The sequence below is a fragment of the Methylobacterium sp. P5_C11 genome (genome assembly GCF_054049775.1).
This window is the reverse complement of sequence record NZ_JBFULS010000017.1, coordinates 1-53,984: the sequence shown is the minus strand read 5'-3', so window position 1 is coordinate 53,984 and position 53,984 is coordinate 1. Positions and strand designations below refer to the sequence as shown.

The window sequence follows — 53,984 nt, the reverse complement described above, 5'->3', positions numbered from 1 at the left end:
AACACCGGCATAAGCCTTCGATCGAAAGCATGCCCGGCAACACCGAATGAACATCGTCAACCAAGCTCGCGACCGGGTTCTGGCGCTCGTCCGGCGGTCGTTGCGGGAGTTCATCGGCCTTCCCCTTCTCGTCGTCGCGATGTTCCTGGTCCTGTTCGCGTTGAGCTTTCTGCTCGATGCCACGCTCTGGGATCGTCGCGGCCCGACGCCGATCCCATGGCTCGCTCACCTGCTCGGCGACACGACCGCGATCGCGAGCCTTCTCAGCACCGTTGCCTCCGGCATGATCACGGTGACCTCAATCACCTTCTCACTCCTGCTGATCGCCGTGCAGCAGACCGCCTCGACGCTCTCGACGCACGTCTACGACCAGTTCATCCAGCGACGTTCGAACAAACTCAGCTTCGGTTTCTTCGTCGGGCTCAGCGTATTCGTGCTGTTGACCCTCGGCAGCGCCAACCCCGACCACAAGCCGATCATCGGGGCTCTGCTCTCGCTCCTGATGACTGGAGCGGCGCTGTGCATGGTGGTGATCCTGATCTACAGCACCATCGATCAGATGCGACCGCACTCGGTCATCACCGCGATCCACGACCATACGATCAAGGCCCGCACAGTAGACCGGGGCGTGATCGAGGGTACCCGCCGGACACCGCGTGCGGGCCTGTCGTGGTCGCGGATCGTCCGAACGGACGCTTACGGCGTGGTGTGCGGGATCAACCTCCCGACGATCGAGCGGTCGGCGGCTAAGCATGACGCCGATATCGAGATCATGGCCCGCGTCGGCACCAATCTCGCCTTCCGCGACCCCCTATTCCGCATTCACGCGGCCCGATCCCTGTCGGGCGAGGCGCTGCTGGCGCTCGATCGGTCGATCACCGCGTCCATCAAGATCGAACCACGCCGAACGATCGAGAGCGATGCCGGCTTCGGGATCGAGCAGCTCTACTCAATCGCCTGGACGACCGCCTCGACATCGAAGCAGAACCCACAACCGGCGATCCTGGTGTGCCACTGCCTGCGGGACATCATCGCCCGCTGGAGCAGCGCTGATACGATCCCGGAGAACAGCGCGTCCCGGATCGTCTATGCCGATCGGGGCGTGGACGATGCGATCCTGGCGATTGCCGCAATCGGCGTCGTCGCGTCCGAGAGCATGCAGAACACGCTAGCCGCCGAAGTCTGGCGGACCCTGGCGACGTTGATCGATGATGTACCGGACGAACGCCTGCCGGCGCTCACCGACACGGTGCGGCGGCTCCTGTCGAGCCTCGGGGACCACGTGCTGACCCGCGACCTCGAGGACGAACTGACCCGTTGCCGGCGAAGCTTGGAGAGCAGGGGTGAGCCGGATGCCGCCGAAGAGATCCGGACGGCGGCTGGCATGCTGGCCGAGAGCATCGGTACGCTCAACTCACGCGGGACGCGCGTGCCGTCATCCACCTGAACGATCGTTGCGCGTCACTTCTTCCCTGACGAAGGACGCGACGGCTCCGGAGACAAGCCTTTCGCCTCGTGAGCGCCGGTGCCGTGTACGGCATCGCTGCCGATGATACCCCCGCCTACGGAGGAGGCCGGTGTGCTTCCGCCGGAGGCTCCGGCCCCGGTATCAGGTGTTTGACGGGTCGTCATGGTTGCCGTCCCTGCTGCGTTCGGTGCAGCTGTCTCTGCGAGGGCAAGGCCTGACCCGGCGGCGACAATAACGGCAGCAATAAAGACCTTGGAAAACATGATGCTCTCCAGCGGGGCCGGCCTCAACGCTTAAAGATCATGCCGGTTTCGCTGGCCTGGCTGCGGTCGCGTCTGTCTGATCAGCAACGTCTGCTTCCGCGCGTGGTCGCCCACAAGCGGACCTTCGTAAAACCACCCTTAGCAGCCGTTCGCTCGGTCAACCCATTCGCGTTTGAGCCCACCTATGGCCGACGACATCCAGGTCCGCTTCGGCGGCGACGCGGCCGGCATCCGCAATGCGGCCGATCAGGCCAAGGGCACGATCCAGGGCTTCGCCGCGACGGCCCGCGGCCAGAACGCGACGGCGCGCCAGAGCTACGACGACCTGAAGGCGGCCATCGACGCGGCCAACGCGTCGCTGCGGCAGATCCAGGCCAGCGCCGAGAATACGTCCACCCTGGCCACCCAGGCCCGCGCCGTGGCGGCGCTGGTCGCCGCCTACGAGGGCCTGCGCGCCGCCGACGAGGCCGTGTCCGGCGCGACCGGACGGACCTACGCGGCGGTCGGAACCGCTATCTCGGCCACCGCGACGGCGGCCCGGTCCGGCGCCACCGCGCTGGTGGAGTACGCCTTCAACGCGCTCTCGGCCTCGCGCGCCCTCGACGTCACGGCCCTGTCGACGCAGGGGCTCACGGGCGCGATCGAGCGGCAGCGCAGTGCCTTCCAGGAGTGGCGGCGCGGGTCGCAGATCTACGGCTCCGGCCTGCTCGAGGTCGAGGGCCGCGCCATCGCGGCCGCCGGCACCATGGACCGCCTCCAGGCCGCCGCGCAGGCGCGCGGCTTCGAGAACGCGACCCGGATGCTCCAGGCCTTCACGCTGGAGCTGACCAAGGTTCCGGGTATGACCGACCAGGGCGCGGCCTCGATCGAGGCCATGCTCGCCTCGGTCCCGAGCTACACCGGCTCGGCCAACGCCTCGATCGTCTCGCTGGTCGCCATGATGGCGTCCTCCGAGGACGAGGCGAAGCAGATGGCGTCGGCGCTGACCGGGGCGCTGCGCGATCCCGCCGCCGCCGGCGAGCCGTATCTCGCGGCGCTCGGCGGCGTCTCGCGCGAGCTGCGCGCGCAGTTCGATCTCGCCCGTCAGAACGGCAACGCCAACCAGATGCAAGCTGCCATCCTGTCGGCCCTGGTCGAGCGCGCCCGCGCCTACGGCAACGAGATGACCCGGTCGCTGCAGGAGCAGCTGAAGAGCTATTCGGCGCTGGGTCCGCTGGCCGGCCTGTTCGCCTCGCGCCTGCGCGGGCAGGTGGATGAGGCCAACCGGGTCACCGAGGCGCTGGAGAAGCAGCTGGAGGTGATCGAGCGCCGCAACGCCACCCTCGCGCGGACGCCGCTCGACGCGGGTCAGCTCACGGACGCCACCGCGAACCTCCTCGGCAACACCGCGCAGGCCGGGATCGATCAGGCGACCGGCCGGATTGACCTGCTGCGCCAGCGCCTCCAGGGCGCGACCGGGGACGCCGCGGCGCTGATCCGCAAGTTCGAGGGGTTCAGCGGCGCAGCCTACCGCGACAACGACGGCCGCTTCCGCGTCGGCTTCGGGTCGGACACGACCACCGGCGCCGACGGCCGCGCCAGCCCGGTGACCGCCGGCACGGTCACGACGCGGGAGGATGCCGAGCGCGATCTCGCCCGCCGGCTCGTGGCGTTCCAGACCGAGGCGGCCGCGCAGGTGGGCGCGGCCTGGCAGGGCCTGTCCGACCGCGCGAAGGCCTCCCTCACCTCCGTGGCCTATAATTACGGCTCGCTGCCGCGCGATGTCGCCGCTGCGGCGCGCGGCGGCGACGAGGGCGCGCTGGCCGCCACGATCCGCGGGCGCTCGGGCGACAACGGCGGGATCAACGCCGGGCGGCGCAATCAGGAGGCCGACAACATCTCGGGTGGCGCCACCGCCGAGGCGCTGCGCGCGCAGCTCGACCTGCGCCAGCAGCTCGCGGACCGGCAGGCCGGCGGCAACGCGCTCGACCGCGAGGCGCTGGCCACCGCCCAGGCCAACGCGGCGGGACGGCGTGACGAGGTCGCCGCGCAGGAGCGGGCGAACGATGCCCTGCGCCGGCAGCTCGACGCGACCACCGACCTCTCGGCGCGCACGGCGCTCCAGACCCGGCTCGCGCAGGGCGAGGCCGCGCTCGCCGAGAAGCGCGTCGCGCTCACCCGATCCGAGGCCAGCCTGCAGACCGCCGAGATGGAGACCGGCTCACGGGAGCGGCTGCGCATCCTCAACGACGCGCTGACCGTCGAGCAGGGACTGCACGCCCGCGGCACGGCGGCCTGGAACCAGCTCGAGGCCCAGAAGATCGCCAACACCCGGGCGGTGGAGCAGGCCGAGGCGCAGGAGCGGGCCACCGCCGAGGACACGGCCTACCAGAACGCCAAGCGCGTGTTGGAGGACCGCATGCGCGACCTGCGCCAGGAGGCGCAGGAGCGCGGTCTCGGCTTCGCACAGCGCCAGGCCGAGACCGGCGCGGTGCTGGGGCAGATCGAGGACCTGGAGCGCGACCACCAGCGCAAGCTCGCCGAGATCTGGGGCCAGGGCACCAGTCAGTACCGTCAGGCGATGGCGCAGCTCGACCGGCTCGCGTCCGAATCCGCTTCCCGCCGCGCGCAGGCCGAGCGCGAGATGCAGAAGGCCGAGTACCAGGACACCAAGCGCACCTACGAGCAGATCGGCTCGACGCTCACCGGCAACGTCTTCAGCGTGATCCAGGGGCAGACCACGATCGCCCAGGCCGCCCGCAGCACGGCGCTGTCGATCGTCCAGAGCTACGTCCAGGCGCGGGTGAAGCTGATCGCCGACTGGCTTGCCGGCGTCTCGGCGCACCAGGCCGGCGGGGTCGCCAAGACCGCCGCCACCACCGCGGGGTCGCCGCCCGGACCGGCGCCGAGGAGACGGGGGCGGCGTCCGCATTCGCCACGCAGGCGGGCGCGATGGTGAAGTCGATCATGGCCTCGGCCTCCGAGACCTTCGCGGGCATCTTCGGCTTCCTGTCGCCGGTGCTCGGCCCCGCCGCGGTCGGCCCTGCGGCCGCCGGCGAGGCGACCGTGGCGGCCGCCGCCGCGGCGATCCCGTCCTTCGCGGTCGGCGCGTGGTCGCTGCCCGACGACATGGTCGCCCAGTTACACAAGGGCGAGATGATCGTCCCGGCCGGTCCCGCCGGTGCGCTGCGCGCGGCCGTGGGCGGCAGCCCGGCCCCGAGCCTCGCGCTCAACCACACCACCCAGATCAACGTCTCGGCCCTCGACGGCGCCTCGGTGGCGGACTTCTTCCAGACTCATTCCCGCCCGCTGATGCGGGCGATCAACCAGGCGGTCCGGCAGGGTGCGCATCTCGGCCTGTCGCGGCTGGGACCGGGCTGAGCCGTGATCGACTACATCACCGGCTTCAACCTGCTGCCCGCGACCGGGGAGTTCGGCTACGACCCCCTGCCCTACCGGGCCTCGCGGTGGCGGCCCGCGGCAGCCGAGCGCCCGTTCAAGCCGATCAACACCTACGCGGCGCCGGGCTCGGGGCGCACCGACTGCAGCCTTGCCCTCCACGCGCTGGCCGAGCAGGTGCCCGGCTGCACCACCGTCAACCTGCTCGTGGCGTGGTTCGGCTCCTCGATCGACGCGCGGACCTGCAAGATCTACCCGTCCACGATCTACATCGACGGGTCGTTCCAGCGCATGGACGGGCCTGCGCCGGTCGAGGAGAACTGGCAGGTCTCGGGCCTGACGCAGCTGTCGCGGGGCCTGGGCGGCCCCCCGATCCTGATCCCGATCACCACCGTCGACGGCCACGCGGTCTATGGCGGCACGCCGTCCGATCAGAGCGTGGTGCGCTGCCTGCGCGACCTGCGGGCACGCGGCTACCGCGTCGTGTTCTATCCGTTCCTGCTGATGGACTGCCCCGGCTTCCCGTGGCGCGGGCGCATCGGGCTCGACGCAGATAGCACGGTGGCCGCCGCCGCGACGGTGGCCCGGATCCTCGGGCCGGCGACGCCGTCGCTGTTCACCCGCCACCCCGACCGGCTGACGGTCGACTATGCCGGCCCGGCCGACGACTACACGTTGCGCCGGATGATCCTGCAATGCGCCAACCTGTGCGTACTGGCCGGCGGCGTCGACTTGTTCCTGCTCGGCTCCGAGCTGCGCGGACTGGAAGCGATCCGCGGACCCGGCTGGACCCGGGCCGGCACGACCGGCGACGACGGCACCGTCACCTGGGACTATCCCTTCGTCGACGGGCTCGGGCGGCTCGCCGATGACGTGCGCGGGATCTTCGACGCGGCCGGCCTGACCCGGGACGCGGCGGGCTTGCGCAACCTGATCACCTATTCGCCCGACTGGTCGGTGTGGATGGGCGTGCAGCACCGAGGCGAGGCCGGACAGTGGCCGCATCTCGACCAGCTCTACGGCCGGGACAGCATCGACCTCGTGGCCTTCGACAACTACCTGCCGCTGTCCGACTGGACCACGGCCGGCGGCGGCCTCGACGCGGCGAACTGGACGGCGTCCGCGCCCGACCGGAGCACGTGGCCGCCCGGGCCGGACACGATGAACGGCCTCGGGCTCTCGGGCGAGCCGACGCTCTATTCGATGGCCTACCTGAAGCGGAACATCGAGGGCGGCGAGAAGTACGACTGGTTCTACCTCGACTCGGACAACCTCGGGATCGGTCTCGACCCGCTTGGCTCGGACCAGCAGGTGTCCCGGCCGACCGGCGACCGCGTGACCCAGACTCGCAGCCGGTACTATCCGGGCCAGGAGATCCTGGCCAACAAGCAGCTGCGCTGGTGGTGGACGAACCCGCACCGCGCCGTCTACGACACCGGCGACGGTCGGGGCTGGGTGCCACGCGGGCCTGTCACCCGCTGGGTGCCGCAATCGAAGTCGATCACCACCGTCGAGTACGGCTTCGGCTCGATCGACCGCGCGACCAACCAGCCCAACGTGTTCTACGACCCCAAGAGCACGGAGAGCTTCACCGCGTTCTGGTCGGTGTGGGACAGCGCCGACGGGGCGACCTACACGCCCAGGCGGGACGACACGCTCTGCGCGATGGCGCTGCGGGCGGTCTACGAATACTGGTACCGCGACGGCCACAACGCGGTCTCGGCCGCCGGGCTGCCGATGCTGCAGACCGCCTTCTTCGCGGCCTGGAACTGGGACGCGCGGCCGTTCCCGACCTTCCCGCTGCGGTCCGATGTCTGGGGCGACACCCTCAACTGGCCGGCCGGGCTATGGATCGGCGGCAAGGGGCCGGCGCTGCCGCCGCCGCCGCCTGATCCGCCACCGGTGCCGGGGGCATACCCGACCTTGCCGGTGCTGTCCGGACGCGCATGGTCGGTGCGCTACGCGCCCGTGTTCCGCACCGGCGCGGCCGCGCACGTCTCGGGCCGGGAGTCGCGGGCAGCGCGTACGGGCGCCGTCCTGGGAAATCGAGCTGGCCTACGATGTCTTGGCCGCCGACGGGTTCGCCGCGAGCGGCCTCGCCGGAGACTTCGAGCACCTCGCCAGCTTCTACGGCCGGGTCGCCGGGCGTGCGCTGCCGTTCCACGTCGCCGTCCCGGCCGAACTCGGGGCCGGATCCAGCCTGCTCTGCCACTTCGCCGACGATGACCTGGATCTCGAGGCATTCATGGCGCTGCTGTTCGCCACGCAAGCCTTCCGGCTCGTGAGCGTGCGCGGGTGAGCGAGACTCCGCCCGCCTTCCCCGCGCTGCCGGGCCAGGGCTGGTCGGTGCACAAGCGCCCGACCTTCGCCACGCGGCTCGCCCCGCACGTCTCCGGCCGGGAGGTGCGCGAGCCTCTACGCGGCGCCGCTGTGGGAGTTCGAGGTGACCTTCGACGGTCTGGACGCGGGCGCGGCCTTCCCGGGCCTCGGGGTGAACTCCCTGCAGGCGCTGCTCGGCCTGTTCCTGCGCTGCCAGGGCCGCTTCGGCACCTTCCTCTACACCGACCCGACCGATGGCACGGTCGCGGCCGGCGCGGTGGGGATCGGCGACGGCGCAACGCGCGTCTTCCCGGCCCTGCGCACCCTCGGCGGCTTCTCCGAGCCGATCGGCTGGGTGACCGCGCTGCGCGCCGTCACCGTCGACGGCGTGCCTGCCGACGGCTGGAGCCTCGCCGCGCCGAACCGGATCGTGCTGCCGGCGGCGCCGGCCGCGGGCGCGGTGATCGGCGCCGATTTCGACTTCGCCTACCTGTGCCGCTTCCTCGACGACATCCAGGACTTCGAGAACGTCATGGCCGGGCTGTGGAAGGCGGAGGGCGTCAAGTTCCGGAGCGTGCGACCACATGAGGCCCGCCGATCCCGGCCTCGTCGCCTACCTGGCCGAGATGCGCGCGCGGGCCGACAAGCGGCTGCTGATGGCGGACTGCTTCACCTTCACGCTGCTCTCGGGCCTGATCCTCGCCTACACCGACGCTGACGTGCCGATCGCGCTGAACGGCACCACCTACCGCGCCGATTCCGTGCTGGTCGACGGGCTGCGCTACCGCTGCACCACCGGCCTCGACGTTGACCAGCAGCGGATCACGGTCTCGGCCCGCCCGGCCGATACGGTCGGCGGCGTGCCGTTCCTCGTGGCCCTGCGCGAGGGCGTGTTCGACGGCTGCACGATCCGTCGCGACCGGGCGTTCCTCACCGCCTGGGACGCCCCGCCGATCGGCGGGGTCACGCTGTTCACCGGGCGCCTGGCCAGCGTCGATCAGGTCGGGCGCACCGGCGCGATCCTGACGGTAGCGAGCGAGCTGACGCTCCTCGACATCGACCTGCCGCGCAACGTCTGGCAGCCGACCTGCAACCACACGCTCTACGACACCGGCTGCCGGCTGGTGCGGCAGGCCTACGCCTCGGCCGGGGCGGTCGGCGACGGGGCGAGCACGACGGTCATCCCCTGGGCCGGTGCGAGCGAGGCGCTGACGCAGGGCACGGTGACGTTCACCTCGGGCGGCAACACCGGGGTGTCGGCCACGATCAAGTTGGCGGACGCGACCGGGCTGACGCTCACCTACCCGCTGCCGGCGCCCCCGGCGCCGGGCGACGGCTTCACGGCCTATCAGGGCTGCGACCACACCCTGGCGACCTGCCGGTCCAGGTTCGCCAACGATGCCAACTTCCGCGGCTTCCCGTTCGTGCCCACGCCCGAGGCGGCGTTCTGATGAGCGGATTCTGAGCCTTGGAGTCGTATGATCCCGACACATCGCAGACCCTCAGAAGGTCCGCGTCCTGCTGGCCCGGCTGACAACGACTTACGGCTGAGACGGATGGTCTTCAGCTCGTCTTCTGACGGAGGAAAGTTTAAAAAAGTGGATCCCACAACCGTGGCAAACGTGGCTCGAACAACCCGCCCCCGAATAGGCGTTCCGGTGTAGGAACGGGGGAGGCAAGCGATCGAGACGCTGATGCGCGTGTTGCTGATCGAGGACGATGGCATGATCGGCGCGGGGCTGTCCGCCGCCCTGCGGGCAGAAGGAATGTCGGTCGATTGGGTGCGCAACGGCTCCAACGCAGACGCAGCCCTGCGGACGGGCGACCACACGCTCGTCCTGCTCGACCTCGGCCTGCCGCAGGCCGACGGTCTGGATCTTCTGCGAATGACCCGCGCCGCCGGCAACGACACGCCCGTCCTGATTATTACCGCGCGCGACGCGCTCGATACCCGGGTGGGCGGTCTCGACCTCGGCGCGGACGACTACCTCGTCAAACCCTTCGAAACGCGCGAGCTTCTGGCGCGAATGCGAGCCGTGCTACGCCGGAGGGCCGGGCGCGCGACCGCACGCCTTCTAGCTGCCGATACCGAACTCGATACCGAGACCCACACGCTGACGCACGCCGATGCGACCGCGTTGCTCCCCGCCCGTGAGTACGCCCTTATGCGCACACTGATGGAGCGGCCGGGCCGCATCCTGTCGCGTGCTCAGATCGAGGAGCGCATCTACGGCTGGGGCGAGGAGGTCGAGAGCAATGCCGTTGATGCCCTCATACTTTCGATCCGTCGCCGGGTCGGCCGAAGTGTGATCCTCAACGTCCGCGGCGCTGGCTGGATGGTGCCGAAGCCATGAGCAGCCCCTCGCTGCGCCGGACCGCACTCGGCTGGATGACCGCCCTGCTCGCTGGTGTCGGGCTTGCCGCAATGGTCGCCGCCTACATCCTGGACCGAGGCGAGGCTGCCGACTTCCTCGACGGCCAGTTGCGGCAGGTCGCCCTGAACGCCGGTCCCGGCCTCGCCGAAGCCGATGCACCCCCCGCTGCCGACCAGGACCCCGAGGATCAGATCGCGGTCACGATCTGGAAAGGCCCGACGATTCTGCGCAGTGACCCCGGGGTGGATGCGCATCGGCCTGAGCGGACTGGCTACGCGGACGCGGTCATGGGCGGTGAGCCTTGGCGCACCTACACGACCGAGAGCGGCACGTTGACGGTGCGCGTCGCTCAGCGGGATCTGGTCCGCGCCGAATTCGCCCGCAACGCGGCACTCGGGGCGGCGACACCACTGCTGTTGCTCGTTCCGCTCTCGTGGATCGTCGTCGGGTGGGCGATGAACCGGGTCCTCGGCCGCCTCGACGGACTGGTGCGTGATCTGGCGGGTCGCAGCGCCGCAGCGACGGCTCCGCTGTCGACCTCAACCGTGCCCACGGAGATCGCCTCGCTGGTAGAGGCGTTGAATGGGCTGATCCTGCGCCTTCAGGCTGCGCTCAACGCGCAGAAGCAATTCGTAGCCGACGCCGCCCACGAGCTGCGCACGCCGCTTGCTGCGATGCAGACCCAGGTCGATGCACTGGCCTGGGCGGACGGTCCAGTTCCGGCCGAAGGAAGGTCGGCACTCTCTGGCGGCCTTCGCCGCGCGAGCCGGCTGGTCGATCAGTTGCTTCGCCTCGCGAGGCTCGACGATCAGGTGCCGCACGCCGGGGAGCCGGTCGACGTCGGGCCGCTGTTACTCGACTGCGTCGCCGACCACGCTGTGCTCGCCGAAGGTGCAGGCATCGACCTCGGCGCTGAGATCGAAGCATCGAAGGTCATCGATGGCGCAGAGGCCGAGGTCCGGACCCTCGTCGCGAGCCTGCTCGACAATGCCCTGCGCTACACCCCGGCCGGCGGGCAGGTGGATGTCGGTCTGTCCCAGGAGAACGGGCAGTGCGTCGTCACAGTGCGCGACACCGGGTGTGGTCTGCCGCCGGGCAGCGAGGAACGCCTGTTCGACCGCTTCTTCCGCGCTGCGCCTAAGGATATCGAAGGCACTGGGCTCGGTCTCGCCATCGCCCATCGGGTGGCGGAGCGCCACGGTCTCGGCCTGACGGTCGAGAACCGCCGGGACGGACAGCGCGGCGTCCTGGCCCGGGTCGTCCTGCCGAGCTGACGATCCAAGCTCCCGGAGCGCAGCTCATTCTGTCCTCATTCTGCCGCGCTACTGCGCGCGGCCAGAGCCGACCCCGTTTCGCCACGCCGGTCCGGCTCTCCAGCGACAGGGCCGTACCGCATGAACGACGACAGTCGATCCGCCGAGTGCAAGGTCCCCGCGGTCACGACAGGCTTCTGGGCGATCAAGATCGTCGCCACGACGCTCGGCGAGGTCGGCGGCAACGCGGTGACGCTGACGCTCGGACTCGGCTACCTTGCCGGAACCGCGATCTTCGCCGCCGCCCTGATCGTATTGCTCGTCGCGCAGATCCGCGCCGACCGCTTCCACCCGGCTCTGTACTGGGCGGCCATCACCGCGACTACGCTCGCCGGCACCACGCTCGCCGACTTCTGCGACCGCTCGCTCGGCATCGGCTACGCCGGCGGATCGGTGATCCTGCTCTCCTCGGTGGTGCTCACCCTGCTGCTGTGGAAGCGCACGCTCGGCACCGTCGCGGTCGAGACCGTTCGGACCCCGCGGGCCGAAGGCTTCTACTGGGCGACGATTATGTTCTCCCAGACGCTCGGCACCGCGCTCGGCGACTGGATGGCCGACAGCACCGGGCTCGGTTACGACGGCAGTGCCCTGCTCATACTGGCCGCGCTGGCCGGCACGGCGGCGCTGTACTGGCGCACGAGGGTCTCCCGACCGCTGCTGTTCTGGACGGCCTTCGTGCTGACCCGGCCGCTCGGCGCCACGCTGGCCAACTCACTCGACAAGCCCCCGGCCTCCGGTGGCCTCGGCATCAGCGACATCACGATCTCCGCCGCGCTCGCCGTCCTGATGGTCGCGTGCGTGCTGGCCATCCCGCAGCGGGCCGGCGCGCATCCGGCCAGTGCCGACGCCGAGTGATCTTTCCCCCGACCGAAGGAGCCGATCGATGGACGACAGCACGCAGCGCGCCCTCAGCAAGGTGCCCGCCGTCACTCTCGGGTTCTGGATCATCAAGATCTTGGCCACGACGCTCGGCGAGACCGGCGGCGACACCGTCACGATGACGTTGGACTGGGGCTATCTTGCCGGAACGGCGCTGCTCGCCGTCGTGCTCGTCGCGCTCGTGATCGCCCAGATCCTGTCGCGCCGGTTCAACCCGGCCCTGTACTGGGCAACGATCATCGCCTCGACGACGTTCGGCACCACGACGGCCGACTTCGCCGACCGTTCGCTGAGCATCGGCTATACGGGCGGGTCGAGCGTACTGCTGGTCTGCCTCGCGGCAGTGTTGGGTCTATGGTACGCAACGGAGGGTACGGTGTCGGTCGAGACGGTCTCGACCCCACGGTCCGAGGCATTCTACTGGGCAGCGATCACAGTCTCGCAGACGCTCGGAACGGCACTCGGCGACTGGCTCGCGGATACCGGCGGCCTCGGCTACGAAGGCGGCGCGCTGGTCTTTGCGGCGGCGTTGGCCGTGGTCGTCCTGCTGTACGCCCGCACGAAGGTTTCGCGGGTTGGCCTGTTCTGGGCGGCCTTCATCCTGACGCGCCCCCTCGGCGCGACGGTGGGTGACTTGTTGGACAAGCCGGTCGCCGACGGGGGCCTGAACCTGAGCCGACCGATCGCCTCGGCTGTGCTCGTCGCCTTCATCGTCGCCCTGATCGTGCTGTTGCCGCAGCGACCTGGGCAACACCCAGGCGCACAACCTGCGAACCTTGATGCATGAACGGCTCGATCAAGTAGGAAATATGGGCGCATAAACGTTCGACACGAATGCCCCTCCGCTGAAATGGCGGCGAAGCGGACGACCGAAGTCGTAAGTGCCTCCTGAGAGTGGGCGGATATAGGATGCCCCATTGCGGTCGCCTCGACGCGGACGAGCTGTCATAAAGCGGCCGTCGAAAATRCAAGCGCCCGCTGTGAATCACATCTGGTGGACCGCGGAATTTTTTGATAGATATCCAAGTGTTGCTTTGCGAGGTTCGATATTGCTTTGCGAGATGCAATGCTGCGGAGAACACTTCTCTCGGGCTCTATAGCCGGGCTCAGCCTCAAGGCGCTCATGCCCCCTGCGTGGGCGCAGGATCATGTTCCTCGGATCGGTCTGCTTTGGCATGCGGCCGGTCCGGACCAAGAAGCGTTATACATGAGCGCTTTTCGTCGGGGACTTGCTGATCACGGCTTTTTCGAAGGCCAAAATATTATCATCGAGCATCGATTTCCGGCTGAAATTCCGGAACATTTTCAAGCCATGGCTGCAGAGCTCGCATCGAAGAATTTTGATATATTGATAGGAGCGGGCCCGAATTCGGCTCTGGCACTGCAAAAAGTAGCAAAAGAAACGCCAATAGTCTTTATTGCAGCATTTGACCCGGTCGGGCGCGGGTTGGTCAAAAACATACCTCATCCGGACGGAAACATAACGGGGATAGAATTCCCTGATCTCATCAAAAAGCGGCTTGAAGTTATAAAAGAGGCCATCCCCAGCATAAAAGTCGCAAAAATTATGGTCAATACTGATACGTCCGACACTCGTCAGTACGTGGACCGGATTAAATTAGAAGAAAGCAATTTAAATTTGAGAATTGAGCCTCTCGAGATAAATGGCATATCGAACCTGGAATCTGCATTTGCTGCTATTCAGCAAGATGGCCATACGTGTCTCGCAGCACAGCCGGATCCTTCATTTGTTGTCGAAAGGAAGCGGATCGCGGCACTAGCTCTCAAGCAGAGCTTGCCTTCGGTGTTTCACAACGAACTGTACGTGAGAGACGGCGCTCTCATGTCATATGGAACGAATATCCCTGATATATTTCGAAGCGCCGGCAGTTACGTGGATAGATTGCTGAAGGGGGCTAAAATTTGCGACCTTCCTGTAGAACAACCGAGCAAATACCGGGTAGTTATTAATATGAAAACCGCGGATAAACTAGGAATTAAAATCTCGGGAAATATTTTAGCGAGCGTCGATGAGTATGTAGATTAAATATAACCGAATTTAGGTGGTTATTATATTCGCATTAATCTATCTTGTGCCTAATACTAGTTAATATTGCGGATCAGTATAAATTACAAATTGGACAGGCTACCTCGATATCTTAGTGCTTTTTGTATTTGATAGGAAAATACCAGATTTAGCAATTTCGTGGACTTATCGAATTTTGTTGCAAAGCAAATCCGAGGGGACGTTAGGAAGCGGCCGGCATACGACCGCTCTCGGGAACCGCTGATAACTGTTTGCACGGCCGACACGGGTCGAGCACGGAACGTCCCCTTCCGACATGAAGCCCAAGGCCCAGTCGCGATCCAGCGTCGACCTTCGGGATCGGGATTCTGCATCAGATCTGAAGTGCTCCATCGAACCTGATCCCTTCCAGGAGCGAGCGGCGCGCGGTCACGTGCCTTTGCATGGAGCGCGTCGGGGGCCTGCCATGCATGCTGAAGACGAAGGGCGCCAAACGCTCGTGCGCGACGCCCTGAGCTGGATCGGCACGCCTTACCACCCCGGCGCCGACCTGCGCGGCGTCGGCGTCGATTGCGGTATGCTCCTCGTGCGTGTGTTCGTGGATGCCGGGCTCGTGCCGGCCTTTGACCCGCGGCCCTACCCGCAGGACTGGCACCTCCACCGCGCCGACGAGCGCTACCTCGGCTTCGTGTTCGACTGCGCTGCGGAGGTCGCCCGGCCGCAGCCCGGCGATGTCGTGGTCTTCCGCTACGGTCGCGCCTACGCCCACGGCGGCATCATCACCGTGACGGATCCCCTGACTCTCGTGCACGCCTTCTCGCCGGCTCAAGCCGTGGTCGAGGAGCCGCTCGCCCGCAACCCCGTCCTCGCCGAGCCGGGCCGGCACCCGCGCTTCTTCAGCCTGTGGGCCGCACGCGCGGCCGCCGAGGCCGACCCGGTCTGAGGCCACGATGAGCCTGTTCGGCGCGTCGGGTGATGCGTCCTACCAGACCTATTGCGCGGCCCTCGGCCTCGGGCTCAGCCCGGCCCTGACCGACGCCGAGACGGCGAATGCCATCCTGGCGCGCTGGCTGAGGCTGACCAACAGCGCGGCGGTGTGGTCGGGGGCGCGGCTCAAGATCGTCCCCTACGGCGACCAAGTCGTGACCGGCACGACCCACTCGGGCGCCCGCGTCACCTACGTGCCCGACGTCACGCCGGTCTACGACCTCACCGACGACGACTTCCTGGCCGCCGAGGGCGACGATCCGGTGCGGATCGCGCGCAGCGATCCCTACGGTCTGCCCAACGTCCAGCGCGTCGAGTGCTCCGATCGCAGTCATGGCTACACCACGACGACGGTCGAGGCGCGCGACCAGGGCGCGATCGAGCGCTACGGCCTCAAGGTCGGGGGGACGATCACCGCCCGGGAGATCTGCGCGCTCTCCATCGGCCGCCTCGTGGCGCAGCTCGCCCTGCAGCGCGCCCTCTACATCCGCAACACCTTCACGTTCCGCCTGTCCTGGGAGTTCTGCCTCCTGGAGCCGATGGATATCGTGACCCTGACCGACCCGGGGCTCGGGCTCGCCCGGGCGCCGGTGCGCATCACGGCGATCGAGGAGGACGAGGACGGGCTCCTCACCGTCACGGCCGAGGAGTTCCCGCGCGGCACGGCAACCGCAGCGGCCTATCCCACAGTCGGTGCGACCGGCTCCGGCATCGACCGCGGCGTGGTACCGGCGGCCGTCAACGACTCGCTGATCTTCGAGCCGCCTGCCGCGCTGACCGCGGGCGTGCCCCAGGTCTGGATCGCGGCCTCCGGCGCCAATGCCGACCCGTTCTGGGGCGGGGCGAACGTCTGGGTCTCCCGCGACGGGTCGACCTTCGTCGAGATCGGCACGCTCACGCAACCGTCCCGCCAGGGCGTTTTGACCGCGGACCTGGCTGCGCCGGCCTGGCCGAACCCCGATCTCGGCAACACGCTGTCGGTCGATCTCGGCCGATCCGGCGGGACGCTGGCCTCCGCGACACAGGCCGACGCGCGGGATGGCGTGATCCTGGCGCTGGTCGACCGGGAGTTGGTCTCCTACGCCACGGCGACGCTCACCGGATCCCACGCCTTCGCCCTGACCTATCTGGAGCGCGGGCTCTACGGCTCGGCGATCGGCGCGCATCCGGCCGGGACGCCCTTCACCCGGCTCGACGAGGCCGTGTTCCGCTACAGCGTGCCGGCCGCCTATATCGGCACGACGCTCACCCTGAAGCTGCAAGCGTTCAACATCTTCGGCGACGCGCTGCAGGACCTTGCGACCTGCACCCCCTACACGGTGACGCCGATCGGCTCGGGCCGGTTCGGGCCGGTCGCCGAGACCCTGGCCCTCGGCCGCGGTGCGGATCATGGGTTCGCTTCACAGACGGCAGTCCGCAACGACGATTTCGGGCGCGCCTCCGACCCCTATCCCAACTTTCTCGATCTGGGGCTCGTCTCCGCATGAGCGTGCGCACGCAGTGGCTGAGGGACGCGTGGTCGTTCCTCGCGACCTTCGTCGGGAAGCCGGGCGAGTTTGTGGTCGACACCACCAACTGGCGCCTCGTCGTCCACGATGGCGTTACGCCCGGCGGCCACCCGACCGTCTCCGCCGGCGACCTGAAGACCGGCGTGCCGACGCTCGGCATCAACACCGCCGCAGACGCCACCAACCGCCTCGCGGTGAAGTCCGAGGCCGCCCTCCTCTCCTGGGACGATGTCACCCCGGGGGCCGGCAACATGCGCCTGACCCTCAACAAGAAGACCGCGGCCCACGACGCCGGCTTCATCCTGCAGACCGGCTATGTGAGCCAGGTTCTGTTTGGCACGCTCGGCAGCGATGATCTGACGTTGAAGACGAGCCCGGACGGCGCCGTCTTCCGGACGGCCATGACGATCGCGGCCGCGACTGGCTATGTCGGCTTGTCAGGGGTGACTTCCCCGAGCGCACCGCTGCACGTCCTCGGACTCGGCCAGCAGCCCATCGTCCAGCTCGACGCTTTCGGGGACGATGTGGCCGGCACCCGGGCGCCCGTCGCCAGTTGCAACGCCCGGGCCGCCCGGGGTGTGGTCGGGGCGCCGCTGCCGATCAAGGCGGCCGACCGGCTCTTCGGTCTGTTCGGCGCCGGCTACCACGCGGGCGGTGCCTACACCGCCAACGCCGTCGCCGTTCTGGGCACGGCAGAAGAGGATCTCACCGCGATGGCGCAGGGCACCTGTCTCGATGTCCAGACCACGGCGCCCGGCACGGCCACGCGCCGGGCGGTGGTGAAGATCCGCGGCAACGGGGCGCTGGAGCTGCAGCCGCTGTCCGCGGAGCCCGCGGGCGGCACGCAGGGTCAGATCTACGCGGACAGCACCCTGGCGGCGCGCGAAGGCTGCCGTCTGCGCGCCTACCCCGACAGCGTTGGAACATGGACGATCGGACGGGGCCATACCTCGGCCGCTGGGCCGCCCGTCGTGACGGCCGGGCTGATCCTGACCGAGGCAGAGGCCGACGCGCTCTTCGCGGCCGATCTCAAGCCCTACTTGGCTGCCGTGCGTGCCGCCCTCGCCAAACCGGTGCCGCAGCCGTTCTTCGACGCCTGCTGCTCGCTCGGCTTCAACATCGGCCCAGCCAACTTCGCGCAGTCCAGCGTCGTGCGCTTCGCCAATGCCAGCGACCTGCCGCGGGCGGTGGAGGCCTTCCTGCTATGGGACCGGCCGGCCGCGATCCTCACACGCCGGCAGGCCGAGCGGGACCAGGCCGGGCTGTCCGCCTACGGCACCGTCTATGCCCGCCGGGGCGATCCCGCCCCGGTGCGCGCATCCGGGGGAGCGGCACCCGCCGCGCCCCGATCCGCTCGGGCCGATGACCGGCGCGCCGGCCGTCCCCATCGAATCTTGGTGGCTGCGCCTGCGGGATGCGATCCGCCACAACATGCAGAAGGGCACTTGACCATGGGCTTCCTCGCCATTCTCCCCTCGCTGCTCGGCACCATAGGCCCGATCCTCGCGAAGGTGCTGCCCGACGAGGGCCAGCGCTTGCAGGTACAGTTGGAGCTGCAGAAGACTCTGATCGACCAGCAGGGCGACCTCAGCCGCGCCATGGCCGAGGTGATGAAGACCGATGCCGGCTCGGAGAGCCGGCTCGCCCGCAACGCCCGGCCGATCACCGTGCTCTGGGCGCTGGCGATCATCACCTGGGTGGGCGTGGTCTCGCCCATGGTCGGACTGTAGGTGGAGGTGGTGGCCGCGCTGAAGGGCGTGCCGGCCGAGCTGTGGTCGCTGCTCACCGTCGGGATCGCCGCCTACATGCTGGCCCGCTCGGTCGACAAGATCGTGCCGCAGATGATCGGGCCGAAGGGGTGAGCCCCGGGACCGTGGGCGCGCAGCGATGACGGACGAAACACCGTCCCGGGCGCGAACAGCGCGGCCGGGTCGCGGCGAGCGAAGGACCGGGGCCATGGCCGACCATCTGCCCGAGTGGATCGGGCGCCTGATCGAGCGCGTGGAAGCCACCGGCCGCCAGATGGACGCGCTCGGGGGCAAGCTCGACCGGATGGACGAGAAGCTGGAGGGCGTCGCCTACCGGCGCGACATAGAGCACTTCGTCGCCCGCGACGAGATCGAGCGGCGGATCGACAAGGCGGTGGACGGCGCCAAGGCGGAGGCCGCCAAGGGGCTCGCCGAGGTCGCCCGGCAGGTGCGGGATCTGCGCAAGATCGGCTGGGGGCTCGCCTCGGCGGCGCTGCTGGACTTCGGCGGGATCGTGCTGGCGAAGGTCGGGCTGGCGGGCCGCTGAGCCGGCCCACTCGAAGAGCAGTGGTCTCGAACTCAGACAAGCGCGTTTCGAGTCAGAGCCTGGGACCCCGCTGCCGCCTGCGCGTAGACCGGGCCTCAAGTTTCCCCAAGATCACATCAGCCCCGCCGGCACTGCCGCGGGGGGCTCTTTCGTTGGTGATTATACCGTTCGCACACGCGAGTAATCGAGCCTTCGCTGCAGGCTGAGGTTCTTCTATGCGGCGTCCGCGATCCATGCGAGACTGACGGATCGCAGGGTGAAACCTTTCAGGCTCCGGCGACTGAGCGACAAGCGCGCTGGCCTGCAATGGACAGGCGCACCCATGGATAAAATCCTGTCTCCTGACGAGCACGAAGCTCGTGAAGCCGAAAACTCATCAACAGTAGTGCCATTCCACAGATTGGCATCTTTAGTTCAAGTGGAATTTTGTAATACAGATAAACTGAGCGAATTACACGATCTGCTTGCAGCTCGCCGCCGTAGCATTATTGTCGCGGCCGCCACGTCGAAAACTATACCTTCCCGTAGCTCTATACGACAGATTGCTGAGATACAAATCGCTATCGCGGCAATTGAATCCGTGGAAGACGAAGATATCTCGTCGTAAGTCGTTTTGCGGGAGTTACATCACTGCCCGGTCGGTCCGCGGTGGGGGCTTTATCGTGCTTGGCATCTCGGCGCGGGATCGCTGAGCCGCAGGCACGCGCACGGCCCGGTAACCGCCACTTGCCATCGTACCCCGAGCCAAGTTGCGTATCGGCTCGGCTCATACTCTGGTGAGATCGGACGCTCTCCCGCCCCGTGCGCAGACTGGGGTGTGGCCGAGCGGATGAGGTGTGGCTTCGCAGCCCTGGCGAGCGGTCTGCCGAGGCGGCATGGTCGGGCATGCCGACGCCGTCAGCACAGACCTGCGAAGTGAAAGCGGACGGCGCTTGGCGAGCTGTCAGTCTCAACGAGGCGCGCCTGCTGCCTAGCAACGTCCTCAAGCGCTGTCCGATCTGCCACGGCCGCGTTACGGTCATGGGTGTCTACAGCGCACAGGGGCACCTGACTCTCTCACACCGCCGATCGCACAATGGCTGCTCGCAGATCTTGCGGCACTACACAGGCGTGTGGTCGCGGCACCCGGAGGCGGTCGAGTAGCCGTCAGGGCTGCACTGCCTCGATGTCGTCCTCATAGATCGAGTCCGGCTGGCAGGCGTGCCATTCCATTTTTCCCTCAGCCTGCCCCTTCCGGCCATAGCAGTGGCCGGCCTGGGCCAAGCGGCCGCTCAGCCGATCTCGGAGCCTGCACTGCTCCTTGATGATGGCGGGATCACCAGATCCCTCGCAGGCTTGAGCAGCTTTCAGTTCAGCTGTCAGCAGTTCAGGGACGGTTGATATCTGCTGCTGCGCTTGCGCCCCACAGGCAGCGACAAAGAGAGCGAGGGCGGCGAGAGCTGTGCGCATCCAGGCACGATAGCTATCGGTACGGCGGCGTCGAGGGCCGGGCCTACACGATGATGGCCAACAGAGGGCAGGGGTGAGAGCGGCCAGACGGACTACATCTCTATCCAGCCGATCTGAGCGCCACCCTACTTCTTCGAGCCCGCAGCGGGCTTTGCAGTCACAATGCCCTTGGTCGACGGCGCCGAGGCGTTGGTCTTCACCTTCGGAGCCTTGGGCTTCTTGGCTTCGCGATTGCCGCGCTTGTTGTCCGTAGCCATTGACATCTCCTGGCGAAGGCTAGTGACCTAATGAGCGTGGGCTAGGCAATCAACGGCTCATCGTCAATTCGGCCGGACGGTAGCGCATCCCGGCAGGACATCCGCCGGGATGGCGGTGTCGAGCAGGGTGCGCAACATTCTTAAGCCCCGCCCGCGGCCCCTCGCCGTTTTCCTCAATAACGGTGAGGCCGGCGGTTTCGAGAGTTGCTTCAGGAGCCCCGGCCTGCACGAGCCAACCGCATCGCCCGTAGTCGCTCCGTGCGCTCGTCGACTGCCCGGCGCGCCTCCTCGATTTCCTCCCGGACCTCCGCAGAGGTCGTCTCGCGCGTTTCTGCCTTCATTCGGGAGCTTGTACGGTGGATGTGGCGGGAAGCCTGGAAGTGGGACATGCACCCTCTCGTGAGCCAGTGTCGGCCGAGATAGGGCGCCGGTCCGAGCCGTCATCATCGCTTCGCCTTCAGGGCCTTTTCCACGAGGCGGCGGAGTGGGTGCGATATTACGCCTGCGGTGATGGCTCGGCTGCTGCAGCGCCCGCACCCGGCGCTGGTCCGGTGCTGAGCGTGCCGTTCGACGCGAGTGCATCGGCCCAGGCCCTCGCGATCACCCGCACCTGCTCGATAGCCTCTGCCTTGGAGAACCGTCCCCTGCTGGATCGGCACTGCCCATCGTCGGACCAATAGATGTAGCCGGTGCAGCGACCGTTGGCGTCCTCGACGCACACGGTCTCTTCGAGGACACAGATGCGGAGCGGAAGCTTGAGGCCGAGCGTGGGCATGCGGCCGATATAGAGCCGCTACTGCTTCGGAGCAGGTGCGGGCGGCTGCGGTGATGCGCCAGGCTGGCCGGGGGCCTGCGGGATCGAGTTCGACGGGGGCGGCGGTGGCTGCTGCGACGTAGGTCCGAGCGAGCCTTGATCGTTCTGCAGCGTCTGGTTCGCCTTGGTCTGAATCTGGTCAGCGGTCTGCTGGCTGACAAGGCCATAGGAGACGGCCGCCGCGAGGGCGATGGCGATGACGGCGCCGATGATCGTCTTCGTCAGCATGGGCGGCATCCGAGCCTCCATCCATTCGTGATTGCGCAGCCTTCAACGCCGATCCCACCATGATGGGCTCAAATAAGTGGATCGTGCCGCAACGCCATGCCGCGAACGACGCCATGCCGTCCGCCTCGACCATCGCAGTGAAGGTTGCGTAGGCTTCCTGCTCCGTCGCGAAGGTCCCAGCCCAAGCGGTGGAGCGACCCGACGCCAGATCGACCGCGACCAACCGCCAGGGCTCCTGCGTGCTGGAATACCGGTAAATCTCGACATCGACAGCCGCGCCATCGCGGCCGAATGAGCCGGGCAGCGGCGAGTGCTCGAAGTCGCGGTCCTCAACGTCCACGGATTCCCTCCAAGCGTTCCGCGGCTTTGACGACGGCCTCGCGCAGGACGGGTGGCCATGACACATCGTGGTCATGGAGGAATTGGGTGGCGCTTAGGAGAACCTTGAGCCTCTCAGGGTGAGCTGACACCTCCGCGGCGTCTGACTTCAAAAAATGCTCTGCCAAAGCCGTCGCGAGCCGAAGGATCTCGCGTAATTCCCAAGGCTCGGCTTCAGCGTTGCTCACTTCAGATAGTCCTTCGCCTTCAGGTGCTCGGGCTGGTCCGCGATCAAGGCGCAGGCTCCTGCAACGGCTTGCCCTTGTCGATGACGTACACTGACAGGATCTTGATTGTTCGCTCGCCGACCACCGTATAACCCGCATGCGGTACGCCGCGCTGGTTGATGCCGTGCTCACCGCTAGCCCGCTCTCTCGGCACCTGACCAGGCACCTGCACCGTGCCGCCCTCCAGCACGTAGAAAGCCTCTTCGCCGTTGTGGAAATGCCGAAGTGAGGTGGCGCCCGGCGGGAACTCCACCAGCTGCATGACGATCTCTTTGGTATCGTCACCAGACACCGGCGAGCGGTTGAGTTCGGTTCGTTTGATGTCTTGCGCCTTGGCTGCGGCTCCAGCGGTGAAACCGGCAGCCCCGAAGGCGAGCGCGAGGCCAAGGCTTGCGAACCGTCGCATGCTGATCATCCTCCCTTTGGACCAAGCATGGCACGGCGGGGATTGAACTGGAATACATGCATAGCTTGGCTCAGACAGCGTCGCTCGTATTCGACCCTTCCTCAGCCGCCCCCCGGCCCCTTGCCATTCTCCTCGATGACGGTGACGCCCGCAGCCTCGAGCGGCTCAGATGGTGTTGGCGATCGCATGGGCTCGGCGGTGGCGACGACCCCTTGACCCGGTCTGTATGATCAACCTCTGCTCCGAGTGTTCATCTGAACAAGCCGAGTCAGGGCCGCTTCGAAACTCGGATCTCTTTTGACGCCATCCACGACGTTTGCTGTCGCGATCAAATCGCGCTGCATGTCGGACTCCAATAAGGGCCAAGCCAGGATCACGGCCGCGCCTAATTGCGCCAAGGCGACGTTGTCTTGTTCGCCGTGCGTGTCGATGAGCGCACGATCTTGCTCGGCCATGGGAGCCTCCTGCTTGGCGTCAAGCATACGCCAGCGGGAGAGGACGCGCGAGGGCACGGGGACGGGAATACGAGACGATCTAACCGGGGCGAAGATTTCAATCTGAAACGCTACTCGATTTTCTGGTTTTCACTGCTCTGCACAGCTTCCTCGTCCGCGATAGCCCGATCGATTGCCTCGATTTCGGCCTGTACGTTCCGGATGCTCTCCTGCTGATCCACCAACTTGCGGCGATCCATCACCATCTCGTCGCGCAGTTTTCGCAACGCCTCTACCGGACTCAGCATCGATTGCTCCTCTCGGGACTCGGCGCCCTCGATTTCTACGGTTCTGATAGACGAAGATGACTGCGGTAGTCTCCGGGCGCATCGGGCTCGGCGCTCGCCTGCGCCATGCGCCTCGCTCGGAATCGGCAGTCCCCTCTTCGAACTCGCCCCTCTCGGCGTCGCGTTGCCGCTGCGCCTGCCCTGCCTGTCTCTGACGGATCCCGTTTCGGGCTGCCGTCGTCGACAGCTGGCCGCAAGATCAGTTTGGAAATCGCGCTTTCGATCACGGCCTTCGGATCTTACCCTCGCTTCTTCGTGCTCGCGAAGCGCTGAAGCTTATCGGTGGACGAAGGCGTCGCATAGCGGTCCCGTCTGTGATCGGTATCCCACCGTCATGCCAACCAGCCTCGACACCGCCGACCTCCTGCCCGCCGTCGCCTCCTGGCGCGACCAGATTGATGGTGACGGCGCCGTGATGCGGTGCTCCCAGCCGTCGAGCATCCGTCCGCAATTGAACGATGTCATTCCAAGCGGGTGAGACAGGAATTATTTCGACCGCTTGTCTGTCGGACAATCCGATAAGCACGGGAATTCTATTGCGCTATTGTTTCCGGGCCTAAATGATTTGACCTACGTTAATCGCGCCAAACCATCTCCAGCAAATATCGCCATATGATGGATGCGCTGGCCTGAACGGTCTGCTAGAGACTGATTTCGAATCAGGCGGAGAGTTCGATGTACGGCTCGGTCTGCGATGGCATGGATATGCCGATTGTGCATCCAGAACTCTGCCCTACGGCCGAGAGCGTTCTCATCCGCAAGCACATCCGCAAGATCCTGCGCAAGCTATCCCGCCTAAAAGCCGACACTCAGTACAGCTGAAACGAGCGCAGCACGACACCGGCATCGTCGTGGATCTCCAAGGACCAGCGTTCGCCAGGATCGGGCAACTCGCTTCGGGCGCGCATCTCGGCGATGAGCTGCGTTGCCTCGGCTACGGCAACCTCGATCGAGGTTGCCAGGACGCCCTCGGTATCCTCGATGACCTCTCTCGGCCCCCTCAGGCGGAAGTGATAGCGCTCTGCCATGTCGCTCCTGCTCAGACCGTCGGCGTAGCCCTCCGACGAGGGAAACATCCAACGGATTGGCCTTATGGCCAAGCTGGCATGCCAGGTCGAGTAGTCCCAAAATTGGATCGGACCTTCCCCTCAGAAACGCAGGCGTCTGCCGCCGCCTTGGCCATTGCGAAGCTCGTAACGCAGGCCGTGAAGTCCTTCACCGGCAGACCCATGGGCGGCCTGATCTAAGCCTCGCCAGTCGGCCTGGCACGGCGCAGCTCGCCCTCATCCTGAGCCGCGTGCGGCTTCTTCGTCGCGATCAGCATGTCGAGCCATGCGATGGCCTGCTCGTGGGCCTGCATGGCGCGCGCATCGCCAAGGCACTCGCTGATCTGCCACCGATGCCAGAGGCGCATGGTGGACAGCGCATGTAGGTAGCCCTTCTGCTCATCGGTCATGGCGTCCTCACGCCAGCGGCAGCCCGGCCCGAGCGCTCAATGCCTTCGCCCGCGCCCATTCTGGGCCAGCACCTCGATCACCGCGTCGGGATCGGACGCCTCAACCATGGACCCGGCGCGATCCCGCCCTGCACGCCGTCGGCCCAGCCGCCGCCCGGATCGCGCGCGTCCTCGGCATTGCGCACCATCCGCACGACGTGCCGCTTGCCTGACCGCATCTCGATCACGATCAGGGCCGCGCTCAGGATCGTGCTGACGCCGTGATCGTAGGCCCAGAGCCAGTAGGGGTTCTGCCGCTTCTAGTCCCGGCCCGCGAGGTCTACGGCCTCGCGCAGGACCAGCCGGAGGCGGCACTTGCCGTCGAGCTGCTCCTGGAGCAGGTGATGCACCGCCCGGCCGGCGGCGATGTAGGCCGAGCCGCCGACGTCGTCCTCGTGGATTCGCGGGTGGTAGTCGTCCGTCGTGACCTCGCGCCAGGGCGGCTGGGTCGAGGGTGCCGCCGCCGGCTGCTCCTGGTGGTCCTCGATCAAGCCGCGGCTGGCCGCCAGGCGCCACAGATCCGCGTCCGTGAACGTCATGTCGCCAATCTGCCAGCGCTCCAGATCGGCGTCACGACCTCGCCGGCGGCTCGCAGCGCGTCGACCGCATCGAGGATCGGATCGCTCTCGTCGCCCGACATTAGTCAGCCGGCCGACTTGAACTTCGGGTCCCGATCCGAAGGCTGGATGCTCGTGATGTGATCAGGAAACCGGCGCGCGCAGCCAAGCAGGAAGTAGCCCAGAGCGTTGTCAACGAAGACATGGCCATCTGCCGCTGGCGAGTGGAGACCTGGACCATGCGAGCGTCCCTGACCGAACCCGCCAAACCCTCCGCCCTCGCCGAAACCGAAGGGTGGGATGGATGCCTCGTCGCCGGGCTTGAAGGGCGCACCGCGGTTGTGATCTCGGCCGCAGTGCTTGGCGCCGTTCGCTATGCCCTCGATCGCATCGTACCAGTGGGCCATATCCGTCTGGAGTACCCCTCGGATGCGCTTCAGCTCGGCCTCGCCCTGACTCGTGGTCGCCGGCTGAACGGCGCGCATCAAGTAGTCGGTGATGTGGAAGGCAGCGATCGCGGACAGACAGGCCAATCGCCGGTCGTCGGGCTTCGCCATAAATTCTCGCACTGCCGGCAGGACGACCACCCTGACGTATTCGTCTGGCGTCACAGCACCGCCCCCGTCACCCCTTCACCGGGTGCGCCAAAAGGATTGCCGTCCGGACCATATTGCGCTTCCAGGTCGGCTTGTTGGGTGGTCAGCGCCTCCGTCGCGCGGGCGTTCGTCCGGAGCGTCTCGACGAGGTCGAGGGTCCAGCCCTTCGCGAGCGGATAGGCCTCGGTCGCCAAGTCCGTGAGCACGGCGTCGACCGCGGCGTCGATCTCCTGGTCGGAGACCTCGGCCGCCTTGCGCAACTCGGAGACGATCGCGGGTTCCTTGGCCATTCGATCCTGTGCCGCGGCCTGTGCCGACCCTTGTGCCGACCCCCGAATTTCTCGGGAGCCGGCTTTTCGGCTCGCCCGAAGGGCAGCGCGAACGAGCGGTGAACGGAATGTGCCGTCTGATGTGCCTTGACGAAGCGCCCCCAAACGTAGTCAAAAGCGCCTCTGACGCACCGAAACCACCAATTCCCTCAATGGTTTCAGAGCGCCTGCCGGTGTAGCACAGCGGTAGTGCAGCGGTTTTGTAAACCGAAGGTCGGGAGTTCGATCCTCTCCACCGGCACCAGACGATTTCCGAACGGACCCTGACGGCGCCGTCCATCCGGGCGACGGGGTCCCGTGATCGGGCGCCCGCGGCGGCTGGAAGCGCCTGCGGCGGACGCGGATCGACCGCGCCTCGCCCCGCAGTGGTGAGTCGGTTCTGCGGCCCGCGATCCGTCGGTACCCCCCTGTCCGCCCTCATGCCGTCCCACCGACACCCTATCGTGCAGGTAGAGACGGAAGTGCGTCCCGAGGGCGCGGTTCCGCCTCTCGCAGGCGCATCGGGGTCGCCATCGCGTGCGGGCCGTGCCCAGGACATCGGCCCCGAAGAGCCGGTTAAGGCCCGTCCGACCGTCTCGGGATCCGCTCATCCTGAGTTCAGGCACGCCGACCGACTGTCGGTACAGCCACGCTAAAAACAAGTATTTCTGGATTGTTTCTGAATATATATCCAATAATTTCAATTCAAGCTGGGCCATTGCAAGATTAAAATTAGATGAATGCGCGATTCAGAGCCGATTAAATCCGTCGCGCCTACCAGCGCCGCCGGAAGGCGATGAGGCGCGTCTCTGCCAAGCCGATGGCGCGAACGGTCCAAGGGACCGCCGGGCTCCTCGGAGGCGCATCGCGCATGGCAGAGGGGCGACCATGTCAGGAATCGAGGACGATCAGGCGAACGCGGGCGTCCCTGAGCCGGATGGCGCGTCCGCGTCCCGCCCGAAGCGGCGACCGATGGCACCCGGCGGGCCGATCGGCCACGCGGCGCGGGACCGGATCGGGCGTGGCTTGCGCCTGCACTATGCCGGCGTCCTGGCCCAGCCGATTCCTGACCGGCTCCGGACGCTCCTCGACGACCTCGCCGCCCGCTCCGATACGGAGGCCTCGCGATGACCCTGTTGCTGCAAGCCGCTCCCGCGGGGAGCGGATCCGGCCCGATCCCGACGGGCGCCGATGCCGAGATGCGCGACCTCCTGCTGGGGGCGATCCCGGCGCTGCGCGCCTTCGCGTTCTCGCTGACCTACGATTTCGATCGATCCGACGACCTCGTGCAGGACACGCTGGTGCGGGCCTGGATCAATGCCGCCAGTTTCCGGCGTGGGACCAACCTGACCGCGTGGCTGTTCACGATCCTGCGGAACCTGTTCTACTCGGAGCAACGCAAGCGCAAGCGTGAGGTCGAGGATGCCGACGGCGTGCATGCCGGTCGCCTCACTGCCCTTCCGGAACAGGAGATCCGCATGGAGATGGCGCAGTTCCAGAGCGCCCTGAACCGCCTGCCGCCCGCCCAGCGCGAAGCCCTGGTGCTGGTCGGAGCCCAGAGCTTCACCTACGAGGAGGCCGCGTCGATCTGCGGCGTCGCCGTCGGTACGATCAAGAGCCGGGTCAGCCGCGCCCGTACACGCCTGATCGAGGTGCTGGGCATGAACGGGACCGACGATATCGGGCCTGACGCCCAGACCCGCGCGGCGCTGGACGGCCCCTGACGCCGGCGGCGCTCACTTGATGAGCTTCACGACCTCGCGGAAGCGGGGGTGACGCGCGGTTCCGAGCCATTCGAACACCACCATCTCGGTGGTTACGATCTCGGCGCCGTGGGCTGCCATGCGGGTGAGCGCGGCCTCACGGCTCTCGGTCCGCCGCGAGCCCACGGCGTCGCGGACCACGAAGGCGCGACGCCCCGCATCGAGGAGCCCGAGCACGGTCTGCAGCACGCAGATATGCGCCTCGCAGCCGGTGACCACGAGGTCCCGGTCCGCCGGCAGCCCTTCGAGGAACCCCGGTGCCCCGGTGGCCCCGAAGTGCATCTTTGGAAAAGCCGTCCCGGGCTCGGGCGCCAGCGCGGGCACCGTCGGCCCGAGGCCGCCGGCATTCTGCTCGGTGACCAGGACCGGGACGTCGAAGAGCTTCGCGGCGGCGGCGAGGCGACCTGTGTTGGCGATGACCCCGGCCCCGTCGGCGATCGCCGGCATGAGCCGGACCTGAACATCGATGACGAGGAGAAGCGCGCGGGCGGGATCGATCAGCGGCATCGGTCTCTGGAACCTGTGGGACGTGGCCTGTCGGGGACGCTCGGCCCCATCCTCGCCGCATCCGCGCGCGTTGGAACCACGCCGCCGGCATGACAGGTCCGCGTCCTGACCGCACGGAGCCGAAGCCGGCCCCTTGCCCCGGACCCGATTTGACCGCACCCGGCCGACCGCTCCAGCGCCGCGTCGCACCCGCAGTCAGGCGACGACCTGTGATCCGCTCCGCCGCATCGTGCACGGGCGGCGCGCAACGGCGCCGGGCGTGTCCGCGCCCGCGCCGCCGACGGCCGTCTCAGAGCCTAATAGGTCGCAAACAGCCGCGCCACCGCCTCCGGCTCCGTCGTGACGGTCAGCGCCAGGGCGAGCAGGATCCGGGCCTTCTGCGGCGTCAGGTTGTCGGCGCTGAGGATGCCGCGCGTGCGCAGCCGGGTGGTGAGGGGGACCACGCCGCTCCCGGCCCGGGTCGACATCACCACCACGAGGCCGTCGGCGGCCGCCGCCTCCAGGGCCTCGGCCTCGGCGGGCGGAGTCATGCCCGGGGCGAGGCCGGCCGAAACCAGGCCGCGCGCGCCGGCCGCCCGGAAGGCCCGGACCGCGGTGCCGTCGGCATCGGCGTAGCCGTAGGCGATGTCGACCCGGGGCAGCGCGGGCAGGCTGCGGATGTCGAAGGGCGTGCCCGGCGCGTGCGCCCGCTCCGAGCGGCGATAGTAGCGGACGGCCGCGCCGTCGACCTGGCCGAGCACCCCGAAATCCGCCGTCCGGAAGGTCTGGAGCCGGGCCACCGAGGTCTTGGTCACCTCGCGCGCCGCCTGGATCTCGTCGTTGAGCACCACCAGCACGCCGCGCCCGCGGGAGGCCGGATCCGCGGCGGTGCGGATTGCGGCCACGAGGTTGAGCTTGGCATCGGTGGACAGCGCGCTCATGGGGCGCTGCGACCCGACCAGCACCACCGGCAGGTCCACCGTCAGGGTCAGGCTGAGGGCGTAGGCGGTCTCCTCCAGGGTGGCGGTGCCGTGCCCGATGACGATGCCGGCGAGGTCCGGATGCTCGGCCGCGAGGCGCTCGCACAGGCGGACGAGGTCGCGCCACTCGGCGAACCCGATCGCCGGGCTGGGGACCGCCCGGAACGGCACCGGCACCATCCGGGCGACCGTCTCGAGTTCGGGGACCGTCGCGAGGATGCCGTCGGCTTCGAGGCGCCGGTCAGTGGCGGTGTAGTCGAGGATATCGAGGGCGTCGCGTCCGAGGGACGAGATCGTCCCGCCCGTGCCGATGAACGCGACCTTGGGTAATCCTGCCACCATGCCGTTCCTCCCGACCGCGACCGGTCGCGCGCCTGCGATGGCGTCGTGATGCCGCGTCGCGCGGCCGGGGTCGACCCCGGCCGCGCGCAGGCGGGCGATGCGCCGGGCGAGAGATCCCACGGCCCGCCCCGGCGCGTCAGCTCCGGAAGTCGACCAGCAGGGCCGAGATCGTGCCGCCGTTGGTGGTGCCGCCCGCGCCATAGCTGGCGCTGCCCGACTGGCTGCCCTGGAGCTGCTGGATGAAGGTCGAAAGCAGGTCGGTCGTCGCCTGCGTCACCGACGTGGAGGACGACGTCCCGCTCCCGGTGCTGCCGGATGCGGACTCCCCCGGCGGCGGGCCGGGGGGCGGCCCGTCCTGTCCGGACACGTCGCCGGTGGCGTCGGCGCTCTGGACACTCTGACCGTGGCTGGAGAACAGGTTTTTCAGCTCCGTCGCTTGGTCGGCGGTGAGGCTGCCGCTGCTGACCTGATCGGCGATCAGGCCGTCGATCCGGTCCTTCATGGAGGACGGATCGAGCTTGGCCCGGGTCGTGGTGCTGGCCGAGGCGGACCCGGCCCGGTCGGACGACAGGCTCGAATCGATCGTGCTCAGGGCGCCCGTGAGGGCGGTCGCGTCGGTGCTGCTGATCGTACCGGCCGACAGTGCGCTGCTGATCGTGTCGGACATCCGGGTCTTGGGCGATTCGGGCGGCGACCATCGCGGCGCGGCCAATCGCGCGGTCGCGTTGGACGAGACAGTATTCATGACGGGGCTCGGATCACGGGAGAGCCGGAATCGCCCGGCGGCGGGTCCGTGTGCAAATTACCCACGTCATTCTTAAAGCCGCGTTTCCGCGCCGGGCCGGAAGCCCGGCGCCCCGCGGCAACGGGACCGGCCCCGAGCGGGTCCCGAAGGGCGCGATCGGGGGGCGCGATCGGCGGTGCCGATCGCGGTCGTCTCAGAGGCTCGCGGCCATGCGCAGCTGCGCCGTCTCGGCCGGGCGCGCCGCGGGTTCGGCGTGACCATAGAGCCCGCGGTGTTTCGGGTTCGGCGAAAGCCGATCCGTGAGGCCGATCACCGTCTCGGCGGCGCCGAGGAGGAGCGCGCCCTCAGGCGCGAGCTGCGCGGCGAGCCGCGCCAGGACGTCCGATTTCGTCGGCGCATCAAAGTAGATCAACACGTTGCGGCAGTAGATCACGTCGAACTGGCCGAGGGACGCGAAGCTGTGCAGCAGGTTGAGCTGCCGGTAATCCACCATGCTGCGCAGGCTCTGGGCGATCTGCCACTGCTCGCCGACCTGGGTGAAGTACTTGATCAGCCACTGCACCGGCAGGCCGCGCTGGACCTCGAAATGGCTGTAGAGCCCGAGCTTGGCCCTCTCGATCACCTCGGTGGACAGGTCGGTGGCGACGATCTCCACCTGCCAGCCGGCGAGCCGTGGCGCCGCCTCCTGGAGGAGCATGGCCAGCGAGTACGGCTCCTGCCCGGTGGAGGCCGCCGCACACCAGATCCGCAGCCGACGGCGGCCGGCATTGCGCGCCAGAACGTCCGGCAGGAGCGTGTCGCGGAACAGGTCGAAGGGGATCCGGTCGCGGAAGAAGAAGGTCTCGTTCGTGGTCATGGCTTCGACCACGGCCCGCTCGATCGTCCCGTTCTGGCCGAGCTTGAGGGCGCCGATCAGGTCGCCAAGGCTCGCGAGCGCGAAGCGGCGGCAGACCGGGGTCAGCCGACTCTCCACGAGGTAGCGCTTTTCCGGGGTCAGGGCGAGGCCGGAGCGCTGCTTCAGGAAGCTGCGCAGGAATTCGAACTCGAGTTCGGTCATGCCGGCTGCCCCGTGATCATGGCGCGCAACGCCGTCGCGAGTTCGGGGAGTGGCAGCACAGCCTCGGCGAGCCCGGCCCGCGCGACGCTGCCCGGCATGCCCCAGACCGTGCTGGTGGCCTCATCCTGAGCCAAGACCGGACCGCCGGCCTCGGTGAGCGCCCGGGCGCCGTTGGTGCCGTCCGAGCCCATGCCGGTGAGGATCACGGTGGCGGTAGCGGCCCCGAACACGACCGCCGCATCCTTGAACAGGACGTCCACCGCCGGGCGGCAGAAATTCACCGGCGGGCCGTCGGTGAGCTTGATGGTCGGACCGTTGGCCCCCGCGGCGAGCCCCATGTGTCGGCCGCCCGGCGCCACGTAGATGCGGCCCGGCTCGACCCGCTCGTCGGCCTTGCCCTCGGCCGCCGGGATCCCGGTGCGGGTCGCCAGGTGCTCGGCGAAGACCGCCGTGAAGATCGGCGGCATGTGCTGGACGATCAGGACCGGCAGGCGCCGCAGGGCCGCGGAGCCGATTCCCTCCAGCATCTCGCCCACCGCCCGCGGGCCGCCGGTGGAGGAACCGATCAGGAGAGCCCGCGGCTGGGTGCGGGTACGGACCTTGGGGCGAAGCGTGAACGGGGTCGCGGGGCGCGGCGTGGCCGGCACCGGAGGCGTGGCGGCCGCCGGTGCGGGGGCGGCGTGGTGTCCCGGGGCGTAACCGGTGGCGGGGGCGGGGCGCCGGTTCCGCGCGCGGGCGGAGCCGAATACGCGGACGCGCTCGATCAGCTCGACCCGGAACGTGTCCGAGGTGGTGACGCCGCGGCTGCTCTCGGGCTTGGCAATGTAGTCCACCGCGCCGAGGGCGAGGCATTTCAGGGAGATGTCGGCGTTGCGCGTCGTCAGCGTCGACATCATCACGACCTGCACGCTCGGGCTCATGGCGAGCATGCGCGGCAGCGCGGTTGTGCCGTCCAGTTCCGGCATCTCGATGTCGAGCAGGACCACGTCCGGGTCCTGCTTGGCCATCAGCTCCAGGGCGATCCGGCCGTTCGAAGCCGTGCCGACGAGTTCGAACCCGGCCTCGCCGATCCAGCGGGCGACGAGGCCGCGCACGACGGCGGAATCATCGGCCACCAGCACTCGGATCGCGGGGGCTGATGCGGTCGTGCTCTGGGACGTTGGCGTACGCAGCGGGGCAACCGCGGGACTCAGGGCCATGATGCTTGCCTCGGGTACAGGTCGCGGGTGCAGGGGCGTTGGAACGGGACGTGCGGTCAGGCCGCATCGGCGACGAGGCCGACCTGTTCGAGCTTGGCCGTCAGGATGTCGCGATCGAAGGGTTTCATGATGTACTCGTCCGCCCCCGCCCGGAGGGCGCGGGCGATAGCCCCGACATCGTTCTCGGTGGTGCAGAACAGGACCTTCGGGACCTCGCCCCCCTCACTCCGGCGCAGGGCCTGGAGGAAGGCGTAGCCGTCCATGTTCGGCATGTTCCAGTCGAGCAGGATCGCATCGGGCATGCTGGCCGCGCAGGCTTCGAGGGCGGCGCTGCCATCCTCGGCCTCGCTGACGTTCATGCCGAGATCCTCGATGATCCGCCGGGCGACCTTCCGGATAACCGCGGAATCGTCCACCACCAGGCAGGTTGTCTCGTGCGGCGCCTTCATCGACGTCACCCTCAAGCCGCCTTGGCGCCGGCAGGCGTGAAGCCGAGGAGCGCGTCAACGTCGAGGATCACCAGGAGCCGCCCGTCGAGGCGGTGGACGCAGGTGGCGAGGTCGCGGAACCGGGGATCGAGGTTGATCGGCACCGCCTCGCGGCTGTCGGCCCCGAGCTTGAGCACCTCGCCCACGCCGTCGACCACCAGGGCGAACGTCTCGCCGGCCTGCTCCAGGCCGATCGCCATCTTCGGGGTGGCCTTGGCGCCCTCCGCCTCGGCGTCGGGCAGGCCCAGGCGCCGGCGCAGGCTCATGGCCGTGACCACGCGGCCGCGCAGGTTCAGGAGGCCGACGATCTCGGCGGGTGCCAGGGGCACCGGCGTCACGCCCGAGGGGACGAACACGTCGTGGACCCGCTCGATCGCCAAGCCGAACAGGGTTTCGCCCACGAAGACGGTGACGAAGTCGTCGGTGGTACCGGTCTCGGTGCCGGTGACATTGGCGTTGGCAGCCTGCATCAGAACTCTCCGGATTCGATCGTCGTGGGGCGGGCGGCCCAGAAATCAGGCGGCTTTGGAGACCAGGGTGGCGCCGATCTCGGCCAGGGCCGCGACCAGGCCGCTGCGGTCGAATTTCGCCACGAGATCGTTGATCGCCAGGGTCCGAGCCCGCTCCACCGCGTCGGCGCCGATGGCGCCGGTCAGGCCGATCACCGGGAGGGCGGCGAGGCGCGGCTCGGCCCGGCGCATGGCCGCGACGAGGTCGAAGCCGCTGCGGCCCGGCATCTCCAGGTCGGTGACCACCACCTCGATCTGCGGGTCGGCCTGCAGGGCCGCGAGCGCGGTCTCCGCGCTCGACGCGGTGACCACCTGGTAGCCCGCCGCCTTCAGCACCGGGCTCAGCATGTCGCGGAAGAAGGCCGAATCGTCCACCAGCAGGACCGTAGAGACCTGCTCGGGCCGCTTCAGGCCGCGCGCCCAGTCGTCGTAGGCCAGCGGCAGGAAGTGGGCGATGTTGATGATGTCGGTCGCCCGGCCCCGCAGAACCGCCGAGCCGATCAGGTCGGAGCGGTCCGCCGCGATCTCGATGTCGAGGCGCTCCTCGACGATGTCGACGATCTCGTCGACCACCAGCCCCATGGCGCGCTCGCCGTCGGAGAACACCACCAGGGCCTGCGTCCCCTCCGACTTGATGGTGATCGCCGCGTCGGCCGGGACCAGGGGCATCAGGCGCCCGCGGTACTGGATGAGCGCGCGGCCGCCGAGCCACTCGACCTTGGCGCACTCGATCTCCTCGAGGCGCGTGACCAGCGACAGCGGCACCGCCTTGAAGCTGCCCTGGCCGCCCTTGAACACCAGGAGCGTGGTCTTGGTGTCGGCCATCTCCACCGCCTCGTCGGCGTCGGCGTCGATGTGGCCGCCGCTGCCCTGGACGCCCTGCGCCACCTGCCGGGCCACGCCGTTCGGATCGACGATCAGCACCACGGCGCCGTCGCCCAGGATCGTGTTGCCGGCGAACATCGGGATGTGCCGCAGCTTCACCGACATCGGCTTCACGACGATCTCCTCCGTGTGGAAGACCTCGTCGACCAGGATGCCGAAACGCTCGCGCCCGACCTGCGCGACCACCACGAAGCCCGCCTGCTCCGCCGCTCCGCCCGGGCTCGACTGCCCGAGCAGGCCGGTGAGGGAGACGATCGGCAGGAGCCGCTCGCGCAGGCGCAGCACCGGCGCGCCGTTGATGTGCTCGACCCGCTGCGCCCCGGCATCGACCCGGACCAGCTCCAGCACCGCCACCTGCGGCAGGGCGAAGCGGTGCTCGCCCGCCCGCACGATCAGGGCGGCCACGATGGCCAGCGTCAGCGGGATCTTGATGGTGAAGGTGGTGCCGCGGCCCGCAGTGGTGGCGATGTCGATCAGGCCGCCGATGGTCTCGATGTTGGTCTTGACCACGTCCATGCCGACGCCGCGGCCCGAGACCGACGTCACGGCCGCCGCCGTGGAGAAGCCGGCGTGGAAGATGAACTTCGCGACCTGGGCGTCGGTCATCCGCTCGACGTCGGCCTGGGAGGCGAGGCCGCGCTGCACCGCCTTCTGGCGGATCGCCGCGAGGTTCAGGCCCTTGCCGTCGTCGGCGATCTCGATCGTGATCGTGCCGCCCTCATGGTAGGCAGCGAGCCGGATCGTGCCGCGGGCGGGCTTGCCCGCCGCCACGCGCTCGGCGGTCGATTCCAGGCCGTGATCGGCCGAGTTGCGGACCATGTGGGTCAGCGGGTCCTTGATGACCTCAAGGACCTGCCGGTCGAGCTCGGTCTCGTTGCCGACCATCACGAGGTCGATCTGCTTGCCGAGTTCCGCCGAGAGATCGCGCACGACGCGCGGCAGCTTCTGCCACGCATTGCCGATCGGCTGCATGCGCGTCTTCATCACGCCTTCCTGCAGCTCGGCCGTCACGTGGGACAGGCGCTGCAGCGGGACCTTGTAGCTCGAATCCTCGTGCCGGCGGGCGATCTCCAGGAGCTGGTTGCGCGTCAGCACCAGCTCCGAGACCATCGTCATCAGGTGCTCGAGGGTGTCGACGTTCACCCGGATCGTCTGGTTCTTGGCGGCCGCGGTCGTCTCGCCCTCGGCGGTCTCCGCCTTCTCGGCCCGGACCGGCTCGGCCTTCTCGGCCTCGACGGGCTCGTCCCGGGCCGGGGCCGGCTTCGATTCGACCACGGGCGCCCGGACCGCGGCGGGCGCCGGGACCGGAGCCGGCACAGGGGCGGGCGGCGCGAGGAGATCCGATTCGTCCGGTCCCGGGGCCGACAGGAAGGCGGCCTCCAGATCCTCCAGGGACACCTCCCCGGGCTTCAGCTCGCGGACCACGGGATCGGGCAGCACCGGCTCCGGCGGCGGGGCCGCGGCCTCCGGCTCCGCCGCGGCCATGCGCTCCAGGGCGGAAATGAGGTCGTCGTCCGAGCCCGAGGGCTCCGTGCCGGTGGCTTCCAGGTCGGCCAGGATCGCCTTCAGCCGGTCCAGCGTCAGCAGAATCAGGGTGACCGAATCCGACGTGGCGGGCAGGCCGTCGCGGAAGCGGCCCATCAGGGTTTCCGCGGCGTGCGCCAAGGCTTCGAGCCGCGGAAGACCGAGGAACCCGCACGTTCCCTTGATCGTATGGACGAGTCGGAAGATGTTCCGAAGAATTGTCTCGTTATTCGGATCCTGCTCGAACCGAACAAGCTCTGCATCGACCGTGTCGAGATGCTCCCCGCTCTCGGTCAGAAACTCGCGAAGCAGGTCGTCCATAGTCGCTACTCGTTACGCAGAGAAGGTCTCGCGCAACGTACTTACTCGCGCGAGGTTAGGGAAGCGTTTCCATCCCGACCTCGCGCCTTGGTTTTTCAGAATCTCACGCCAGCGCCGTGTCCGAAGCCTCGCCGGCGGGGGCCTCAGGTGTGACGATCACTGCGGGCGCGGCGGTGATCGTCACCTCATCACCCTCGATGGCGAATCGCACATCCATGGCGGCGGCCCGCGCAACGAGGCCTGCGTAGAACGGCAGGATGCCGTGGGCGTCGACCGTGCCGCTCTCGGGGCTGCCGGCCATCAGCTCCTCCACGTGGGGGGGAATGCGGGCATGCGAGCCCTTGGCCTTGAGCACGAGGGTGGGCGCCTCGGCGTCGCCGGAGACGACGACATCGATCACTCCGCCCCGGGGAATCGCCGAGGTCGCGACCATCACGAGGTTCAGTAGGAGCTTGACCTTGTTCTTGGGGAACAGGGCCTGCGGGGCGCTCCAGGTCAGCTTGGTCTTGTCGTCGACGAACATGCCCTTGGCCACGCTCTCGGCGTCGCCGAGGTCGATGGAGGCGCCGGCCGATCCCGCGGCACCGAAGGCGATCCGGGCGAATTTCAGCCGCGCCGAGGCCTGTCGGGCGCTCTTGCCGATCAACTCCAGGGCAAAGGTCCGCATCGATTCGTCCTGGTCGTCCTCCAGGACCTCGAGCCCGTTCACGATCGCGCCGACGGGGCTGATCACGTCGTGGCAGACGCGGGAGCAGAGCAGGGCCGCGAGGTCGAGGCCGTCGAGGTTCAGGGTGGGCGAGGTCGGGGAGGACATGGTGCGCTCCGGGCAGGCGGATCTGGAAAGCGGAAGTCTGCGGGCCGGAGCCCCGATTGGGGCTGCCGGCTCCCGGACGCCCCGGTCCTCGGCCGCCCCTGCGGCGATCGGGTCGCCCGACAGGATCCTGCGCGACCTGCAGGTCGGGCCGGGGGCGACGACCGGTCCGCACGGATAGACGCCACGGTCAGCTTTGAAAAGCGTTACCGGATTGGACGGAGGGGCGGGGCGACCGCCGATTCCGGACCCGCGCCGAGGCCGGACCGTCACGGGCATGCGCGCGGAGCCGGACACAGGCGGCCCGGATCGGCTAGGATGCCGGCGCCGTCGCGCCAGGGAGGATGCGGCATGAGAGACAGACCCGGCCTCCGGAACGGATGGCCCGCGACCCGAGCCCGGCGCCCCGGGCGTGCGGCCCGGCGGACACGCTGAGGCGCCGATGCCGTCCGCCCCGACCCTGCGCGAGAGCCTGAGGCCGTGCCTCCGCCTCGCCGATCCCGACGCCGCGCGGGACCGGCTCGCCGAACTCGAGCCCGCCTTGCCGGCCGGCTTCCTGACGCAGCCCTGCCGGGCGTTGCTCCTCGGGCTCGCCGACCATTCTCCCTTCCTCTGGCGGGCGGCCACCCGGTCGCCCGACCGGCTCGTCGCCCTGCTGGAGCAGCCGCCGGACGCGGCGAGCCTGGACATCATCACCCGTCAGCGCGCGGTCGGCGCCGCCTGCGGGGCGAATCCGGACCTCGCGGAGGTCGGACGCCGCCTGCGCGCCCATCGGGAGGCGCACGCCCTCCTGGTCGCCCTGGCCGATCTCGGCGGCTGCTGGGACCTCGACGCGGTGACCCACGCCCTGTCGGCCTTCGCGGACGCCTCGGTGAGCGCCGCGACCGAGGCGCTGCTCCGGCAGGGCATGGCGGCCGGGCGCTTCAAGCCGGCCGATCCGGACCGGCCGCAGGACGGGTCCGGCCTGATCGTCCTGGGGCTCGGCAAGCTCGGCGGCTGCGAACTGAACTACTCGAGCGACATCGACTTGGTGGTCTTCTACGAGGCCGAGCCCGCCGCGGCGGCGACCGGCGGGGACCCGAAGGCGTTCTTCGTCAAGCTCGCGCAGGGGCTGGTGAAGCTCCTGGCCGACCGGACCCCGGAGGGCTACGTCCACCGCATCGACTACCGGCTGCGGCCGGACCCGGGCTCCACCGCGGTGGCGCTCTCCACCGTCTTCGCCTTCGACTATTACCAGACGCTGGGCCAGAACTGGGAGCGCGCGGCCTTCATCAAGGCCCGGCCGATCGCCGGCGACATCCCGACCGGGGAGGCCTTCCTCGCCGAACTCGCGCCGTTCATCTGGCGGCGGCACTTCGACTTCCCGGCCATCGCCGAGATCCACGCCCTGAAGCGGCAGATCCACATGGTCCGCGGCCACGAGACCATCGCGGTGGCCGGCCACGACATCAAGATCGGCCGCGGCGGCATCCGGGAGATCGAGTTCTTCGTCCAGACCCAGCAGCTCGTCTTCGGCGGCCGCAAACCGGCCCTGCGGGGCCGGCGCACCGTCGCGATGCTCGCCGAGCTTGTCGCGGAGGGCTGGATCGACGGACAGGCCCGGGACGAGCTGAGCGCGGCCTACGCCTTCCTGCGCACCCTCGAGCACCGGGTCCAGATGGTCCGGGACGAGCAGACCCAGCGCCTGCCCACAGGGACCGAGGCGCTGACCGGGCTGGCCTTGTTCTCCGGGTTTCCCGATCTGGCGGCCTTCGAGGCGGCGCTGCTGCATCATGCCGGCCGGGTGCAGGCGCACTACGCCCTGCTGTTCGAGTCGGCGGAGGCCGGGGACGACGGCCTCGTCTTCGGCGTGACCGAGCCGGAGCCCGCCACCCTGGCTCGGCTCGGGGTCTTCGGGTTCCGCGACCCGGCCCTCGCCTGGGAAACCGTGCAGGGCTGGCATCTCGGGCGCCGCCCGGCGCTGCGGACCGGCCGCGCCCGCGAGATCCTCGCCGAGATGCTGCCGGCCCTGCTGCGGGCGCTCGGCGGCACCACAGACCCGGACGGGGCGCTGCTCGCCCTCGACCGCGCCTTCGCGCGTATGCCAGCCCTGGCCGAACTTCTGGCGATCCTGCGCTCGCACGAGCGCCTGCGGGTGCTCTTCGCCGACATCCTCGGGACCGCGCCGCGCCTCGCCGACACGGTGGGCCTAAGCCCGCACGTCCTCGACACGGTGCTGGACGCGGACTTCGTCACGCCGACCACGGATCCCGACGCGGTGCGCGCCCAGTACCGGGCGCTGGTGGGCGAGCCGGCCAGCCACGAGGAGTTCCTCGACCGCTGCCGGGACGCCACGCGCCAGATGACCTTCGTCACGGGCGCGCGCCTCCTGTCGGGCATCCTCACCCCGCATCAGGCCGGCGAGGCCTACACGGCGATCGCCGAGGCGACGGTGACGGTGAGCCTGGAGGCGGAGGAGCGCCGGTTCGCCCAGGACCACGGCGCCGTGCCGAGGGGGCGGTGCTGCGTCCTGGCGCTGGGGCGCCTCGGATCCCGGCAGCTCAGCGCCGAATCCGACCTCGACCTCGTGTTCCTCTACGATTTCGACCCCGAGGACCGCACCAGCGACGGCCGGCGGCCCCTCGACGCCGTGGTGGCCTACAACCGCCTGGCGCAGCGCCTGTTCGCGGCGCTCACCACCGCGACGCGGCGGGGCCGGCTCTACGCGGTCGACCTGCGGCTGCGGCCCCACGGCAGCCACAGCCCGCCCGCCGTGCAGCACAGCGGCTTTTCCGCCTATCACAGGGGCGAGGCGGAGCTCTGGGAGCACATGGCCCTCGCCCGCGCCCGGGTCGTGGCCGGCGACGCGACCCTGGGCGCCGCGGTCACGGCGGAGATCGCCGGGATCCTCGGGCGCCCCCGCGACCCCGCCGCGGTCTGCGCCGAGGCCGGCGCGATGCGGGCGCTCGTCGCCCGCGAGCGCGGCCATGGCGGCCCCGCCGACCTGAAGCTCGCGCCGGGGGCGCTGTTCGACCTCGACTTCCTGGCCCAGGCCATCGTGCTGAGCCACGCCCATGCCTGGCCCGCCTGTGTCGGCCTCGGCGCGGAGGCCGTCCTGCGCGGGGCCGGGGCGCGCGGCCTCCTGCCGGAGGCCGCCGCGGAATCCCTTGCCGAGACCTACGGGTTCCTCGACGCGGTCTACCAGTGGCAGCGGCTCGTGATGACCGATCCCGCCGCGGACCCGTCCGAGACCGCGGCCCGGCAGATCGCCAAGGCCGTGGGCCTGCCGGACGCGCGCGGCCTCGCGGCGGAGCTGCGCCGCCACCGGCGCCGGAGCCAGGCTCTCCTGGCACGGATCCGTCGGACGGTGCAGACCCCGCGCCGCCCGGACCGCGGATGACGGCGCGCTCCACGCGCCGCACGGTCGACATTGCCCGCCGGCTCGGGCATTCAGAGCGGTCTTGGGAGGGGCCATGACGGGCGCGGGGACGATCTCGGGGCCTGAGCGCGAGCGGATCGCCGCGGTGCTCGCCGAGATCGCCTGCGCGGCGGGCGCCGTGCTGCGCCGCTACCACCGGGGTCCCTGCCCGCATGCCCTGAAGCCGGACGGGTCGCCGTCGAGCGCCGCCGATATCGAGGCGGAGGACCTGATCGTCGCCGCCCTCGCCGGGCGCTTCCCCGGGATCGCCGTCGTCGCCGAGGAGCGCGCCCAGGGCGACGCGACGCGTCCGGGCGACCTCTTCTTCCTGGTCGACCCCCTGGACGGCACCCGCGACTTCCTGGCCGGAACCCCGGACTACTCGGTCAACATCGCGCTGGTGTCCGGCGCCCGCCCGGTGGCCGCCGCGCTCGCGGCGCCCGGGCTCGGCCGGGTCTGGTGGGCTGGTCCGGCGACCCTCGAGGCGCCGGTGGTCGCAGACCGGCCGGGGACAGGGCGGCCGGTCCGGGCACGACCGGCGCCGGAGGCCGGACTCGTCGCCCTGGGCAGCCGGCGGCACGGCGATGCCGAGACCGCCACCTGCCTCGCGGCGCTGCCCGTCCTGGAGACGCGCCAGGTCGGCTCCGCCCTCAAGTTCGGCCTGATCGCCGCCGGCGAGGCCGACATCTACGTGCGCTGCGGCCCGACCATGGAATGGGACACCGCCGCGGGCGACCACATCGTGGCGGCGGCGGGGGGCTGCGTGGTGGTCCCAGGGGGCGGCCCGATCCGCTACGGCCAGCACGGCCCCGACCACCGCAACGGCCCCTTCGCGGCCCTGGGCGATCCGTCGCTGGCCCCGCGGCTCATCCTGCCGCGTTGCGAGCCCGGCCGGCCGCCGGCGGCGCCGCTCAGCGCGGCGCATCCGTAGGCGGGACGTCCTGCAGGCCATGCAGGCCCGGCCACGCCGCCTCCGCCTGCGCGGCGAGACCGGGCTGCGCCAGGAACCGGCCGCGCCGCTCGGCATCCCGGAACAGGTAGAGGCGCGCGCCGATCACCGCGAAGATCAGCGGATCGGCATCCACCAGCCGGCCCTCCAGGATCCCGGCGGCGTCGTAGCCCCCGAGCCGCGGGGCGTAGGCCGGCGGATCGTCCCGGAAGGCCTCGCGGTTGGCGCCGTTGGAGAAGCGCCAGACCCGGCCGCCCCAGGACAGCTCGAACCGGGCGGTGCCGGCCTGCGGCCCGCCGTCCAGGAAATAGCTCACCGGGTCGAAACCGTTGAGCGTCAGCAATTCGATCCGCGTCCGCTCCAGGACGGTCTGCGCCGGCGCGGCGACGCCGATGCGGGTCTCCGTGAGAGTCGCCAGCGCGGCCGCCAGCCCCGCGCACAGAAGGATTGCGCGGGCCGGCCCCGAACCGCGCGGCGCGCCGGATGCGGGGTCAGGACGCGTTAACCACATCTTGCGAATTCCCTCTGAAGCTGATCCGACTCATCCACCCGGGTCCCGCGGGACGAAGCCCGGATGGATGACGGCGCCCCGGCCGATCCGGCGGGACGAGATCGGCACAGGTCCATCGCACGAACCGTTAATCGAACCGGGCGAGGAGACAACGATGACGGCACGAGACGAAGGCGGCACCGACCGCCGCACCCTGCTGCGCGCGGCCCTCGGCCTGGCGCTGGGAACGCCCCTCGTGGGTCTCGGCATCGCCGGGGCGGCACGCGCACGGGGCGAGGATCTCGATACCCCCGAGACCTTCCGCCCCGGCGAGATCGTGGAATCCGGCCACCGGTTCTTCGGCAGCGTGTCGCGCGGCCTCGCCCTCACCGTCGAGGAGGCGGGCCGGCGCTGGGGCGAGCCCAACGGCTACATCCTCGGCCAAGAGGGCGGCGGCGCCCTGGTGGCGGGCGTCCGCTACGGCGAGGGCACCCTCTACACCCGCAATGCCGGCCAGCGGCGCATCTACTGGCAGGGGCCGTCGCTCGGTTTCGATGTCGGCGGCGACGGCGCCCGCACCATGATGCTGGTCTACAACCTGCCCAACGTGCGCGACCTGTACCGCCGCTTCGCGGGCGTCGATGGTTCGGCCTACCTCGTGGGCGGCTTCGGCATGACCGCGGCGGTCAACGACCGGATCATCGTGGTGCCGATCCGCAGCGGCGTCGGCGCGCGCCTCGGCATCAATGTCGGCTATCTCAAGTTCACCCGCGAGCCGACCTGGAACCCGTTCTGATTGATCGGTGCCACAGGATTTCACGCAGGATTTCACCCTTGCGGCCGACCTGAGCTAGAGTGGAGGCGGGCCGGGTCTTCCGGCCGGATGCGCGGGCTGCACCCTCGTGATCGAAACGGTGATGATCTTCGCGCTGGGTTTCCTGGCGGCGAGCCTGTGCGGCCTCCTGCTGCTGCCGGCCCTCAATGCGCGCGCCGCGCGCCTGGAGCGGCGGCGTGCGGAGGCGCGCCTGCCCCTGTCGCCGACCGAGATCGCCGCGGAGCGCGATTTCCTGCGCGCGCAGTTCGCCGTTCAGCAGCGGCGCCTGGAGCGCCGGGTCGAGACCGTGGAGGCGCGGCGCCAAGCCGACCTGGCGGCGATCGGGGCCGGGACGATGCGGGTGGCCGCCCTGGCACGCGACGTCGCGGCCCGGGACGCCGAGATCGCCCAGGCCCAGGCCAAGACGCGGGAACTCGAGGCCGAACTCGCCCTCGCCCGGGAGGACGGCACCGCGAGCCTCGCGACGCTCCAGGCCCTCGAAGACGCCCATGCCGACCTGCTCGACAGCCTCCTGGCGATGCGGGAGGGCACGGCGCCGGCGGCCACCCCCGACGCCGCGACGCTGGCGGCCGAGCGCGACGATCTGCGCGCGAGCCTGAAGGCGGCCGAGGAGGCCCTGGCCTTGACGCTGGCCGACCGGCAGGGCGATCGATCCGGGGACCGGCACCCGGACCGGCAGGCGGGGATCGAGCGGGAGAACGCCGATCTGCGCCAGCGAATCGTCGAGGTCGCCGATGCCCTCGCAAGCCCGGGCCGGATGCCCCGGGCGGCCTATCCGGCACCGCAGCCCGAGCGGGTTTGACCGGAATCCGGTCCGAAGCCGGGTGTTCGCGGCCAAATCCGACCCCAAAACCTGCGACGACCGCCTTGTTTCGACCACGCAAAGGCATCATCGCAACGCGGACTGTTCCGCTCTTCCAACGTCGACAGATGGTACGGACACCCATGCCCCTGAAGCCGATCGCCCTCGCCGTCGCGGCGGCCTTTGCTCTGACGCTGCCGGCAGTGGCGCAGCAGACGAAGCGCGGCAATGAGACTCTGAAGAAGTACTGCACCGGCGATTACCTGACCTACTGCGGCAATCTGGCCCCCGACGATCCGGCCACCGATGCCTGCTTCCAGAAGAACTGGAAGAAGCTCAGCGAGAACTGCCGGCGGGCGATCGACGCCTACGAGGCCGAGCATGACCAGAACGGAGCCGGGAAAGGCCGGCAGGGCTCGCAGGGCGGCAAGGAACGTCGGGGCTGAGGCCCGGTGCATCGATCCGAACGACAGCGTCCGCGACGTTCGGATCGATACCCCCACAAGGACCTGGGGCTCATGCGCGTGAACCGGATGACCGCGTCCGAGCACGGGAGGCCCGGCATGTGTCCGGTGCGCGCTCGCGCCGGGGCGCGGCAACGGCTAAGGTAGCGCCCCCGCCGGCCCTCGCGTGCCGGTGCCGAGCCCGCCGGACCCTCGCGCGATGTTGTCGAACCCCATCCTGAAACTCCTCGCCGTGTCCGGCCTCGTCGCCCTGGCGGCCTCCGCCTGCGGACGGCGGGGGGGCCTGGAGCCGCCGCAGGCCACGGCCCCCGCTACCGCGAAGCCCGTTTCGGACGCGGTGGGCGGGCGCCGGACGCTGCCGGTCTCCGTCGGCCTCGGCGGCGGCGCGCCGGAGCCGGATGCGGCCTCGGTTCGCGCCGGCGACGAACTCTCGGCGGCGGCGGTGCCGCCGGGCGGCACCGATGCGCCGGTGGAGACCAGCCGCGGCGCGCGGCGGGGCTACCGCGTGCCGAAGGAGCCTTTCATTCTGGATCCGCTGCTGTAGAGGGCTGGGGCCGGCACGGCGCAGAGCGCCGCCGGCACGCCGCCGGCACGCCGTCGTGGTGCCGCGCGTCGGGTGACTTGGTCGGATCCGGTCATCGGCGCGCGCCCGCTAAGGCCTGCGGCGGGGTGTTTCACGGGAAACAGCCCGCGCTCCGGCGCGCAGACGAGACACGGCCGAGATGCACCATTTCCAATACCGTGACGGCCGCCTGCACGCCGAGGACGTCGACCTGACCGGCCTCGCCGCGGAGGTCGGAACGCCGTTCTACTGCTACAGCACCGCGACGCTGGAGCGGCATTACCGCGTCTTCGCGAAGGCCTTCGCGGTCGACGACGCGCTGGTCTGCTTCGCCATGAAGGCGAACTCGAATCAGGCCGTCCTGCGCACCCTCGCGGCCCGGGGCGCCGGCATGGACATCGTCTCGGGGGGCGAGCTGCAGCGGGCGCTGGCGGCCGGGGTGGATCCCGGCAAGATCGTGTTCTCGGGCGTGGGCAAGACCCGCGCCGAGATGGAGGCGGCGCTCGAGGCGGAGATCTTCTGCTTCAATGTCGAGAGCGAGCCGGAGCTCGCGGTCCTGTCCGAGGTAGCCGTGGGCCTCGGCGTCAAGGCGCCGGTCTCGATCCGGGTGAACCCCGACGTGGATGCCGGCACGCACGCCAAGATCTCCACCGGCAAGTACGAGAACAAGTTCGGCATCCCGATCACCCGGGCGCCGGCGGTCTACGCCGCCGCTTCAGCCCTGCCGGGAATCGCGGTGCACGGGGTCGACATGCATATCGGCAGCCAGATCACCGATCTGGCGCCCTTCGCCGACGCGGCGCGGCTGCTCGCCGGCCTCGCCCGGGCGCTGATGGCGGCGGGCCATCCCCTGCGCCACATCGATTTCGGCGGCGGCCTCGGMATTCCCTACCGCGACGACAACGCGCCGCCGCCGGACCCGGCCGCGCTGGCGGCGACCCTGCGGCCGCATTTCGCGCCCCTCGGCCTGCGGCCGGTCTTCGAGATCGGCCGGATGATCGTCGGCAATGCCGGGATCCTGGTGACGCGGGTGCTCTACGTGAAGCACAGCGCGGGGCGCACCTTCGTGATCGTCGACGCGGCGATGAACGACCTGATCCGCCCGACCCTATACGAGGCCTATCACGGCCTGCGGCCGGTCCTCGAGCCGGGGCCGGAGACGCCGCGCCTCGTCGCCGACGTGGTCGGCCCGGTCTGCGAGAGCGGCGACTATCTCGCTCTCAACCGCGAGATGCCGACGGTGGCGGCCGGCGACCTGATCGCCGTGATGAGTGCCGGCGCCTACGGGGCGGTGCAGTCCTGCACCTACAACACGCGGCCGCTCGTGCCGGAGGTTCTGGTGCGGGGGGATCGGGCGGCCGTGGTGCGTCCGCGCCTCGACGTCGACGCGCTGATCGCCCTCGACCGGGTGCCGGACTGGCTGGCGTGAGCGGGGCTGCCGCGGGCGCGTCGGCGCTCCCACCGGCAGCAGGCGCCGAAGGCCGCCTGCCGCTGTCGGTGTTCATCATCGCCCACAACGAGGTCGACCGGATCGGCGCCACGATCCAGGCGGTGCGCGGCCTCACGGACGACCTCGTGGTGGTCGATTCGGGCTCCACGGACGGCACGCAGGCGCTGGCGGCCTCGCTCGGGGCGCGGGTGGTGCACAATCCCTGGCCGGGCTACGGCCCGCAGAAGCGCTTCGCCGAGGAGCAGTGCCGGCATGTCTGGCTCCTGAACCTCGACGCCGACGAGGTGGTACCGAAATCGCTCGTCCGGGAGATCCGCGCCCTGTGGGCCGCAGGGGAGCCGCGCCGGCCGGCATGGCGGATCGGCATCGCGGAGATCTTCCCCGGCGAGGGCCGCCCCCACCCGCTCGCCTACACGCTGACGCCGGTCCGGCTCTACCGGAGGGACAGGGGCCGCTACGCCGCCTCGCCGGTCCACGACCGGGTGGCGCTGGACCCGGGAGTGACGCCGGGGCGGCTCAAGGGCGTGATCCACCATTTCTCGGTGCGCTCGCTGGGCGACCAGCTCGACAAACTGAACCGCTACTCCGACCAGCAGGCGGACGATCTGGAGGCCCGGGGCGTCGTGATCCCGACCTGGCGGGTCTACGTCGAGCTGCCGGGCAACTTCCTGAAAGCCTATCTCGGCCGCCGTCACTTCGTGCGCGGCACCTACGGCTTCCTGACGGCGATGAACTACGCGATCTCGCGGCATCTGCGGGTCGCCAAACACGTGGAACGCCGCCGCGCGGCCGCCGCCCGCCAGGATCGGGTTGACCCGCCGGATCCGACCTTCTAGAGCCAGAGCGCCGGAGACGTGGCCGAGCGGCTGAAGGCACTCGTTTGCTAAATGAGCATGCCCAGAAATGGGTATCGAGGGTTCGAATCCCTCCGTCTCCGCCAAATTTCTGTTTTATGCCAGTAGTTTAGTCGGCATTCGGCCGAGAGTCGAATTCTCTCGGACGTGCCGGCACTTTGCGCAGGCCGGATACATGAGCTGAGCGCCGGAGACGCGCCTGCCCGAATCTATGGGCCATTCTCGCGCCGCCGTCTCGCTTCGGCCCTTCGCAAGTACCACTGTCTCGGCCTGCGCTCCTGGCACATTACCCCTGGAGCGTCTCTGGGCCTGCTAATGTCACAGCCAGGCGGTGCCGAATGGCAGCACGAACGTTACGAGGCCTCGCAGGGCCTCGTTCGTCTCAATCGCTTCGGATGATGATGTGAGGGGAAGGCGGGGTGTTTGAGCGTGTCGGTCGAGCGGGAGGCTCAGGCCATCGCCAGGCTCGCTCGCTGTTCGGCCCAGTCCAGTGGCAGGCGCGTGTCCCGCATCAGCCGCACCGCGTTCAGATCGGGCGGATGCGCGCCTGCGATCAGCCGGGCCGTGATGTCGGGGGCGAGATAGCTCAGCCGCAGCAACCGCGTGGTGTACGAGCGCGTCAGTCCCTCGGCCCGCGCTACCTCATCGATCGACAGCGGTGTGTCACCTGTCAGCCGCTCGCGGATGCGGTGCGCCCGGCCGAGCAGCCGGCCCAGGCTCGCGTCCGGATCAGGACCCGCCGCCTCGCCCGGCAGCATCAAGCGCATCTCTATGCCGACGCGCTTCAGCCTCACCGGCAGCATCAGCCGCAGCGGCAACTCGGCTGCGATCGAGCCCTCTGTCTCCTCCCGCTTGCCTACGCCGAGCCAATGCAGCAGGGCAGCGCCGTCGATCGCGATCTCGATCCGCTCCGCGTGCACGTCAATGCGGGTGAGGAGGGTCTGCAGGAGTTGCCGCTGCTGCAGCTGCGGTAGCTTCGGCCACTCTGCCGCCAGCCGCGCGGCTGCTACCACCATCGCGTGCTGCTCGGGAGCGGACCGCTCGCGCGCGAGATCCTGTAGCGCGTTCGCGTCGGTGAGCAGCGCGCGCAGGCGGTCCGTCACCGCCGCCTCGAGCTTGGCCGCCGGGATCCGCTGACCAGCGAGTATTGGTCCATCGCCGGCCGCCTCGGAACTCACATCCACCCCCCTCACGGCAAATGGCTTGTCCTTAGCGGCCTCGGCCGCGCCGGTGATCAGGCGCCGCGAGACGTAGTAGCGGTAGCGCACCCCGCGCTTATTGGTGTGCGTCGGTGTCAGTCGCTCGCCCGCGGCGTCGTAGACCAGCCCGGCCAGCAAGCTCGGCGCCTCCGCCCGCACGCCATCATCGCGCTCGACCCGGTTCTGCGCCAGGATCGCCTGCGCCTCGGTAAACAGCTCCGCATCGACGATGGCCGCGTGCTCGCCCGGGTAGGCCTCGCCCTTGTGCACCACCTCACCGCGGTAGAGCCGATTGGCCAGCATCGCGTACAGCGCGCCGCGCCCGAGCGGCTGGCCGCCGAAGGCACCGCCATCTGCCGCGCGCCGCGCCTTGCTGTGGATGCCAGCCTGCGCCAGCTCGGCCACCAGCAGCCGCACCGAGCGCAGGCAGCAGTAGCGGCGGAAGATCAGCCGCACCGTCTCCGCCTCAGCAGCGTTCACGACGAGTTTGCGCTCGGCCACGTCGTAGCCGAGCGGCGGCAGGCCGCCCATCCACATGCCCTTGCGCTTGCTCGCGGCGATCTTGTCGCGGATGCGCTCGCCGGTGACCTCGCGCTCAAACTGCGCGAAGGATAAGAGCACGTTCAGCGTCAGCCGGCCCATGCTGCTGGTGGTGTTGAACGCCTGAGTCACCGACACGAACGAGGCACCCCGGCGGTCGAGCACCTCGACGATCTTGGCGAAGTCCGAGAGCGCGCGGGTGAGGCGGTCGACCTTGTAGACCACGACCACGTCGACCTTGCCCGCCTCGACGTCGGCGAGCAAGCGCTTGAGGGCGGGCCGCTCCATGGTGCCGCCGGAGTACCCGCCGTCGTCGTAGAGCGCGGGTACGAGCTGCCAGCCCTCGTGGCGCTGGCTACTAATGTAGGCCGCGCAAGCCTCGCGCTGGGCATCGAGCGAGTTGAAGCTCTGCTCCAGGCCTTCCTCGCTGGACTTGCGGGTGTAGACGGCGCAGCGCAGCCGTGGCTGACCGGTGCGGAGGGAAGCTGCCGGCTTCGGCTTAGCCATGGCGCGCGGCTCCTCGGGTTCCGGTCAGTCCGAAGAAGCGTGGCCCGGACCAGTGCGCGCCGGTGATGGCGCTGGCGACGTGGCTGAGAGAGCGGTAGCGCTGGCCGTCATGCTCGAAGCCGTCCGCTGTGACGGTGACCACGTGGGTGCGCCCGCCCCACTCGCGGATGAGACGCGCGCCCGGCGAGAGCGTGACTGGCCGAGGCGCGGGAGCGGCTGCGTGCGGCGTGTCAGCGTCGATACCTGCTCCCGCCAAAGCGCGCAGGCGGCGCTGCGTAGCTTTGGTCAGGCCGCCGTGGGTGAGTTCCTGGGCGCGGTGGGCGAGAGCGCGCACGAGCAGGTCGCGGCTGAGCAGCGGGGGCGTGGTGCGGAAGAGGCGGCGCCACTCGGCTCGCAGCTCGACCGTGCTGAGGCTCGGCAGCATGATCAGGGTCGATGCGAGGTCGCTGCTCATCGCGCTGCCTCCTCGGTCGCGGGCTCGATGGCGGGCGACGCCATAGGGTCGGTGACTTGCGGCTCGTCGGCACCGATGCGGTAGCGCGTTGGCGCGCCGGTGGTGCGGATGGTGTCGAGAGCATAGCCGCGCTTGCGCAGCCCGGTGAGCGCGGCGCGGGTGGTATGGGGCAGCCAGTTCTGGGCCGTGATGAGCTCGTCGATGCTGGCGCCGTCCGGGCGCGCGAGCATGCCAACGAGGCAAGCGAGCTTCGAGCCGGGCCGTGGTGAGTGGACCACGGACGGCTGGGGCTGTGCGACCGTCTTTGCTTCGCACCGGGCGGGAGCCACGTGGGCGAGACCGGCTTGCGAGAGGACGGGGCCGGCGGGTCGGCGTCCCGAACTATCGCCTGCGACGCGGTCAGTGATTAGGCCGCGACGGCGTAGGGCCTGAAGGGCGGAGCGGTAGGTCGGCGGCTTGATGTCCTCGGGTCGGACGAGCCGGTGTTCGGGATGACTGACGGCGGCGGCGAGGATGAGGTGCTGGATCGGGCTGAGCGTTTCGGATTTGGGCTTGCGGGGCATGGGATGATCCGGTCTTGGCGGCAGCCTGGCGCTGTCACTGAGCGGACCCCGCGAGTGGCTGCGGGCCAGCGGGGTCGGACCGGGCTGCGGATCATCAGCCTGTCGCGCCCACAGCAATGCGTGCTTCGGCGGCACAGTCCAGGGTAGGTCCCGCAGGTGGCGGATTGAATTCGGCTATGCTCGCAACAATCCACTGCTCACATGCTGACGGAAGCTGTTGACCCGAAGCGGAAGATGGGAGCGTCCGATCCCAGGCAGTTCGGTTCAGCCCCCGAAATGACCGAGTCTGGCCGATTGCAGCCCGTCCGCTTCCGAGCTCCGGCCGTGAGCAAGCAGACGTTCGGAGTGCGGAATTGAGCCCACAGATCCAATGACTCATTTTATTTGAGCATTTCATCTCTGTTTATACCAAGCCTCATTGAGTGAGACTCACGCGGAATAACGGTGGAAGTCTCGGCACGATTCTGTACTTGGGTTTGGAGCTTGAGGAGGATGGTACGGCTGCTCCCGTGCCGCTGCGGTCAGACTTCGACGCTGAGGCTCTGCACGCCCTGGCGAAGGCCTCGCGTAATCCGGCCCAAATCCGCCGTTGGCTGGCGCTGTCGGCGATCCACGCGGGCGGCTCGCGCTCGGAGGCGGCCCAGATCAGTGGGGTCGGTTTGCAGACGGTGCGGGACTGAGTCGTGGCCTTCAACGCTCAATGCGCTTATTTCGGGAATAGGAGCTGCACCTGCCCCCGGAGTTGCCAGTTGCCGGCATCCTTCGGCTTCGTGACGTTGTGGTAGGCGGCGAGTTGCATGTTGATCGGCTGCACGCCAATCAGGAGCACGCGACCGACCCCTCCGCCGGCGGAACCGTCCAACGCTCGCGTCCCGCCTCTTGCCAATCCGCCGTGATGATCGGCGAGAGACGCCGACAATCGCCAAGCCAGGCGAAAGTTCGTTCAAAAACTCACCGGCAAGGAAGAACCTCAAAGCCCCTGGCTGTATCGGGTCGTTCGACGAACGCGATGGTCCAGACGCCCGGACCGTGTAGCGCCCGCCGGACCGTCCAGAGCGTAGACGCCCGCTTCTCCGCCCGTCAGTACTTCGCGACAACCGGCTTTGCTTCTACGGCTGCTTTCGGCGGCGCGACCCAGAGCGGGGCCGAGATCGTCAGGTAAGTTGCGGTGCCCTGGAAGCGGTTCCGGACGTCGAATTCGCGATAAAACCTGACGTTCGTCGAGATCGGGATCTCGCCCGCGTGGAAGGTGTAGCCGACTTGGGCACCCAGCGACACAACCCGCCCCTTGAACGGGCCAATCCTGTCGCCCGACCCGCTGTCGCCCGTGAGCTGGTCGTAGAAGTACCCGACGAGCCCGACGGACAGATCCTTGCTCAGGTACTTCGAGGCCGACCACTCCAGGTGGAACTCCGTACCCGTCAGGTACTGGGTGGCCGGGTTGATCCAGTTGAACGTGATGCCGGGCACCACCGAGAGTTCGTAACCGAGGGCCGGATCAAGGTAGGTGAGTGCGCCGCTGAGATCGAGCGCGGGGCGGTTGAGCGCGATGTTGGACAGCTGCCCATTCTCGAAGGAGCCGGAGGGAACGACGCCGAGCGCCGTCGCGGTCCAATGGAAGTTACCGGAGTGCCAGCCTATGAACGAGGCGAGATAGATGTCGCCGACATTGAAGATGGCGTCGTGCTCACGTCCGGCGATGATTCGGTCGATSCGGGGTGACGACAGCACCGCCCCGGCGCTRACGTCGGGTGTGCCGAACGGGAYGGAGATSGARAAGCCGAGATTGCCCCCGAGGAWCTCGACTGGCGTGACCCAGATCGGTGTCGCGAAGTTCGCGCTGAAGTTGATCTTGACGTTTGCGGCCACGACACCGCCGCCCTGGAACACGCGATTCCCGCCGAGATCGCCCTGATAGAAGTAGGTCTCGCTCTCGAAGTAAAATCCTGGCGGAGGGATCACGCCCGCGAGGGGGCCGCGATTGCCGAGCACGTAGATGCCCTGCGCATACTCAGCCGCCCGGACCTCCTCGGTTGCGATAAGGGCAGAGGCGCCCAAGAGAGCTGCTGCAGCCCATTGGCCCGCCGTGCCGAGGCGTCGCATTCATCAGCTCCCAAGGATCGGCGGGCGGACCCGCTGARGCTTGCAGCAAAGCTTTCATRACATGGATTATTCGGCAAGCGCTCGGGCGAGCGGGTCTCATCGAATGCTGATCAGTCGATGCAATTTTGCGACACTCGGCTTGGCGAAAATTTTGCCTCAGCCCACGAATGCCGCTGGATTTTGCGGCAGGAATGATCGTCGTCGTCAATTTGATTGCATTGCACCATAGCGGGACCCGGCCTGTGCGTCTGTAWAACTCCAGCGCGCGGCGCGGGCCGCAGTTCGGTCACTCCGCCCAGCGAAATCCCCGCCAGATCCGTTCGCGGTCCATCCGGCAGTCCTGGAGATGTGCATGGATCAGCCTATCCATGACAAGGGCCGTCAGGCCGTACTCGTCCCTGCCGCTCTCTCCRGGCCCCTTGGGCAAGTCGCCATGCGCCGCGAGATAGTCAAAACCGCGTCTATCTGATCCGTAGGCGAGGCATAACAAGCTGTAGAAGTACTGGGATTGATACCGGTCGCTTAGCCGGGCCGATGCGCAGCACGCCAGGCAGTAGGCGTCTGCCCGGACCACCGCCGGAAAGCCCGGGTGAACACGCTGATCTCGGCGAACCCGAGCGCGCGCGCCACCTGTGTRAAGGTCATGTCGCTCCGGGATAACAGCCGSCGTGCGATMTCGAAGCSGATCTCGTTGACCACCGTGCCGAAGGCGAAKCCTTCGCGCCGGAGGCGGCGGCTGAACGTCCGGCGCGACATCGAGAACAGGGTTGCAATCGCCTCGACGGAACACTCGTCCTCGGGCAAGCGCGTGCGCAAGGCGCACCGGACGTCCTCCGCCAAGCTTGGCACCGATGCGGCACCCGGTGACCCGAATCGATCCGCGAACAGGCGGTGCAACACGGCCCCCGTCCCAACGCGTTGCTCAAGGCAAATTGCTGGAAAGATCAGGGCCGCCGTGCCCGCGTCGAAGCGGACGGGCGCGCGAAAGAAGCGGGCGAATGGCTCCAGGTCGGGCGGAGCGGAACGCGGGAGTAGGACCTCGGTCGGCGACCACTCGGATCCGCACAGCATACGCAGGACGTTCACGCCGGTCGCGACCGCACCGTCGGCGATCTGATCCGCGCACTCAGTCCCAGATGAACCACTGGTGTAACTCAGGCGCGCAGTGTCACCGTGCTGGATCAGCATGGGCGCGGTGGTGGCATCCTCTCTGTGTAGGTGCCGCACGAACTTGGCCAGGATCTCGCCRACGGTCGGCGACTGGGGCATCAGGGCGCCCACGAGTCTGAGCGAGGCTAGGATGTCCCGCTGGCCCACCAGCAGTCCAAAATGCGGACAGTTTGTTCGGGCGACACAGAGGCTCATCAGTCTGCCCAGATCAGCGACCGAGAGCGTCCC

General features: G+C 68.9%; 56 protein-coding genes, 2 tRNA genes and 2 pseudogenes. 32 read left to right on the top strand and 28 right to left on the bottom strand.

What is annotated here, in order from left to right; translation table 11 throughout:
• The first annotated feature begins 46 nt into the window (after positions 1-46).
• The 17 genes from ACXJKQ_RS11675 (at position 47) to ACXJKQ_RS11595 (ending at position 19,418) form a co-directional block, all read left to right on the top strand.
• A complete protein-coding gene (locus ACXJKQ_RS11675; RefSeq protein ID WP_457105910.1) occupies positions 47-1,447 on the top strand; it encodes a DUF2254 family protein in 1,401 nt (466 codons plus the stop codon).
• 468 nt (positions 1,448-1,915) lie between these two features.
• The gene (locus tag ACXJKQ_RS11670) at positions 1,916-4,669 is read left to right on the top strand and encodes a glycoside hydrolase family protein (protein WP_457105909.1); all 2,754 of its coding nucleotides are present in this window, start codon (positions 1,916-1,918) and stop codon (positions 4,667-4,669) included.
• The gene (locus tag ACXJKQ_RS11665; protein ID WP_457105908.1) at positions 4,663-5,091 is read left to right on the top strand and encodes a hypothetical protein; all 429 of its coding nucleotides are present in this window, start codon (positions 4,663-4,665) and stop codon (positions 5,089-5,091) included. The genes ACXJKQ_RS11670 and ACXJKQ_RS11665 overlap by 7 nt, the downstream gene beginning before the upstream one ends.
• Before the next feature lie 3 nt (positions 5,092-5,094).
• Positions 5,095-7,335 carry a baseplate megatron protein TIM-barrel domain-containing protein gene (locus ACXJKQ_RS11660; protein WP_457105907.1) on the top strand — a complete coding sequence of 747 codons (2,241 nt, stop codon included), beginning with the start codon at positions 5,095-5,097 and terminating at the stop codon, positions 7,333-7,335.
• A 217-nt stretch (positions 7,336-7,552) separates the two neighbouring features.
• A complete protein-coding gene (locus ACXJKQ_RS11655) occupies positions 7,553-8,146 on the top strand; it encodes a DUF2460 domain-containing protein (RefSeq protein ID WP_457105906.1) in 594 nt (197 codons plus the stop codon).
• The gene (locus tag ACXJKQ_RS11650) at positions 8,055-8,879 is read left to right on the top strand and encodes a DUF2163 domain-containing protein (protein WP_457105947.1); all 825 of its coding nucleotides are present in this window, start codon (positions 8,055-8,057) and stop codon (positions 8,877-8,879) included. The genes ACXJKQ_RS11655 and ACXJKQ_RS11650 overlap by 92 nt, the downstream gene beginning before the upstream one ends.
• Before the next feature lie 243 nt (positions 8,880-9,122).
• Positions 9,123-9,782, top strand: coding sequence for a response regulator (locus ACXJKQ_RS11645; RefSeq protein WP_457105905.1), 660 nt, complete (start codon positions 9,123-9,125; stop codon positions 9,780-9,782).
• On the top strand, positions 9,779-11,077 hold the full coding sequence (locus tag ACXJKQ_RS11640; RefSeq protein ID WP_457105904.1) for an ATP-binding protein: 1,299 nt from the start codon (positions 9,779-9,781) through the stop codon (positions 11,075-11,077). The genes ACXJKQ_RS11645 and ACXJKQ_RS11640 overlap by 4 nt, the downstream gene beginning before the upstream one ends.
• A gap of 120 nt (positions 11,078-11,197) precedes the next feature.
• Complete coding sequence (locus tag ACXJKQ_RS11635; RefSeq protein ID WP_457105903.1) at positions 11,198-11,971, top strand: COG4705 family protein; 774 nt, start codon at positions 11,198-11,200, stop codon at positions 11,969-11,971.
• A gap of 28 nt (positions 11,972-11,999) precedes the next feature.
• On the top strand, positions 12,000-12,782 hold the full coding sequence (locus ACXJKQ_RS11630) for a COG4705 family protein (RefSeq protein ID WP_457105902.1): 783 nt from the start codon (positions 12,000-12,002) through the stop codon (positions 12,780-12,782).
• 420 nt (positions 12,783-13,202) lie between these two features.
• Entirely contained in the window at positions 13,203-14,042 is an 840-nt protein-coding gene (locus tag ACXJKQ_RS11625; protein WP_457105901.1) for an ABC transporter substrate-binding protein, read from the top strand.
• A 445-nt stretch (positions 14,043-14,487) separates the two neighbouring features.
• Entirely contained in the window at positions 14,488-14,964 is a 477-nt protein-coding gene (locus ACXJKQ_RS11620) for a hypothetical protein (protein WP_457105900.1), read from the top strand.
• Positions 14,965-14,971: 7 nt separating this feature from the next.
• Complete coding sequence (locus tag ACXJKQ_RS11615) at positions 14,972-16,495, top strand: phage tail protein (protein ID WP_457105899.1); 1,524 nt, start codon at positions 14,972-14,974, stop codon at positions 16,493-16,495.
• Positions 16,492-18,246 (top strand): 3TM-type holin, encoded by a 1,755-nt coding sequence (locus ACXJKQ_RS11610; RefSeq protein WP_457105898.1) that lies wholly within the window; start codon positions 16,492-16,494, stop codon positions 18,244-18,246. The genes ACXJKQ_RS11615 and ACXJKQ_RS11610 overlap by 4 nt, the downstream gene beginning before the upstream one ends.
• A 9-nt stretch (positions 18,247-18,255) precedes the next feature.
• Positions 18,256-18,378: a hypothetical protein gene (locus ACXJKQ_RS11605; protein WP_457105897.1), complete on the top strand. Its 123-nt coding sequence runs from the start codon at positions 18,256-18,258 to the stop codon at positions 18,376-18,378.
• 94 nt (positions 18,379-18,472) lie between these two features.
• A complete protein-coding gene (locus tag ACXJKQ_RS11600; RefSeq protein ID WP_457105896.1) occupies positions 18,473-18,811 on the top strand; it encodes a hypothetical protein in 339 nt (112 codons plus the stop codon).
• A gap of 322 nt (positions 18,812-19,133) precedes the next feature.
• Complete coding sequence (locus ACXJKQ_RS11595; protein WP_457105895.1) at positions 19,134-19,418, top strand: hypothetical protein; 285 nt, start codon at positions 19,134-19,136, stop codon at positions 19,416-19,418.
• Between the two features lie 539 nt (positions 19,419-19,957).
• Here the strand turns inward: ACXJKQ_RS11595 and ACXJKQ_RS11590 are convergent.
• From ACXJKQ_RS11590 to ACXJKQ_RS11565, 6 genes are all read right to left on the bottom strand, one after another.
• Entirely contained in the window at positions 19,958-20,260 is a 303-nt protein-coding gene (locus ACXJKQ_RS11590; RefSeq protein WP_457105894.1) for a hypothetical protein, read from the bottom strand.
• 125 nt (positions 20,261-20,385) lie between these two features.
• On the bottom strand, positions 20,386-20,517 hold the full coding sequence (locus tag ACXJKQ_RS11585) for a hypothetical protein (RefSeq protein WP_457105893.1): 132 nt from the start codon (positions 20,515-20,517) through the stop codon (positions 20,386-20,388).
• Positions 20,518-21,310: 793 nt separating this feature from the next.
• Positions 21,311-21,568 carry a hypothetical protein gene (locus ACXJKQ_RS11580; protein WP_457105892.1) on the bottom strand — a complete coding sequence of 86 codons (258 nt, stop codon included), beginning with the start codon at positions 21,566-21,568 and terminating at the stop codon, positions 21,311-21,313.
• A gap of 600 nt (positions 21,569-22,168) precedes the next feature.
• Complete coding sequence (locus ACXJKQ_RS11575) at positions 22,169-22,570, bottom strand: cupin domain-containing protein (protein ID WP_457105891.1); 402 nt, start codon at positions 22,568-22,570, stop codon at positions 22,169-22,171.
• A gap of 230 nt (positions 22,571-22,800) precedes the next feature.
• Positions 22,801-23,025 carry a hypothetical protein gene (locus ACXJKQ_RS11570; RefSeq protein WP_457105890.1) on the bottom strand — a complete coding sequence of 75 codons (225 nt, stop codon included), beginning with the start codon at positions 23,023-23,025 and terminating at the stop codon, positions 22,801-22,803.
• Positions 23,026-23,135: 110 nt separating this feature from the next.
• Positions 23,136-23,312: a hypothetical protein gene (locus ACXJKQ_RS11565; RefSeq protein WP_457105889.1), complete on the bottom strand. Its 177-nt coding sequence runs from the start codon at positions 23,310-23,312 to the stop codon at positions 23,136-23,138.
• A gap of 714 nt (positions 23,313-24,026) precedes the next feature.
• On the opposite strand from ACXJKQ_RS11565, the gene ACXJKQ_RS11560 reads away from it, so the two are divergent.
• A complete protein-coding gene (locus ACXJKQ_RS11560; protein WP_457105888.1) occupies positions 24,027-24,173 on the top strand; it encodes a hypothetical protein in 147 nt (48 codons plus the stop codon).
• On the opposite strand, the gene ACXJKQ_RS11555 is transcribed toward ACXJKQ_RS11560, so the two are convergent.
• Both ACXJKQ_RS11555 and ACXJKQ_RS11550 read right to left on the bottom strand, forming a co-directional pair.
• Positions 24,161-24,379 (bottom strand): DUF6894 family protein, encoded by a 219-nt coding sequence (locus ACXJKQ_RS11555; RefSeq protein ID WP_457105887.1) that lies wholly within the window; start codon positions 24,377-24,379, stop codon positions 24,161-24,163. The two genes, ACXJKQ_RS11560 and ACXJKQ_RS11555, sit on opposite strands and share 13 nt — an antisense overlap.
• A gap of 215 nt (positions 24,380-24,594) precedes the next feature.
• Entirely contained in the window at positions 24,595-24,807 is a 213-nt protein-coding gene (locus tag ACXJKQ_RS11550; RefSeq protein WP_457105886.1) for a hypothetical protein, read from the bottom strand.
• A 39-nt stretch (positions 24,808-24,846) separates the two neighbouring features.
• On the opposite strand from ACXJKQ_RS11550, the gene ACXJKQ_RS11545 reads away from it, so the two are divergent.
• On the top strand, positions 24,847-25,071 hold the full coding sequence (locus tag ACXJKQ_RS11545) for a hypothetical protein (RefSeq protein ID WP_457105885.1): 225 nt from the start codon (positions 24,847-24,849) through the stop codon (positions 25,069-25,071).
• 35 nt (positions 25,072-25,106) lie between these two features.
• On the opposite strand, the gene ACXJKQ_RS11540 is transcribed toward ACXJKQ_RS11545, so the two are convergent.
• The 3 genes from ACXJKQ_RS11540 to ACXJKQ_RS11530 form a co-directional block, all read right to left on the bottom strand.
• A complete protein-coding gene (locus tag ACXJKQ_RS11540) occupies positions 25,107-25,385 on the bottom strand; it encodes a hypothetical protein (protein ID WP_457105884.1) in 279 nt (92 codons plus the stop codon).
• A gap of 104 nt (positions 25,386-25,489) precedes the next feature.
• Positions 25,490-25,960: a hypothetical protein gene (locus ACXJKQ_RS11535; protein ID WP_457105883.1), complete on the bottom strand. Its 471-nt coding sequence runs from the start codon at positions 25,958-25,960 to the stop codon at positions 25,490-25,492.
• A gap of 50 nt (positions 25,961-26,010) precedes the next feature.
• On the bottom strand, positions 26,011-26,289 hold the full coding sequence (locus tag ACXJKQ_RS11530; RefSeq protein ID WP_457105882.1) for a hypothetical protein: 279 nt from the start codon (positions 26,287-26,289) through the stop codon (positions 26,011-26,013).
• Between the two features lie 208 nt (positions 26,290-26,497).
• Here ACXJKQ_RS11530 and ACXJKQ_RS11525 point away from each other — a divergent pair.
• The 3 genes from ACXJKQ_RS11525 (at position 26,498) to ACXJKQ_RS11515 (ending at position 28,031) form a co-directional block, all read left to right on the top strand.
• A tRNA-Thr gene (locus tag ACXJKQ_RS11525) sits at positions 26,498-26,572 on the top strand.
• A 707-nt stretch (positions 26,573-27,279) separates the two neighbouring features.
• A complete protein-coding gene (locus ACXJKQ_RS11520) occupies positions 27,280-27,438 on the top strand; it encodes a NepR family anti-sigma factor (RefSeq protein WP_457105881.1) in 159 nt (52 codons plus the stop codon).
• Positions 27,435-28,031 (top strand): sigma-70 family RNA polymerase sigma factor, encoded by a 597-nt coding sequence (locus ACXJKQ_RS11515; protein WP_457105880.1) that lies wholly within the window; start codon positions 27,435-27,437, stop codon positions 28,029-28,031. Before ACXJKQ_RS11520 ends, ACXJKQ_RS11515 begins: the two co-directional genes overlap by 4 nt.
• 12 nt (positions 28,032-28,043) lie before the next feature.
• Here ACXJKQ_RS11515 and ACXJKQ_RS11510 read toward each other — a convergent pair whose 3' ends face one another.
• The 9 genes from ACXJKQ_RS11510 to chpT form a co-directional block, all read right to left on the bottom strand.
• On the bottom strand, positions 28,044-28,577 hold the full coding sequence (locus ACXJKQ_RS11510) for an isochorismatase family protein (protein WP_457105879.1): 534 nt from the start codon (positions 28,575-28,577) through the stop codon (positions 28,044-28,046).
• A gap of 296 nt (positions 28,578-28,873) precedes the next feature.
• Positions 28,874-29,878, bottom strand: coding sequence for an asparaginase (locus ACXJKQ_RS11505; protein ID WP_457105878.1), 1,005 nt, complete (start codon positions 29,876-29,878; stop codon positions 28,874-28,876).
• 136 nt (positions 29,879-30,014) lie between these two features.
• Positions 30,015-30,545, bottom strand: coding sequence for a hypothetical protein (locus tag ACXJKQ_RS11500; RefSeq protein WP_457105877.1), 531 nt, complete (start codon positions 30,543-30,545; stop codon positions 30,015-30,017).
• Between the two features lie 271 nt (positions 30,546-30,816).
• Positions 30,817-31,680: a CheR family methyltransferase gene (locus tag ACXJKQ_RS11495; protein WP_457105876.1), complete on the bottom strand. Its 864-nt coding sequence runs from the start codon at positions 31,678-31,680 to the stop codon at positions 30,817-30,819.
• Positions 31,677-32,879, bottom strand: coding sequence for a protein-glutamate methylesterase/protein-glutamine glutaminase (locus tag ACXJKQ_RS11490; protein ID WP_457105875.1), 1,203 nt, complete (start codon positions 32,877-32,879; stop codon positions 31,677-31,679). The genes ACXJKQ_RS11495 and ACXJKQ_RS11490 overlap by 4 nt, the downstream gene beginning before the upstream one ends.
• Before the next feature lie 56 nt (positions 32,880-32,935).
• Positions 32,936-33,328, bottom strand: a complete 393-nt coding sequence (locus ACXJKQ_RS11485) for a response regulator (protein WP_457105874.1) — start codon at positions 33,326-33,328, stop codon at positions 32,936-32,938.
• Between the two features lie 11 nt (positions 33,329-33,339).
• The gene (locus ACXJKQ_RS11480) at positions 33,340-33,837 is read right to left on the bottom strand and encodes a chemotaxis protein CheW (protein WP_457105873.1); all 498 of its coding nucleotides are present in this window, start codon (positions 33,835-33,837) and stop codon (positions 33,340-33,342) included.
• 45 nt (positions 33,838-33,882) lie between these two features.
• Positions 33,883-36,606, bottom strand: a complete 2,724-nt coding sequence (locus ACXJKQ_RS11475) for a hybrid sensor histidine kinase/response regulator (RefSeq protein ID WP_457105872.1) — start codon at positions 36,604-36,606, stop codon at positions 33,883-33,885.
• A 103-nt stretch (positions 36,607-36,709) separates the two neighbouring features.
• Entirely contained in the window at positions 36,710-37,420 is a 711-nt protein-coding gene (chpT, locus tag ACXJKQ_RS11470; protein ID WP_457105871.1) for a histidine phosphotransferase ChpT, read from the bottom strand.
• 439 nt (positions 37,421-37,859) lie between these two features.
• Here chpT and ACXJKQ_RS11465 point away from each other — a divergent pair, with 439 nt between their 5' ends.
• Together ACXJKQ_RS11465 and ACXJKQ_RS11460 are read left to right on the top strand one after the other, a co-directional pair.
• On the top strand, positions 37,860-40,796 hold the full coding sequence (locus ACXJKQ_RS11465; protein WP_457105870.1) for a bifunctional [glutamine synthetase] adenylyltransferase/[glutamine synthetase]-adenylyl-L-tyrosine phosphorylase: 2,937 nt from the start codon (positions 37,860-37,862) through the stop codon (positions 40,794-40,796).
• A gap of 73 nt (positions 40,797-40,869) precedes the next feature.
• The gene (locus ACXJKQ_RS11460) at positions 40,870-41,745 is read left to right on the top strand and encodes a 3'(2'),5'-bisphosphate nucleotidase CysQ family protein (protein ID WP_457105869.1); all 876 of its coding nucleotides are present in this window, start codon (positions 40,870-40,872) and stop codon (positions 41,743-41,745) included.
• On the opposite strand, the gene ACXJKQ_RS11455 is transcribed toward ACXJKQ_RS11460, so the two are convergent.
• Positions 41,726-42,274 (bottom strand): YHS domain-containing (seleno)protein, encoded by a 549-nt coding sequence (locus tag ACXJKQ_RS11455; protein ID WP_457105868.1) that lies wholly within the window; start codon positions 42,272-42,274, stop codon positions 41,726-41,728. The genes ACXJKQ_RS11460 and ACXJKQ_RS11455 overlap by 20 nt on opposite strands.
• A 154-nt stretch (positions 42,275-42,428) precedes the next feature.
• Between ACXJKQ_RS11455 and ACXJKQ_RS11450 the strand changes: the two genes are divergently transcribed.
• The 7 genes from ACXJKQ_RS11450 (at position 42,429) to ACXJKQ_RS11420 (ending at position 47,306) form a co-directional block, all read left to right on the top strand.
• Positions 42,429-43,049 (top strand): DUF1134 domain-containing protein, encoded by a 621-nt coding sequence (locus ACXJKQ_RS11450; RefSeq protein ID WP_457105867.1) that lies wholly within the window; start codon positions 42,429-42,431, stop codon positions 43,047-43,049.
• 121 nt (positions 43,050-43,170) lie between these two features.
• Positions 43,171-43,890: a hypothetical protein gene (locus tag ACXJKQ_RS11445; protein WP_457105866.1), complete on the top strand. Its 720-nt coding sequence runs from the start codon at positions 43,171-43,173 to the stop codon at positions 43,888-43,890.
• Positions 43,891-44,033: 143 nt separating this feature from the next.
• On the top strand, positions 44,034-44,336 hold the full coding sequence (locus tag ACXJKQ_RS11440; protein WP_457105865.1) for a 3',5'-cyclic-nucleotide phosphodiesterase: 303 nt from the start codon (positions 44,034-44,036) through the stop codon (positions 44,334-44,336).
• Between the two features lie 217 nt (positions 44,337-44,553).
• Complete coding sequence (locus ACXJKQ_RS11435) at positions 44,554-44,898, top strand: hypothetical protein (RefSeq protein ID WP_457105864.1); 345 nt, start codon at positions 44,554-44,556, stop codon at positions 44,896-44,898.
• Between the two features lie 178 nt (positions 44,899-45,076).
• Positions 45,077-46,345, top strand: a complete 1,269-nt coding sequence (lysA, locus tag ACXJKQ_RS11430) for a diaminopimelate decarboxylase (protein WP_457105863.1) — start codon at positions 45,077-45,079, stop codon at positions 46,343-46,345.
• Entirely contained in the window at positions 46,342-47,202 is an 861-nt protein-coding gene (locus ACXJKQ_RS11425; RefSeq protein ID WP_457105862.1) for a glycosyltransferase family 2 protein, read from the top strand. Before lysA ends, ACXJKQ_RS11425 begins: the two co-directional genes overlap by 4 nt.
• Positions 47,203-47,214: 12 nt before the next feature.
• A tRNA-Ser gene (locus ACXJKQ_RS11420) sits at positions 47,215-47,306 on the top strand.
• Positions 47,307-47,669: 363 nt separating this feature from the next.
• Here ACXJKQ_RS11420 and ACXJKQ_RS11415 read toward each other — a convergent pair.
• The 3 genes from ACXJKQ_RS11415 to ACXJKQ_RS11405 are packed head-to-tail and all read right to left on the bottom strand — an operon-like array spanning position 47,670 to position 50,483.
• Positions 47,670-49,466 (bottom strand): recombinase family protein, encoded by a 1,797-nt coding sequence (locus ACXJKQ_RS11415; protein WP_457105861.1) that lies wholly within the window; start codon positions 49,464-49,466, stop codon positions 47,670-47,672.
• A complete protein-coding gene (locus ACXJKQ_RS11410) occupies positions 49,459-49,920 on the bottom strand; it encodes a DUF2924 domain-containing protein (protein WP_457105860.1) in 462 nt (153 codons plus the stop codon). Before ACXJKQ_RS11410 ends, ACXJKQ_RS11415 begins: the two co-directional genes overlap by 8 nt.
• Positions 49,917-50,483 carry a DUF3489 domain-containing protein gene (locus ACXJKQ_RS11405; RefSeq protein ID WP_457105859.1) on the bottom strand — a complete coding sequence of 189 codons (567 nt, stop codon included), beginning with the start codon at positions 50,481-50,483 and terminating at the stop codon, positions 49,917-49,919. The genes ACXJKQ_RS11410 and ACXJKQ_RS11405 overlap by 4 nt, the downstream gene beginning before the upstream one ends.
• 461 nt (positions 50,484-50,944) lie before the next feature.
• Here ACXJKQ_RS11405 and ACXJKQ_RS11400 point away from each other — a divergent pair.
• Positions 50,945-51,160: pseudogene (locus ACXJKQ_RS11400) on the top strand (IS630 family transposase); the annotation flags it as partial.
• Between the two features lie 29 nt (positions 51,161-51,189).
• Here ACXJKQ_RS11400 and ACXJKQ_RS11395 read toward each other — a convergent pair.
• From ACXJKQ_RS11395 to ACXJKQ_RS11380, 4 genes and pseudogenes are all read right to left on the bottom strand, one after another.
• Entirely contained in the window at positions 51,190-51,312 is a 123-nt protein-coding gene (locus tag ACXJKQ_RS11395) for a hypothetical protein (RefSeq protein WP_457105858.1), read from the bottom strand.
• Positions 51,303-51,530, bottom strand: a pseudogene (locus tag ACXJKQ_RS11390) (hypothetical protein); the annotation flags it as partial. The gene ACXJKQ_RS11395 and the pseudogene ACXJKQ_RS11390, both read right to left, overlap by 10 nt.
• A 33-nt stretch (positions 51,531-51,563) precedes the next feature.
• Entirely contained in the window at positions 51,564-52,586 is a 1,023-nt protein-coding gene (locus ACXJKQ_RS11385) for a SphA family protein (protein WP_457105857.1), read from the bottom strand.
• 522 nt (positions 52,587-53,108) lie between these two features.
• A partial coding sequence (locus ACXJKQ_RS11380) for an AraC family transcriptional regulator ligand-binding domain-containing protein (RefSeq protein WP_457105856.1) occupies positions 53,109-53,984 on the bottom strand: 876 nt, incomplete at its 5' end.

What these genes read in the sequence shown, in the direction of transcription:
- ACXJKQ_RS11675 (WP_457105910.1), top strand. Translation starts at nt 47, where the DNA reads ATGAACATCGTCAACCAAGCTCGCGACCGGGTTCTGGCGCTCGTCCGG.
- ACXJKQ_RS11670 (WP_457105909.1), top strand. Translation starts at nt 1,916, where the DNA reads ATGGCCGACGACATCCAGGTCCGCTTCGGCGGCGACGCGGCCGGCATC.
- ACXJKQ_RS11665 (WP_457105908.1), top strand. Translation starts at nt 4,663, where the DNA reads ATGGTGAAGTCGATCATGGCCTCGGCCTCCGAGACCTTCGCGGGCATC.
- ACXJKQ_RS11650 (WP_457105947.1), top strand. Translation starts at nt 8,055, where the DNA reads ATGCGCGCGCGGGCCGACAAGCGGCTGCTGATGGCGGACTGCTTCACC.
- ACXJKQ_RS11645 (WP_457105905.1), top strand. Translation starts at nt 9,123, where the DNA reads ATGCGCGTGTTGCTGATCGAGGACGATGGCATGATCGGCGCGGGGCTG.
- ACXJKQ_RS11640 (WP_457105904.1), top strand. Translation starts at nt 9,779, where the DNA reads ATGAGCAGCCCCTCGCTGCGCCGGACCGCACTCGGCTGGATGACCGCC.
- ACXJKQ_RS11635 (WP_457105903.1), top strand. Translation starts at nt 11,198, where the DNA reads ATGAACGACGACAGTCGATCCGCCGAGTGCAAGGTCCCCGCGGTCACG.
- ACXJKQ_RS11630 (WP_457105902.1), top strand. Translation starts at nt 12,000, where the DNA reads ATGGACGACAGCACGCAGCGCGCCCTCAGCAAGGTGCCCGCCGTCACT.
- ACXJKQ_RS11625 (WP_457105901.1), top strand. Translation starts at nt 13,203, where the DNA reads ATGAGCGCTTTTCGTCGGGGACTTGCTGATCACGGCTTTTTCGAAGGC.
- ACXJKQ_RS11620 (WP_457105900.1), top strand. Translation starts at nt 14,488, where the DNA reads ATGCATGCTGAAGACGAAGGGCGCCAAACGCTCGTGCGCGACGCCCTG.
- ACXJKQ_RS11615 (WP_457105899.1), top strand. Translation starts at nt 14,972, where the DNA reads ATGAGCCTGTTCGGCGCGTCGGGTGATGCGTCCTACCAGACCTATTGC.
- ACXJKQ_RS11610 (WP_457105898.1), top strand. Translation starts at nt 16,492, where the DNA reads ATGAGCGTGCGCACGCAGTGGCTGAGGGACGCGTGGTCGTTCCTCGCG.
- ACXJKQ_RS11600 (WP_457105896.1), top strand. Translation starts at nt 18,473, where the DNA reads ATGGCCGACCATCTGCCCGAGTGGATCGGGCGCCTGATCGAGCGCGTG.
- ACXJKQ_RS11595 (WP_457105895.1), top strand. Translation starts at nt 19,134, where the DNA reads ATGGATAAAATCCTGTCTCCTGACGAGCACGAAGCTCGTGAAGCCGAA.
- ACXJKQ_RS11590 (WP_457105894.1), bottom strand. Translation starts at nt 20,260, where the DNA reads ATGCGCACAGCTCTCGCCGCCCTCGCTCTCTTTGTCGCTGCCTGTGGG.
- ACXJKQ_RS11585 (WP_457105893.1), bottom strand. Translation starts at nt 20,517, where the DNA reads ATGGCTACGGACAACAAGCGCGGCAATCGCGAAGCCAAGAAGCCCAAG.
- ACXJKQ_RS11580 (WP_457105892.1), bottom strand. Translation starts at nt 21,568, where the DNA reads ATGCCGCCCATGCTGACGAAGACGATCATCGGCGCCGTCATCGCCATC.
- ACXJKQ_RS11575 (WP_457105891.1), bottom strand. Translation starts at nt 22,570, where the DNA reads ATGCGACGGTTCGCAAGCCTTGGCCTCGCGCTCGCCTTCGGGGCTGCC.
- ACXJKQ_RS11570 (WP_457105890.1), bottom strand. Translation starts at nt 23,025, where the DNA reads ATGGCCGAGCAAGATCGTGCGCTCATCGACACGCACGGCGAACAAGAC.
- ACXJKQ_RS11565 (WP_457105889.1), bottom strand. Translation starts at nt 23,312, where the DNA reads ATGCTGAGTCCGGTAGAGGCGTTGCGAAAACTGCGCGACGAGATGGTG.
- ACXJKQ_RS11560 (WP_457105888.1), top strand. Translation starts at nt 24,027, where the DNA reads ATGTACGGCTCGGTCTGCGATGGCATGGATATGCCGATTGTGCATCCA.
- ACXJKQ_RS11555 (WP_457105887.1), bottom strand. Translation starts at nt 24,379, where the DNA reads ATGGCAGAGCGCTATCACTTCCGCCTGAGGGGGCCGAGAGAGGTCATC.
- ACXJKQ_RS11550 (WP_457105886.1), bottom strand. Translation starts at nt 24,807, where the DNA reads ATGACCGATGAGCAGAAGGGCTACCTACATGCGCTGTCCACCATGCGC.
- ACXJKQ_RS11545 (WP_457105885.1), top strand. Translation starts at nt 24,847, where the DNA reads ATGCCTTCGCCCGCGCCCATTCTGGGCCAGCACCTCGATCACCGCGTC.
- ACXJKQ_RS11540 (WP_457105884.1), bottom strand. Translation starts at nt 25,385, where the DNA reads ATGACGTTCACGGACGCGGATCTGTGGCGCCTGGCGGCCAGCCGCGGC.
- ACXJKQ_RS11535 (WP_457105883.1), bottom strand. Translation starts at nt 25,960, where the DNA reads ATGGCGAAGCCCGACGACCGGCGATTGGCCTGTCTGTCCGCGATCGCT.
- ACXJKQ_RS11530 (WP_457105882.1), bottom strand. Translation starts at nt 26,289, where the DNA reads ATGGCCAAGGAACCCGCGATCGTCTCCGAGTTGCGCAAGGCGGCCGAG.
- ACXJKQ_RS11520 (WP_457105881.1), top strand. Translation starts at nt 27,280, where the DNA reads ATGGCACCCGGCGGGCCGATCGGCCACGCGGCGCGGGACCGGATCGGG.
- ACXJKQ_RS11515 (WP_457105880.1), top strand. Translation starts at nt 27,435, where the DNA reads ATGACCCTGTTGCTGCAAGCCGCTCCCGCGGGGAGCGGATCCGGCCCG.
- ACXJKQ_RS11510 (WP_457105879.1), bottom strand. Translation starts at nt 28,577, where the DNA reads ATGCCGCTGATCGATCCCGCCCGCGCGCTTCTCCTCGTCATCGATGTT.
- ACXJKQ_RS11505 (WP_457105878.1), bottom strand. Translation starts at nt 29,878, where the DNA reads ATGGTGGCAGGATTACCCAAGGTCGCGTTCATCGGCACGGGCGGGACG.
- ACXJKQ_RS11500 (WP_457105877.1), bottom strand. Translation starts at nt 30,545, where the DNA reads ATGTCCGACACGATCAGCAGCGCACTGTCGGCCGGTACGATCAGCAGC.
- ACXJKQ_RS11495 (WP_457105876.1), bottom strand. Translation starts at nt 31,680, where the DNA reads ATGACCGAACTCGAGTTCGAATTCCTGCGCAGCTTCCTGAAGCAGCGC.
- ACXJKQ_RS11490 (WP_457105875.1), bottom strand. Translation starts at nt 32,879, where the DNA reads ATGGCCCTGAGTCCCGCGGTTGCCCCGCTGCGTACGCCAACGTCCCAG.
- ACXJKQ_RS11485 (WP_457105874.1), bottom strand. Translation starts at nt 33,328, where the DNA reads ATGAAGGCGCCGCACGAGACAACCTGCCTGGTGGTGGACGATTCCGCG.
- ACXJKQ_RS11480 (WP_457105873.1), bottom strand. Translation starts at nt 33,837, where the DNA reads ATGCAGGCTGCCAACGCCAATGTCACCGGCACCGAGACCGGTACCACC.
- ACXJKQ_RS11475 (WP_457105872.1), bottom strand. Translation starts at nt 36,606, where the DNA reads ATGGACGACCTGCTTCGCGAGTTTCTGACCGAGAGCGGGGAGCATCTC.
- chpT (WP_457105871.1), bottom strand. Translation starts at nt 37,420, where the DNA reads ATGTCCTCCCCGACCTCGCCCACCCTGAACCTCGACGGCCTCGACCTC.
- ACXJKQ_RS11465 (WP_457105870.1), top strand. Translation starts at nt 37,860, where the DNA reads ATGCCGTCCGCCCCGACCCTGCGCGAGAGCCTGAGGCCGTGCCTCCGC.
- ACXJKQ_RS11460 (WP_457105869.1), top strand. Translation starts at nt 40,870, where the DNA reads ATGACGGGCGCGGGGACGATCTCGGGGCCTGAGCGCGAGCGGATCGCC.
- ACXJKQ_RS11455 (WP_457105868.1), bottom strand. Translation starts at nt 42,274, where the DNA reads ATGTGGTTAACGCGTCCTGACCCCGCATCCGGCGCGCCGCGCGGTTCG.
- ACXJKQ_RS11450 (WP_457105867.1), top strand. Translation starts at nt 42,429, where the DNA reads ATGACGGCACGAGACGAAGGCGGCACCGACCGCCGCACCCTGCTGCGC.
- ACXJKQ_RS11445 (WP_457105866.1), top strand. Translation starts at nt 43,171, where the DNA reads ATGATCTTCGCGCTGGGTTTCCTGGCGGCGAGCCTGTGCGGCCTCCTG.
- ACXJKQ_RS11440 (WP_457105865.1), top strand. Translation starts at nt 44,034, where the DNA reads ATGCCCCTGAAGCCGATCGCCCTCGCCGTCGCGGCGGCCTTTGCTCTG.
- ACXJKQ_RS11435 (WP_457105864.1), top strand. Translation starts at nt 44,554, where the DNA reads ATGTTGTCGAACCCCATCCTGAAACTCCTCGCCGTGTCCGGCCTCGTC.
- ACXJKQ_RS11415 (WP_457105861.1), bottom strand. Translation starts at nt 49,466, where the DNA reads ATGGCTAAGCCGAAGCCGGCAGCTTCCCTCCGCACCGGTCAGCCACGG.
- ACXJKQ_RS11410 (WP_457105860.1), bottom strand. Translation starts at nt 49,920, where the DNA reads ATGAGCAGCGACCTCGCATCGACCCTGATCATGCTGCCGAGCCTCAGC.
- ACXJKQ_RS11405 (WP_457105859.1), bottom strand. Translation starts at nt 50,483, where the DNA reads ATGCCCCGCAAGCCCAAATCCGAAACGCTCAGCCCGATCCAGCACCTC.